Raw genomic sequence first — 56,367 nt, 5'->3', positions numbered from 1 at the left:
CCGGCAGGGTGTGTTCGCCCTGCTCGGCATCCCGATGATGTTCCTCATCAGCCGCTTCCCCGTGGATTTCCTCAAGCGCATGGCCTGGCCGGCGCTGTTCGGCGCGGTGGCCCTCCAGCTCCTGGTGTTCACGCCGCTCGGCATCGCCGACGGCGGAAACCGGAACTGGATCCAGGTGGCGGGCTTCCAGATGCAGCCGTCCGAGTTCCTCAAGCTGGCGCTCGCCCTGTGGATCGCCGCGGTCCTGCTCCGCAAGCAGACCATGCTCGGCACCTGGCACCACGTCTTCATCCCCGTCGTGCCGGTCGGCGCGCTGGCGATCGGCACCGTGCTCGCGGGCAAGGACCTCGGCACCGCGATGGTGATGGTCCTCATCCTCCTCGGCTGCCTCTTCTTCTCCGGCGTGAAGCTGCGGCTGTTCATCATCCCGATGATCCTGGGCGTGGTCGCGGTGCTGGCGTACGCGCTCTCCAGCGAGGACCGCATGCGCCGGATCACCGCCACCTGCGACGACATGGCGCTGTACTACACGGACTGCTACCAGTCGATCCACGGCATCTGGGGCATGGCCTCCGGCGGTGTCTTCGGCCTCGGTCTAGGCAATTCCCAGGAGAAGTACGGGTGGCTGCCCGCCGCCGGCAACGACTTCATCTTCGCGATCGTCGGCGAGGAGCTGGGGCTGATCGGCTGCATCGTCGTGCTCGCCCTCTTCACGTTCTTCACGGTGGGCGCGTTCCACGTGATCCGCAAGACCTCGGACCCCTTCATCCGCGTCGCGGCCGGAGGGATCACGGTCTGGATCGTCGGCCAGGCGGTCCTGAACATCGGCGTCGTCATCGGGGTCTTCCCCGTCATGGGCGTGCCGCTGCCGTTCATGTCCCAGGGGGGAACGGCCCTCTTCGCGGTGCTCATCGCGTGTGGCGTGCTGCTGGCCTTCGCGCGGACCATCCCGGTCGCCGAGAAGCAGTCAGCCGAGCGGGGTAGGGTCGCGAGGTGACTTCGTACCTCCTCGCCGGCGGTGGCACCGCCGGCCATGTCAATCCGCTGCTCGCCGTCGCCGACGCGCTCCGCGAGCGCGACCCCGCCGCAACGATCCTCGTGCTCGGCACGGCCGAAGGCCTGGAGTCCCGCCTCGTCCCCGAGCGCGGCTACGAGCTCCTCATCGTCGACAAGGTGCCGTTTCCGCGGCGTCCGAACGCGCAGGCCGCCGCGTTCCCCGCGCGTTTCCGCCGGGCGATCGCGCAGGTGCGCGCGCACATCCGTCAGCACGACATCGACGTCGTCGTCGGCTTCGGCGGCTACGCCTCCGCACCCGCCTACGTCGCCGCGCGTCGCGAGCGCGTGCCCTTCGTCGTCCACGAGGCCAACGCGAAGCCCGGGCTGGCGAACGTGCTCGGTGCCCGTGCGGCCGCGGGCGTGGGCGTCGCGTTCGCCGGGACGCCCCTCCGCGGAAGCGAGGTGGTCGGCATGCCGCTGCGGCGCGAGGTCATCACGCTCGACCGCGCGGCACGGCGTGCCGAGGCCGCGGAGTACTTCGGGCTCGACCCCGATCGCCCCGTGCTGCTCGTCTTCGGCGGCTCGCTCGGAGCGCAGCGGTTGAACGACGCTCTGGCGGATTCCTGGCGCGACATCCTCGCCGCGGGCTGGCAACTGCTCCACGTGACGGGGGAGCGCAGCGACCTTCCCGATCCGGGCGTCGCCGGCTACGCCCTCCGCCGGTACGTCGACCGCATGGACCTCGCGTTCGCGCTGGCCGACCTCATCGTGTCGCGTTCGGGATCGGCGACGGTCAGCGAGATCAGCGCACTCGGCATCCCCGCCCTGTACGTGCCGTACTCGGTGGGCAACGGAGAGCAGCGTCTGAACGCCGGATCGGCCGTGGCCGCCGGTGCCGCGCAGCTCCTCGATGACGCGACCTTCGACGGCGACGCCGTCCGGCGGATCGTCGTGCCGCTGCTCGGCGATCCCGACCGCATCCGGCGGATGGCGGAGGCCGCGGAGACCGCGGGCACCCGCACCGGGACCGAGAACGTCGTGGCGATGATCGATCGTGCCCTCGGTGCGGCGTGACGCCGCCGCCCGGACGCGAACGAAAAGTAGACTGAAGCGGACATGATCAGACCCGACCTCTCTCTCCCCATCCCCGAGACGATCACCGCCGCGCACTTCATCGGCATCGGTGGATCCGGGATGAGCGGACTCGCCAAGATGTTCCTCGACGCGGGCATCCGCGTCTCCGGCAGCGACCGTGCCGACAGCGACAACCTGCGGGCGCTGGCCGCCGCGGGCGCGACGGTGCACGTCGGTCACGATGCCGCCCACCTCGGCGACGCCGACACGGTCGTGCACACGGGCGCCATCTGGCCGGAGAACCCCGAGTTCGTCACCGCCAAGGAGCGGGGCCTCCACGTCATCCACCGGTCCCAGGCGCTGCACTGGCTGATCGGCACGCGGCGCCTCGTCTCGGTGGCGGGCGCGCACGGCAAGACGACCTCGACGGGCATGATCGTCACCGCGTTGCGCGACCTCGGCGCCGATCCGCACTTCGTGAACGGTGGCGTGATCGAGCAGCTCGGCACGTCCAGCGCGACCGGGAGCGGCGACCTCTTCGTCATCGAGGCCGACGAATCGGACGGCACCTTCCTCCTCTACGACACGGCCGTGGCGCTCATCACGAACGTCGACCCCGACCACCTCGACCACTACGGCTCGGACGAGGCCTTCCACGACGCCTTCGTGCGCTTCGCGGACGCCGCGTCGGAGGCGGTCGTCATCTCCAGCGACGACCCCGGTGCGCTCCGGGTCCTGGCAGGACTGTCCCACCCGCGGGTCCTGACGTTCGGTCAGGCCGAGGGTGCCGACGTCCGGGTCAGCGAGATCGTCACGGCAGGTCCCGTCGCCGCGGTCGTCTCGCACGGCGGCGAGACCGAGCGCATGCAGCTCGCCGTCCCCGGCGTGCACAATGCGATCAACGCCACCGGGGCGGTCGCCGTGCTGCTCGCGCTCGGTCACCCGCTCCGCGATGCCGTGCGCGCCGTCGAGGGCTTCGCGGGGACCGTCCGTCGTCTCGAGCGTCATGGCGAGGAGCGCGGGGTCACGGTCTACGACGACTACTCCCACCACCCGACCGAGGTGCGCGCGGCGCTCGAAGCCATGCGCAGCATCGCCGGCTCCGGGCGGTTGATCGCGATCCAGCAGCCGCACACCTACTCGCGGACGCAGCACATGTACCAGGAGTTCGCGGACGTCCTGGAGGAGCTCGCCGACCACACCGTGATGCTGGACGTCTACGGTGCCAGGGAAGATCCGGTGCCCGGCGTCACCGGCGAGCTGGTGAGCGGCGCGTTCCACGACCCCTCCCGCGTGCACTTCGTCGCCGACTGGCAGGAGGCGGCCGACTACACGGCATCCGTGGCGACCGACGGCGACTTCGTCGTGACCCTCGGCTGCGGCAACGTGTATCAGATCATCCCGCAGGTGCTGGACTCGCTGCGCCGGACCGACGGGGCGTAGCCCATGCGCCGGCCGCCCCCGCTCCCGAGCGCCCCGGATGCACCGGAGGAGACGGACGCCGCATCCGCGCGCAGCCTCCGCCGCCGCGGTGCCGCTCCGTCGCCGGCGGACGAGGCTGTCCAGGACGATCTCGTCGCCCCCGGGGTCGAGGGGGAGCAGGAAGCGGCCGTCCCGAGCTCCTCGATGGACGTCTGGCGGGCTGCGCGCGCGCGCCGCAAGGCCCTCCGCGCGGAGATCCGTCGGTTCACCCAGCGCTCGCGTCGGCGCCGCATCACCTGGCTGAGCGTCGTCGGCGCGATCGTGCTGCTGATCGGCGGAAGCGTCGCGGCGGCCTACAGTCCGCTCTTCGCGGTCGAGCGCATCACGGTCACCGGGACGACCACGATCGATCCGGCGGTGATCGAGGGCGCGTTGGCGGACCAGATGGGCACGCCGCTCGCGCTCGTCGACACCAGTGAGGTCAAGGCCGCGCTGCTGGCCTTCCCGCTCATCGAGACCTACGCGCTGGAGGCGAGACCCCCGCACGACCTCACGGTCCGTATCGTCGAGCGCACACCGATCGGCGTGATCGAGTCCGCCGCCGGCTTCACCCTCGTGGACGCCGCGGGCGTCGCGCTCTCGACGACCGAGGAGCGTCCGGCAGGACAGCCACTCGTCGAGGTCGAGGGCGGCGTGGACTCCTCGGCGTTCCGCAGCGCCGGGCTCGTCGTGCGTGCCCTCCCCGCCGATATCCGCAGCGCCCTCACCGGGGTCCGTGCCTCGACGGCGGACGACGTGACCCTCACCCTCGACTCCGGCCTCACGGTCGTGTGGGGGAGCGAGGAAGACAGCGCGCTGAAGGCGCTCGCGCTCTCCGCGGCTCTCGTGAAGAACCCCACGGCCTCGTCCATCGACGTGACCTCGCCCGACGTCGCGGTCGTCGGCTGAACGCTTTGCGCAGGAATGGCGCGACACGCCCACGGCGTTGCGGGCGCGCGGGCGGGCGGCGCTTACCTTCGATCTGAGAGAACGCAATACCGGGAAATACTTTACACCTCTAGTTGAGGTTTAAGGTTCCCCCTTCCAGGCTCTACTAATCGGAGGCCGGCCATGAGCCAGAACCAGAACTACCTCGCCGTGATCAAGGTCGTCGGCGTCGGCGGTGGCGGCGTCAACGCCGTCAACCGCATGATCGAGCTCGGTCTCCGCGGAGTCGAGTTCATCGCCGTCAACACCGACGCCCAGGCGCTGCTCATGAGCGACGCCGACGTCAAGCTGGACGTGGGTCGCGAGCTCACCCGCGGCCTCGGTGCCGGTGCCGACCCCGAGGTGGGTCGTCGCGCCGCAGAGGACCACGCGGAGGAGATCGAGCAGGCGCTGACCGGCGCCGACATGGTCTTCGTCACCGCCGGAGAGGGCGGTGGCACCGGAACGGGTGGCGCTCCCGTCGTCGCCCGCATCGCAAAGTCGATCGGTGCGCTCACCATCGGTGTCGTCACGAAGCCGTTCTCCTTCGAGGGGCGTCGCCGCCAGAGCCAGGCCGAGGCGGGCGTCGCGAAGCTGAAGGAAGAGGTCGACACCCTCATCGTCGTCCCGAACGACCGTCTGCTCGAGATCAGCGACCGCGGCATCTCGATGATCGAGGCGTTCGCCACCGCCGACCAGGTCCTCCTCGCCGGCGTGCAGGGCATCACCGACCTCATCACGACCCCCGGTCTCATCAACCTGGACTTCGCCGATGTGAAGTCGGTCATGCAGGGAGCCGGATCCGCACTGATGGGCATCGGCTCGGCCCGCGGCGCCGACCGCGCGATCAAGGCGGCGGAGCTCGCCGTCGAGTCGCCGCTGCTCGAGGCCTCCATCGAAGGTGCCCACGGGGTGCTGCTCTCGATCCAGGGTGGCTCGAATCTCGGCATCTTTGAGATCCACGACGCGGCGGACCTCGTCAAGGAGGCCGCGCACCCCGAGGCCAACATCATCTTCGGTACCGTCATCGACGACACGCTCGGCGACGAGGTGCGGGTGACCGTGATCGCCGCGGGCTTCGACGGCGGGGAGCCCTCGCTGCGACTGGACCCGATGGTCGTCTCGCGTCCCTCGACCGCGTCCCTTCCCGAGGTGGCGCTGTCGGAGACCAGCGAGCCTGCGGCCGAGAAGAGCACGCCTGAGCCCGCCCCGGCGCCCGCGGCACCGCGCACGCCGGCGACGAGCATCGAGCCGGCCTTCGCCGACGACGACATCGACATCCCCGAATTCCTGAAGTGACGACACCGGTCGGCGCCTCGGCGACATCGGATCTGGCCGCGCGGCTGTCGGCGATCGACGACAAGATCGCCGACGCCGCGCGTGCCGCCGGGCGGTCTCCCGCTGAGATCACCCGGATCGTCGTCACGAAGTTCCACCCCGCCTCGCTGGTGCGCGATCTGCACGCCCTCGGGGTGCACGCGGTGGGGGAGAACCGACAGCAGGAGCTCACCGCCAAAGCGGGCGAGCTCTCCGCGCTCGACCTCGAGTGGCACTTCATCGGACAGGGACAGACGAACAAGGCCGCGGCGATCAGGCGGAGCGCCGACGTCGTGCACTCCGTGGACCGTGACCGGTTCGCCGACGCCCTGCATCGTGCCGCAGAGGCCGACGAGGTGCTCGACGTGCTCGTGCAGGTGAACCTCACCGAGGACGAGGGCAGGGGGGGCGTAGCGCCGGCGTCGGCGGTGGCGTTGGCCGAGCACGTGCTCAGCCTGCCCTCGCTGCGGCTCCGGGGCGTGATGGCCGTCGCGCCCCTCGACGAAGACCCCGCGAGCGCCTTCGCCCGTCTGCACCACATCGCCGCCGACGTGCGGACCGTCGCTCCCGACGCGACGTGGATCTCCGCCGGGATGACCGGCGACTTCGCCGAGGCCATCGCCGCCGGCGCGACACACCTGCGGATCGGTTCCGCAATCACGGGACCGCGCCCCGCCCGGGGCTAACCTGTGACAAGACCAGCCCGAAACGTTCGAACCGGAGGACACGATGGGTAACCCGCTGAAGAAGACCATGGTGTATCTCGGCCTCGCCGACGAGGAAGAGGTCTACGAAGAGGAGACGCAGGCACCCGCGCGCGCCCAGCGCGAGCGTGAGCGCGAAGAGCCGGCACCGGCCCCCGTCACGCCGCTCCGTCGTCCCGTCGCCGTCCGCCAGCCCGCAGCAGGAGCCGTGAACGAGATCCTCACCGTCCACCCGAAGCAGTACCGCGACGCCCAGCTGATCGCGGAGAGCTTCCGCGAGGGCGTCCCGGTCATCATCAACCTCTCCCAGATGAGCGACGCCGACGCGCGCCGCCTCATCGACTTCGCGAGCGGTCTCTCCCTCGGCCTCTACGGCCGGATCGAGCGGGTGACCTCCAAGGTCTTCCTGCTCTCGCCGGAGAACATCGCGGTGTCCGGTCACGGGGGTATCGCGCACGCAGACGCCGAGTCTGCGGGCTTCGACCACTCGTAGACCGTGCAGCTGGTCTCGGTCCTCGCCAGCATCGTCCATCTGGTGCTGCTGGTCTACATCCTCGTGCTCTTCGCGAGGCTCATCCTGGATTACATCCCGATGTTCAATCGGGAATGGCGTCCGAAGGGCTTCGGCCTCGTGGCCGCGGAGGCGGTGTACACCGTCACCGATCCGCCCATCCGGTTCTTCCGGCGGATCATCCCTCCGCTGCGCATCGGTCAGCTCTCGCTGGACTTCGGCTTCGCGCTGACCCTTCTGGTCGTCCTGATCCTGATGAACATCGTCCGGTTGTTCATCCGCTGACCACCCCGCGTGTCGCGCCCGGGGACGGCTGCGAGTTCTCCGAGCCTGGGTGTCGTGGCATCGCGACCCCAAGGCTCGGGGGCTATGCTGGCACCCAGGTGCGCGCCCCGGGTTCGCGCCACATCACGAACACGCCATACATCGGTACTGGCAATCGAACTCATCGAAAGAGGAGCCACCCATGGCACTTACCCCGGATGACGTCGTCACCAAGCAGTTCCAGCACGTCCGCTTCAAGGACGGCTTCGACCCGGACGAGGTCGACGACTTCCTCGACGAGATCGTCATCGAGTGGCGCAAGGCCCTCGAGGAGAACGCCGAGCTGAAGGCGAAGCTCGCCGCGTACGAGTCGGGCTCCACGCCTGCTCCCGCCGCTGCCGCCGAGCCGGCTGCCGCTGCTCCTGCCCCGGCCGCCGCCGAGGCTCCCGCCGCCGACGCCGCACCGACCGGCTCCGCGACCGCGACTGCCGGCATCATCGAGCTCGCGCAGCGTCTGCACGACGAGCACGTGGCCGAGGGTGAGGCCAAGCGCAACCAGCTCATCTCCGAGGCCGAGGCCGAGGTCGCCCGCATCCGCACGGAGGCCGAGGCGAAGCAGCGCGAGGAGACCGCGCGCCTGGAGCGCGAGCGCAACACGCTGGAGGCCCGCATCACCGAGCTGCGCAACTTCGAGCGCGACTACCGCTCGCAGCTCCGCGGCTACATCGAGGGTCAGCTCCGCGAGCTCGACGAGAAGTCGGCGTCCACGGACTCGACGCCGGTCTCCGCGATCGGCCTGTAAGGCGCCCTCTTGTCAGGACGTCGTCCCCTTCGTCGGTCGGCGGCCGGCGCGATCGTTGCGATTCTCGCAGCGGTCGTGCTGGCCGCCGATCAGTTTGTGAAGTACCTCACCATCGAGAACCTGCCGCTGCACGAGGCGGTCCCGGTTCTCGGAGAGTTCCTGCAGCTCTACTACGTGCGCAATCCCGGCGCGGCGTTCTCGCTCGGCTCTGGCGTGACGTGGATCTTCACCATCGCCCTTGCGGTCGTCGCGGGCGTCATCGTCTGGAAGGCGTTCGGGCTGCGGTCGCGTCTCTGGGCGGTCGTCCTCGGCTGCCTCCTCGGGGGCGTGCTGGGGAACCTGTCGGACCGTCTGTTCCGGGAGCCCGGGTTCCCCGTGGGCCACGTCGTGGACATGATCTCCATGCCGTGGATGATGCCGGCGATCTTCAACGTCGCCGACATCTTCATCGTCACCGGGATGATCTCGGTCGCCCTGCTCGTGGTGTTCGGCCTCCGGTTCGACGGCACGCGCGAGCGCGACCATGCCCCGGTCGAGACCGACGAGGACGCCGAGGCCGCCGCCGCGTCCGAGGGGAGCTGAGCGTGGAGTCCCGCTCGCTGCCCGTCCCGGACGGGCTCGACGGCACGCGGGTCGACGCCGCCCTCGCCAAGCTCCTCGGGTTCTCGAGGACCTTCGCGGCGGAGGTGGCCGCGTCCGGCGGCGTCCGCCTGGACGGCGTCACCCTCGACAAGTCGGATCGCCTGCGGGGCGGTGCCTGGCTCGACGTCGAGTGGGAGCCGAAGGAGGGGCCGAAGATCGTGCCCATCGCGGTGCCTGAGCTGGGCATCGTCTACGACGACGACGACATCGTCGTCGTCGACAAGCCGACCGGCGTCGCCGCGCACCCCTCGCTCGGGTGGGAGGGGCCCACGGTCGTCGGTGCTCTCGCCGCCGCGGGGTTCCGCGTCGCGACCAGCGGTGCACCGGAGCGTCAAGGCGTCGTGCACCGGCTGGATGTGGGGACGAGCGGACTCATGGTCGTCGCCAAGAGCGAGGCCGCCTATACCGCTCTCAAGCGGGCGTTCAAGGAGCGCACGGTCGAGAAGATCTACCACGCGGTGGTGCAGGGGCATCCGGACCCGCTCGTGGGCACGATCGATGCGCCGATCGGTCGGCACCCGAACCACTCCTGGAAGTTCGCCGTCGTCCCGGACGGCAAGCCCTCCGTGACGCACTACGAGACGCTCGAGGCCTTTCCCGGTGCCTCCCTGCTCGAGATCCACCTGGAGACGGGCCGTACGCACCAGATCCGCGTGCACATGGCGGCACACCGGCACCCGTGCGTCGGGGACCCACTCTACGGCGCCGACCCGACGCTCTCGGCCCGCCTCGGACTCACGCGGCAGTGGCTGCATGCGCATCAGCTGGCCTTCGCCCATCCGACGACGGGGGAATGGGTGCAGTTCGCCTCGCCCTATCCTGAGGACTTCCAGCACGCGCTGGACGTGCTGCGCGGGGAATAGTCCATCCGCCGGGGCGTCAGCGCGCCGGTGTCCGTGGTCTCCGCCACACTGACCCCATGAGCATCGTGGTGCGCCCGGCGACGATCTTCGACGACGTCGCCGCGGTCGTGGGGCCGAAGAAACCGACGTCGAACGTCTGCTTCTGCCTGAGCTATCGGATCGGCAACAAGGAGAACGTCTCCCTTCGCGGTCCCGCACGGGCCGAGCGGGTGCGTGAGCTCTGCCACCAGGATCCTCCTCCCGGCGTGCTCGCCTACCTCGACGACGAGCCGGTCGGCTGGGCGGCGTTGCACCCTCGGCGCGACACGAGCTTCGCGCGCAATCGCCTCATCCCGCATGTCGACGACCTCGACGTGTGGTCGCTGTGGTGCTTCCGGGTCCGCCCTGGGCACCGCAAGCAGGGGGTCTCCCATGCGCTCATCGAGGGCGCGGTCGCCTATGCCCGCGAACGAGGCGCGCCCGCGATCGAGGGCTATCCGGTCGACAACGCCGGGGCGAAGGTGAATCTCACGATGGCGTACGTCGGGACCCGGCGGCTCTTCGAGGGCGCGGGGTTCGAGAAGGCGGCGGACACGGGTTCGGTCCTCGACGGCTTCCCTCGCGTGCTCATGCGGCTGGACCTCCGCGAGAAAGCGTGAACCGGGAGCCGACGCCTCCGCATGTCCGAGGCCGAACGTAGACTCGAAGCATGGCATCCGACTCCTTCGTCCACCTGCACGTGCACAGCGAGTACTCGATGCTCGACGGGGCTGCGAAGATCAACGCGATGACGCAGGCGGCAGCCGATTACGGCATGCCGGCGATCGCGGTGACGGACCACGGGAACACCTTCGCGGCGTTCGAGTTCTACAACGCCGCCCGCAACGCCGGCATCAAGCCCATCGTCGGTCTCGAGGCCTACGTCACTCCGGGCACGCACCGGAGCGACAAGACCCGCGTGCAGTGGGGCTCGGCGGACCAGCGCAGCGACGACGTGTCGGGTTCGGGCGCGTACACCCACATGACCATGTGGAGCCAGAGCACGGAGGGCATGCACAACCTCTTCCGGCTGAGCTCGCTGTCGAGCATGGAGGGGTACTACTTCAAGCCGCGTATGGACCGCGAGCTGCTCCAGACGTACGGCAAGGGACTCATTGCCACGACGGGCTGCCCGTCCGGAGAGGTGCAGACCCGGCTGCGGCTCGGCCAGTACGACGCCGCCCGCGCGGCCGCAGCGGAGTTCCAGGACATCTTCGGCAAGGAGAACTACTTCGCCGAGATCATGGACCACGGCCTGTCGATCGAGCGCCGGGTCATGACGGATCTGCTGCGTCTCGCGAAAGACCTCGGCATCCCGCTCGTGGCCACCAACGACTCGCACTACACCCACCAGCACGAGGCCGACGCCCACGCGGCCCTGCTGTGCGTGCAGTCCGGCTCCACGCTCGACGACCCGAACCGCTTCAAGTTCGACGGCGACGGGTACTACATCAAGACCGCGGCCGAGATGCGGCAGCTCTTCCGGGACCAGCCGGAGGCCTGCGACAACACGCTCCTGATCGCCGAGCGCTGCGAGGTGGAGTTCAACACGTCGGCGAACTACATGCCGCGGTTCCCGGTCCCTGAGGGCGAGACCGAGGACAGCTGGCTCATCAAGGAGGTCGAGAAGGGCCTGCACTACCGGTACCCGAACGGCATCCCGGACAAGGTGCGCAAGCAGGCCGAGTACGAGACCGGCATCATCCTGCAGATGGGCTTCCCCGGCTACTTCCTCGTCGTCGCCGACTTCATCAACTGGGCCAAGGACAACGGCATCCGGGTCGGTCCGGGGCGTGGCTCCGGTGCGGGTTCGATGGTCGCCTATGCAATGAAGATCACCGACCTCGACCCTCTCGAGCACGGTCTGATCTTCGAGCGCTTTCTCAACCCGGACCGCGTGTCGATGCCCGACTTCGACGTCGACTTCGACGACCGCCGCCGCGGCGAGGTCATCGAGTACGTGACCCGGAAGTACGGGTCCGAGCGGGTCGCACAGATCGTCACGTACGGCACGATCAAGTCCAAGCAGGCCCTCAAGGACGCCGGGCGTGTCCTCGGCTTCCCGTTCAGCATGGGGGAGCGGCTCACCAAGGCGATGCCCCCGGCCGTCATGGGGAAGGACATGCCCCTCGACGGCATGTTCGACTCCGCGCACCCGCGCTACAAGGAGGCCAGCGAGTTCCGGGCTCTCATCGAGACCGACCCCGAGGCGAAGACGGTCTTCGACCGCGCGCTCGGCCTCGAGGGGCTGAAGCGGCAGTGGGGCGTGCACGCCGCCGGCGTCATCATGTCGTCCGAGCCCCTGCTCGACATCATCCCGATCATGCGTCGCGAGCAGGACGGTCAGATCGTCACGCAGTTCGACTATCCGTCGTGCGAGTCCCTCGGTCTGATCAAGATGGACTTCCTGGGCCTCCGGAACCTCACGATCATCTCGGACGCGCTCGACAACATCCGCATGAACCGGGGCGAGGAACTCGATCTCGAGCACCTCGGTCTCGACGACCCCGCCGTCTACGAACTGCTGGCCCGCGGTGACACGCTCGGCGTCTTCCAGCTCGACAGTCCGCCGCTGCGCTCGCTCATGCGGCTCATGAAGCCCGACAACTTCGGTGACATCTCGGCCCTCATCGCGCTGTACCGTCCCGGGCCGATGGGAGCCAACTCACACACCAACTACGCGCTGCGCAAGAACGGGCAGCAGGAGATCACCCCGATCCACCCCGAGCTGGCGGAGCCGCTCGCCGAGATCCTGGAGGAGTCCTACGGGCTCATCATCTACCAGGAGCAGGTCATGGCGATCGCGCAGAAGGTGGCCGGGTTCAGCCTCGGTCAGGCCGACATCCTGCGCCGAGCGATGGGAAAGAAGAAGAAGTCCGAGCTGGACAAGCAGTACGCCGGTTTCGCGGCGGGCATGACCGAGCGCGGGTTCGGGGAGGGAGCGGTCAAGGCCCTCTGGGACATCCTCCTGCCGTTCTCGGACTACGCCTTCAACAAGGCGCACTCCGCTGCCTACGGGCTCGTGTCGTACTGGACCGCCTACCTCAAGGCGCACTACCCGGCCGAGTACATGGCCGCCCTCCTCACGAGCGTCGGCGACTCGAAGGACAAGATGGCGCTCTACCTGAACGAGTGCCGCCGGATGGGGATCAAGGTGCTCCCGCCGGACGTCTCCGAGTCGATCAACTTCTTCGCGGCCGTCGGCGACGACATCCGCTTCGGTCTCGGGGCCGTCCGCAACGTCGGCACGAATGTCGTCGACGGCATCGTGCAGTCGCGCAAGGACGAGCGGTTCACCTCCTTCCATCACTTCCTCGACACGGTGCCGCTGCACGTCGCCAACAAGCGCACGGTGGAGTCGCTCATCAAGGCCGGCGCCTTCGACTCGATGGGGGACACCCGTCGGGCGCTCCTCGAGATCCACGAAGACGCCGTGGAGGCGGCTGTCGACAGGAAGCGCAACGAGGCGCAGGGCGCCATCGGCTTCGACTTCGACAGCCTCTATGACGGCATGGAGGAGGCGGCACCCGCGAAGGTTCCCCCGCGCCCGGAGTGGATCAAGAAGGACAAGCTCGCCTTCGAGCGCGAGATGCTCGGCCTCTACGTCTCGGATCACCCGCTCGCGGGTCTCGAGGTGCCGCTGGCCAAGCACGCCTCGATCTCGATCCACGACCTCAACAACTCCGAGGATCTGCAGGACGGCGATCAGGTCACCGTGGCGGGCCTCGTCACGAGCGTGCAGCACCGTGTGGCGAAGGCGAGCGGCAACCCCTACGGCATGATCACCGTCGAGGACTTCAACGGCGAGGTCACCGTGATGTTCATGGGAAAGACCTACCTCGAGTTCCAGCACACGCTGCAGCAGGATGCGATCCTCGCCGTGCGTGGGCGCGTCTCCCGCCGCGACGACGGCCTGAACCTGCATGCCCAGTCCGCCTTCGCCCCGGACGTCGGCTCCTTCGATGCGGCAGGGCCCCTGTCGCTCGTCCTCGCCGAGCAGCGCGCGACGGAACGGGTCATGACGGAGCTGGCCGAGGTGCTCCGACGGCACAGCGGCGACACCGAGGTGCTGCTCCGCGTGCACCGCGGAGGCACGGCGAAGGTGTTCGAGGTGCCCATGCCCGTGAAGGTGTCGGCCGACCTCTTCGGCGACCTCAAGTCCCTGCTCGGACCAACCTGTCTGGGGTGAGCGGGTAGGATCGGGAGCCGTCGAGAGCACCGGAAAGTCGTGGTGCGCCGATGAGGAAAGGACGACTATGAGCACGGATCTTCCCGAGCCGGATGCCGAGGCGGTGTTCAGCGACGAGGACGGCGTCCTCTACGACGACGAGGTCACGCCGGAGTACGGCATCCTCGGATTCACGCTGCGCGAGCTGTTGATCGTCGGAGTCTGGCTGGTCTCCTTCCTCGTGTCCTTCTTCCCGCTCAGCGGGGGGATCTCGCTCTGGGGCATCGGCATCCAGTGGATCCTGCCGATCGGCGTGCCGACGGTCGCCGTGTTCCTCCTCGTCCTCCGGCGGTTCTCGCCCGACGGCATCCGCCGCGTGGGGTCGCTCGGCATCGATCAGTTCGCCTCCGTGGCCTTCTCGGTCTCGGCGTGCGTGTGGGCCGGCAACCTGTGGCTCGCCCTCTCGGCCGTCATCTCCACCGGCAACTGGGGTCTGCCCTGGAACGCCGTCGTGCAGGTCATCGCCTCGACCGCGCTCGTCGTGCTCACCGTCTTCGCCCCGCTCATCCCGGGCCTCAAGGAGGACTTCCAGGGGCGGCTCGTCACGCTGGCGCACCGCAACGCGAACCCGGTCCGCCCTGTGATCCCTCGTCCGCGGCCCGAGGCGTCGTCGAACCCGTCCGCTGCCGTCACGGCCCCCGGGGAGCCCTACGACGTCCCTCCGACCCGAGCCGATGGCGACACCGTCGTCATCGCGAACGCCGAGGTCGAGCCGAGCGCGGCACCGACGGACGACCGCGCCGACGTGCCCGGTGCGTACACCGACACCGACACGGGCGACCGCGAAGCCGTCGCGAACGACGCTGACCGCGTCCCCCTGACCGCGCACGCCTCGGGCGGCGGCACCGGAACCGTTCCGGTGGCTCCGGAACCGGAGTACACGCCGTCCTACTCCCGCCGCTCCCGCGCGGAACAGCCGGAGATCGTCTCGGACACCGGCAGCATCGAATCACTCCTCGGCGCCAAAGCGCTCACGGAGGACGAGCTGGCTGCCGCCCAGGAGCCGGCGCCGGAAGCTGCGACCGCCGTGCAGCCCGTGCTCTCCGATCACCGCGATGCCGAGGCCCCCGCGCCGTGGGACAGCGCGCCCGTCCCACAGCCCTTCTGGATCCTTGCGCCGACGGAGCGCGACGTGCACGATGAGCGCGGCGAGCCGATCTTCCGTATCGGTCCGACGGCCTGGGCCCTCGTGATCGAGGATCGGGGCGGCGCGTTCGTGGTCCGTCATGACGACGGCCGCATCGGCTACCTCCACGACATCGCCGGCATCACGAAGGGCTGACATGCGCACGATCGATCTGCGGGGGCGCGAGCTCTCGCCCGCCGACATGCTCGCGGCCGTCCCGCGCGCGACTCAGGCGCGGGCCGAGGCTCTGGACACCGCCGCGCGTCTCGTCGACGATGTCCGGGAGCGCGGCGAGGAGGCCCTCCACGAGCAGGCGGAGCGCTTCGACCGCGTCACCGGCCACGCGGTGCGGGTGCCCGCGCCCCACCTCCAGGAAGCTTTGGAGGGACTGGCTCCGACCGTGCGCGCGGCCCTGGAGGAGGCGATCCGACGCGTGCGATCGGCGTCGGCCGCGCAGGTGCCGGCCCCGCAGGTCACGCGTTTCGGCGACGGCGCGACCATCACGCAGCGCTGGCAGCCGGTCTCCCGCGTTGGGGTCTACATCCCCGGCGGCAAGGCCGTCTACCCGTCGAGCGTCGTCATGAACGTCGTGCCCGCGCAGGTCGCCGGGGTACAGCAGATCGCCCTCGCCTCGCCACCGCAGGCGGATGAGGACGGCCGCGTGCACCCGACCATCCTGGCTGCCGCCGCGCTGCTCGGGGTCTCCGAGGTCTACGCCATGGGCGGAGCCGGAGCCATCGGCGCCCTCGCCCACGGCGTCGCGAGTCTGGGACTCGATCCCGTCGACGTCGTGTCCGGACCGGGCAACAACTACGTCGCCTCCGCGAAGCGCGCCGTCGCGGGCGTGGTCGGCACCGACTCCGAAGCCGGGGCCACCGAGATCCTCGTCGTCGCGGACGCCACGTCCGACCCGCGGCTCATCGCCGCCGACCTCGTGAGCCAGGCCGAGCACGACGAGCAGGCCTCTGCCGTCCTCGTGACGGACTCCGTGGAGATCGCGGAGCAGGTCAGGGGAGAGGTCGAACGGCAGGCGGGGCGCACGCGGCACAGCGAGCGCGTCGCGGCCGCACTGTCCGGGCCGCAGTCGGCGATCGTGCTCGTGGACGACCGGGCGATGGCTGTCGCGTTCAGCAACGCCTACGCCCCGGAGCACCTGGAACTGCACCTCGCGGATGCGGAGGAGGCGGCAGCCGCCTTCACGAGCGCCGGTGCCGTCTTCGTCGGCGATCAGACCCCGGTCAGCCTCGGCGACTACATGGCCGGCAGCAACCACGTCCTGCCCACCGGAGGGCAGGCCCGCTACGCCCCGGGCCTGGGCGCCTACACGTTCCTCCGCCCGCAGCAGGTCGTCTCGTACGACCGTGCCGCTCTGGCCGCGGTCCGGGAGGGCGTGGTCGCATTGGCCGACACCGAGGTGCTCCCCGCCCACGGCGAGGCGATCGAGGCCCGTTTCACCGCGTAGGATCTGTCAGATGCACTGCCCCTTCTGCCGTCACCCCGATTCGCGCGTCATCGACTCGCGCACCAGCGACGACGGTCTCTCCATCCGTCGGCGTCGTCAGTGTCCGGAATGCGGAGGACGGTTCTCGACGACGGAGACCGCGAGCCTGAACGTCATCAAGCGCTCGGGCGTCATGGAGCCCTTCAGCAGGGAGAAGGTCATCTCCGGTGTCCGGAAGGCCTGTCAGGGGCGACCCGTGACGGAAGCGGACCTCGCGATCCTCGCTCAGCGCGTCGAGGAGGCAGTCCGGCAGACGGGGGTCTCCCAGCTCGACACGAACGAGATCGGCCTCGCCATCCTCGGCCCGCTGCGTGAGCTCGACGAGGTCGCCTTCCTCCGCTTCGCGAGCGTCTACCAGGCGTTCGACTCGCTCGAGGACTTCGAGTCCGCGATCAGCGACCTCCGGGCCGACCACGCGAAGGCGGAGGCGGCGGACCGGTAATCTGGCAGGGATGTATCCGCTGCTCTTCCGCGCCGTCCTCTCGCGCTTCGACCCCGAGTTCGCCCACCACGCCGGCATGGCGGTGATCCGCGTCCTCGGTGTGCCGCCGTTCTCGTGGGGCACCCGCGCGATGACCCGGCCGGACCCCTCGCTGCGGGTCGAGGCTCTCGGGCTCACGTTCCCGTCGCCGTTCGGCGTCGCCGCAGGGTTCGACAAGAACGCCGTCGGGGTCCGCGGACTCGCGGCGCTCGGCTTCGGCCACGTCGAAGTCGGCACGATCACGGCTGTCCCGCAGGAGGGCAACCCGAAGCCGCGCCTGTTCCGGCTGGTCGAGGACCGGGCGGTCATCAACCGCATGGGCTTCAACAACCGGGGCGCGGATGCCGCAGCCCGCCGCCTCGCCCGACTCCGCCGCGGCGCGCCGGACACGGTGATCGGCGTGAACATCGGCAAGAGCCGGGTGGTGGACGTCGAGGACGCCGTCGCCGACTACGTCGCCTCCGCCACCAGACTCGCTCCGCTCGCCGACTATCTCGCGGTCAACGTCTCGTCGCCGAACACTCCGGGGCTGCGGGGCCTGCAGGCGGTCGAGACCCTGGCTCCCCTGCTACGCGCCGTCCGTGACGCGGCCGGGTCCACCCCGCTGCTCGTGAAGATCGCCCCCGATCTGCCGGATGACGAGATCACCGCGATCGCGCGGCTCGCCGTCGAGGAAGGGCTCGCGGGCATCATCGCCCACAACACGACGATCAGCCGTGACGGCCTGCGGACCGATGCGGCCGTCGTCGAAGCGGCGGGCGCCGGGGGGCTCTCCGGCGCTCCGCTCAAGCAGCGGTCGCTGGAGGTGCTCCGGGTCGTCCGTGCGGCGGTGCCGGAGGACTTCTGCGTGATCGCGGTGGGCGGTGTGGAGACCGCCGCCGATGTGCAGGAGCGTCTGGATGCCGGGGCCACCCTGGTCCAGGGCTACACGGCGTTCCTCTACCGCGGCCCGTTCTGGGGCCGCGAGATCAACCGAGGACTGGTCAGTCGGGGTACTGCCCGCGCTTGACCTGCGGCTTGGGCAGGCGCATGAAGCGCATCTGCAGAGCCCGCATGCCGGCGTACCAGCCGAGGCCCTTCTCGACGCGGTCCTTGCCGAACTTCGCGGCCGCCTTGCGCTTGACCCGCATGCCGAGAAGGATCATGCCGCCGATCGCGATCACGATGTACGCCATCATGAACAGGTACGCGTAGAACGAGATCATCATGTTGGTCGGCAGCAGCGAGGCCAGGATCACGAGGACCATGACGCCCATGACGAACTCGGCGGGGTGCCAGCCGGCATCGACGTAGTCGCGCACCCACCGACGCTGCGGGCCCTTGTCGCGCGCGGGGAGGTACTTCTCCTCACCGGCGGCCATGCCGGCCTGTGCCTTCGCGCGGCGCTCGTTGAGCTCGGCGCGGGCCGCGGCCTTGGCCTCCTTCGTGTTCGCCACGAGGGGGCGGCGGCGGGCGGCCTCCTGCTCGGCGCGGGTCGGCGTCGCGCGTCCCTTGCCGACGGCAGGCGTCTGGGGGGCGTCGTCGTTCGTCGAAGGGGAGGCGGGGGTAGTGGCCACGAGGTTCCTCGGTTCGCTGGGGTGGGTCGCCTTAAGATTACTCGCATGACCTCACCTGCACTTCCCAGCGAGTCCGACGCCGCCGTCCTCGAAGCAGTCGCCACCGGCATCCCGTCCGCCCTGTCGGACCTCGGGAACCTCGTGCGCATTCCCGGCATGGCCTGGCCGGCCTTCGATCAGACGCAGCTCGAGCGCAGCGCCGACGCCGTCGCCACACTCGCGCGCGGCGTCGGCGTCTTCGACGAGGTGAGGGTGCTCCGTGCCGACATCCCCGGCACCGACGAGCAGGGCCAGCCGGCCGTCCTCGCGACGCGCGCGGCGCGGAACGGGAAGCCGACGATCCTCCTCTACGCCCACCACGACGTGCAGCCTCCGGGGGACGACGCCCTGTGGGAGACGCCGCCGTTCGAGCCGACGGTGCGCGACGGCCGCCTGTACGGACGCGGCGCCGCGGACGACAAGGCCGGCATCATGGCCCACATCGGCGCGATCCGCGCGGTCGCCGACGTGCTCGGCGACGACCTCGACCTCGGGATCGCGATGTTCGTCGAGGGGGAGGAGGAGTACGGTTCGCGGTCCTTCGCGCAGTTCCTCTCCGACAACAAGGACGCCCTCCGCGCCGATGCGATCGTCGTCGCGGACTCGGGCAACTGGGATTCGGTCACGCCGGGCCTGACCGTCTCCCTCCGTGGCAACGCCCGCTTCACCCTGAAGGTGCGCACGCTCGACCACGCGTCGCACTCCGGGATGTTCGGTGGCGCGGTGCCCGACGCGATGATGGCGACCGTGCGTCTCCTCGCCACGTTGTGGAACGAGGACGGCTCCGTCGCGGTCGACGGCATGACCGCTCGGGACGCCGAGACACCTGAGTACACCGAGGAGACGCTGCGCGACGAGGCCGGGCTCCTCCCGGGAACGACGCCCATCGGTGACGGCACGATCCTCAGTCGCATCTGGAACAAGCCCTCCGTCACCGTGATCGGCATCGATGCGACGAGCGTCGCGGCGGCGTCGAACACGCTGCTCCCGGAGGTGACCGTGGTCATCAGCGCCCGTGTCGCCCCCGGGCAGTCCGGCCAGGAGGCCTATGAGGCTCTCGAGCGGCACCTCCGCGCCCACGCCCCGTTCGGGGCCGAGCTGACCTTCTCGGACGTCGACCTCGGCAACCCTTTCCTCGTGGACACGAGCGGGTGGGCGGTCACCCTCACCCGCGACGCGATGCGCGACGGGTACGGCGTCGCTCCGGTGGACCTGGGCGTCGGCGGGTCGATCCCGTTCATCGCCGACCTCGTGCGCGAGTTCCCGGAGGCGCAGATCCTCGTGACGGGCGTGGAGGATCCGCACTCCCGGGCGCACAGCCCCAACGAGTCTCTGCACCTGGACACCTTCCGGCACGCCGTGGCGACCGAGGCCCTGCTCCTGGCCCGCATGAATGCGCGGGAGATCTGAGCCTTCCCACCGCACCGGCGGTAGAATCGTCGAAGAGCACGTACCCGGCCCCGTCACGAGGAGCGACATGAGCGACACCACCCTGTCCGCAGAGACCACCCGCGCACACGGCGTCAAGCTGACGGACGCCGCCGCCACGAAGGTGAAGAACCTTCTCGAGCAGGAGGGCCGCGACGACCTCCGTCTGCGCGTCGCCGTTCAGCCCGGCGGCTGCTCGGGCCTGATCTACCAGCTCTACTTCGACGAGCGCTACCTCGAAGGCGACGAGACCGTCGACTTCGACGGTGTCGAGGTCATCGTCGACAACATGAGCGTTCCCTACCTCGACGGCGCCTCGATCGACTTCAAGGACACCATCTCGGAGCAGGGCTTCACCATCGACAACCCGAACGCGGCGGGCAGCTGCGCCTGCGGCGACAGCTTCCACTGACCTGTTCTTCCCGGAACGGCCGCCGTCACGTCCTGTGACGGCGGCCGTTCCGTTTCACAACCTGCATGGTTGGCATGAATCAGGTGTGAGGTTGCTCTAGACTTGGACATGCCTTGTCCGCGATCTGAAAGGTGCATCGTGCCCTCGAAACGCCGCCTTCGTTGGGCCGCACTCCCTGTGGGAGTTGTGGCAGCTGTGGCTCTGGCGGGATGTACTCCCACCGAGCTGAACGGCTTTCTTCCGGGCTTCGTGGACGGTGGTCCGGCAGCAACCAACCAGACGGAGCGCGTGTCGTCCCTCTGGGTGAACTCCTGGATCGTGCTCCTCGCGGTCGGTGTCGTCACCTGGAGCCTCATGGCCTGGGCTGCGATCGCGTACCGTCGCCGTAAGGGCCAGACCGGCCTCCCGGTGCAGATGCGCTACAACATGCCGATCGAGATCTTCTACACGATCGTGCCGCTCATCCTCGTGCTGGGCATGTTCTTCTTCACGGCCCGGGACCAGACCGAGATCGAGACGAAGTGGGACGACCCCGACGTCGAGATCACCGCGATCGCCAAGCAGTGGGCGTGGGACTTCCAGTACAACGGCGAGACCGAGGAAGACACCGTGTGGACCATGGGCATCCAGGCCCAGCCCGACGCGGAAGGCAACATCGACCAGGCGGAGCTGCCGACCCTGGTGCTGCCGGTCGACCAGAAGGTCACCATCAACCTGCAGTCGCGCGACGTCATCCACTCCTTCTGGATCATCGACTTCCTCTACAAGAAGGACATGTTCATCGGGAAGGACAACTCCTGGTCCTTCATCCCCACCCGTGAGGGCGAGTACGCCGGCAAGTGCGCCGAGCTCTGCGGCGAGTACCACTCGATGATGCTCTTCAACGTGAAGGTCGTCTCGCAGGACGAGTACGCCGCCTACCTCGAGACCCTCGAGGAAGAGGGCAACACCGGGGACATCACCGACGCGTACGACCGTCTCTCGAACCTCCCCGGCACTTCCGGGAAGACCGACACCGAGGAAGGAGAGGAGTAAGCCATGTCGACCACTGAAGCTCCTCGCACCGACGAGGCACCTCGCTCCCGTCCCACCACCCTGCCCGCGCGCCAGGCCGCTCTGATGAGCTCCTCCCGCGTCGAGCAGAAGGGCAACATCGTCGTCAAGTGGATCACCTCCACGGACCACAAGACGATCGGGTACATGTACCTCATCGCCTCGGTGATGTTCTTCCTCCTGGGTGGCGTGATGGCGCTGGTGATCCGTGCCGAGCTGTTCGCTCCGGGGATGCAGATCGTCCCGACCAAGGAGCAGTACAACCAGCTGTTCACGATGCACGGCACGATCATGCTGCTGATGTTCGCGACGCCGCTGTTCGCGGGCTTCGCGAATGCGATCCTGCCGCTGCAGATCGGTGCTCCGGACGTCGCCTTCCCGCGTCTGAACGCCTTCGCCTTCTGGCTGTTCCTGTTCGGGTCGACCATCGCGGTCGCCGGCTTCCTCACCCCGCAGGGTGCGGCCTCGTTCGGCTGGTTCGCGTATCAGCCCCTGGCCAACGCGTCGTTCTCGCCAGGAGCGGGCGGCAACCTCTGGATGCTCGGTCTCGGCATCTCGGGCTTCGGCACCATCCTCGGCGCGGTGAACTTCATCACGACGATCATCACGATGCGTGCTCCCGGCATGACGATGTGGCGGATGCCGATCTTCAGCTGGAACACGCTCATCACCAGCCTGCTGATTCTGATGGCCTTCCCGGTCCTGGCCGCGGCGATCTTTGCCGCCGCCGCCGACCGCGTGCTCGGTGCGCACATCTATGACCCGGCCAACGGCGGTGTCCTGCTCTGGCAGCACCTCTTCTGGTTCTTCGGCCACCCCGAGGTCTACATCATCGCGCTGCCGTTCTTCGGCATCGTCTCGGAGATCTTCCCGGTGTTCAGCCGGAAGCCGATCTTCGGGTACAAGACCCTGGTCTACGCGACGATCGCGATCGCGGCCCTGTCCGTCGCCGTGTGGGCGCACCACATGTACGTCACCGGCTCGGTGCTGCTGCCGTTCTTCGCCCTGATGACGATGCTCATCGCGGTGCCGACGGGTGTGAAGATCTTCAACTGGATCGGAACGCTCTGGCGCGGCTCGGTGACGTTCGAGACCCCGATGGTGTTCTCGCTCGGCTTCCTCGTGTCGTTCGTCTTCGGTGGTCTCACCGGTGTGATCCTCGCGGCCCCGCCGCTGGACTTCCACCTCAGCGACAGCTACTTCGTCGTGGCGCACTTCCACTACGTGGTGTTCGGTACGGTCGTGTTCGCGATGTTCGCCGGCTTCTACTTCTGGTGGCCGAAGTGGACGGGTCGCATGCTGAACGAGCGCCTCGGCTACGTGCACTTCTGGATGCTGTTCGTCGGGTTCCACATGACCTTCCTCATCCAGCACTGGCTCGGTGTCGACGGCATGGTGCGTCGCTACGCGGACTACTCCGCGGCTGACGGCTGGACGTGGCAGAACCAGGTCTCGACGATCGGTGCGATCATCCTCGGCGCCTCGATGCTGCCGTTCTTCCTCAACGTCTGGATCACGGCGCGCAAGGCGCCGAAGGTCACGGTGAACGACCCCTGGGGTTACGGTGCCTCGCTGGAGTGGGCGACCTCGTGCCCGCCGCCGCGGCACAACTTCACGTCGATCCCGCGCATCCGCAGCGAGCGTCCGGCGTTCGACCTGAACCACCCGGAGGCCGCGGAGTTCGCGACCACCGCACCCGGCGAGCGAGAGGGCCACTGAGCCATGCGCGACAACGTCATCATCTGGTGGGTCCTGACCGCGTTCTTCGCCCTCGTCGGCGTCGTCTACACGGGCTGGAACATCCTGGCTCACCCGGGACTTCCGCTGGTGAACCAGATCGAGTGGGTCGGCACCGTCGCCCTGTTCTTCTCGGCCTTCATGGGCGCGATGGTCGCTTTCTACCTCGACCGGACGCACAAGGCGCAGAACGGCGAGCTGCCCGAGGACATCCTCACGTCGGACATCGACGACGGTGACCCCGAGCTCGGCGAGTTCAGCCCGTGGTCCTGGTGGCCGCTGGTGCTCGCGGCTTCCGCCGGAGTGTTCGTCGTCGGCCTGGCGGTCGGTCACTTCCTCCTTCCGATCGGTCTCGCGATCTTCGTGGTCGCGATCGTCGGCTGGGTCTACGAGTACTACCGCGGCAACTTCGCCCGCTGAGTCTCCTCACACCCCGAAGGCCCCCGGATCACTCTGGGGGCCTTCGTCGTTCCTGTGAACAGTTCACACGTGGGTGCGGATGCGGGGGATTCCGGTCAGCGGGTCGACGGGACGGTGGTGCACACCCTCGGCGTCTTCGATGGGATATCCCTCGCGGGCCCAGTACTCGAAGCCGCCGATCATCTCGCGCACGCGATAGCCGAGACGAGCGAACTCGAGCGCGCCGCGGACACCGCCGTTGCATCCGGGGCTCCAGCAGTAGACGACGACCTCGGCATCCGCCGGGATCTCCTCCGGGGCGCGGTGCGCGATCTCGCTGTGAGGCATGTGGAGCGCGCCGGACACGCGCCCCTGAGCGAACGCCTCGCTCGAGCGGACGTCGACCACGACCAGAGCGCGGCCGGCGGCACGGTCGGCGTGCACGTCGCTGGGGTCGGTCTCGAAGGCGAGGCGGGCGGCGAAGTAGTCAAGGCGATCGATCATGAGCCCAGACTAGGGACGCGCGGGCGCCGACGACCGAGGGATACCGTCGTGCGTCGCGCGAATCCTGCCGTCGTGCCCGGTCAGAGCGCCGCGGTCAAGCCGCAGCGGGAGTAGAAAGGGGCGTTCCAGGGGACGTCCGCGTAGGTGCGCAGCGTGAGCTGTGTGCGGCCCCGACGGCGGGACTCGTCCTGGGCCGCCATGACGAGGGCGCGACCGATACCGCGGCGACCGGAGGCGGGGTGGACGGACAACTGCTCCAGATGGGCGTACCCGGGTCCCTCCAGCACCTGCACGAACCCGACCGGCACCTCGAGTCCGCCGGAAGCCTCCGTCGTAGGGGAGGAGGTGGCCACCAGGACGAATCCCTCGGCGCGCCGGCGGTCGTCGGCTGTCGACGGCGGGGGCCAGTCCTCGGCACCGAAGCGATCGGTCAGAAGGCTGTCAGCGGCGCGCTCGATCTCCTCCAGGACGGCATGGTCCTGATCCGTCGCGTGTCGGATGAGGGTGGTCATGCACGGTCCGCGGGCAGAGCGGCGACCGCCTCGATCTCGACGAGCTGGTCGTCGTAGCCGAGGACAGTCACGCCGAGGAGGGTGCTGGGGACGTCGTGAGGCCCGAACGCGGCGTGGATGACGTCCCAGGCCGTGACGAGGTCCCGCTGGGCGGAGGAGGCCACCAGGACGCGCGTGCTGATGACATCCGTCAGAGTGGCGCCGGCAGCCGTGAGCGCGCCCTGCAGCGTCTCGATACACCGTGCCGCCTGAGCGGCGTAGTCACCGGGGGCGGTGATCGTCCCATCGTCCTCCAACGGGCAGGCTCCGGCCAGGAAGACCAGGCGCGCGTCAGCGGGGGCGGTGGCGGCGTACGCGTAGGGCGCGTCGGCGAGCAGGGGAGCACGGAGCAGGCGCACGACCGAAGACATGAGACGATCCTCTCATCAGGGGAGAACGATGAAGGCCCCGTCCTAACGGACGGGGCCTTCATCGAAGGGGAGTGACGACTACTCGTCGTCCTCCGACTTCTTCTTGCGAGGCTTCTTGACGGGCTCGGTCGAGATCACCGTGCTGGGCGTGTTCGGCGTCTCGTCGACGTGCGTCTCGTCGACCGTGAGCGGCGCGTCCGGGAACCCGGCACGCTCGTGAGCGCCCTGGATCTCGGCGGCCTCCGCCTCCTCGTTCCCCGCGGTGACGTGATGCTGGTGCGCATCGGCGGCGTCGATCTCGGCCTGCGTGAGCGGGGCGAGACGGTCCTCGAAGAACCAGCGGGACATCGCGGAGCGGAGGTTCTCCGTCCACGGGATGCGGCCCTTGGCGTTCGGGCGGACGACCAGCGGCTCGTAGCCGTCGACGTCGATGAGCTTCCAGCGGTCGTAGACGTCGACCGGCTGGTGCACCTCGATGAACTCGCCGCCGGGGAGGCGGACGATGCGTCCGGACTCGAAGCCGTGCAGGACGATCTCGCGGTCCTTCTTCTGGAGCGCGATGCAGATGCGCTTGGTGACGAAGTAGCCGATGATCGGGCCCAGGAACAGCAGCGCCTGCAGCGTGTGGATGACGCCTTCCATGGTGAGCATGAAGTGCGTGGCGATGAGGTCGGACGAGGCCGCCGCCCACAGGACCGCGTAGAAGATGACGCCGGCGACGCCGATCGCGGTGCGGGTGGCCGCGTTGCGCGGACGCTGGGCGATGTGGTGCTCGCGCTTGTCGCCGGTGACCCACGCCTCGATGAACGGGTAGATCGCGACGATGACGATGAACAGACCGAGCACGGCCACCGGGGCCAGGATTCCGAACGACCAGGTGTGGTCGAGGAACACGATGTCCCAGTTCGACGGGGCCAGGCGCAACGCGCCGTCCGCGAACCCGATGTACCAGTCCGGCTGCGTACCGGCCGAGACGGGGGAGGGGTCGTAGGGGCCGTAGTTCCAGATCGGGTTGATCTGGAAGAACGTCGCGATCAGCACGATGGTGCCGAAGACGATGAACAGGTAGCCGCCCATCTTGGACATGTAGACCGGCATCATCGGGTAGCCCACGACGTTGTCGTTCGTGCGGCCGGGGCCGGCGAACTGCGTGTGCTTGTTGATGATCATGAGCATCAGGTGCACCGCGATGAAGGCGATCACCAGCATCGGGAGCAGCAGGATGTGCAGGGTGTACAGGCGACCCACGATGTCGGTGCCCGGGAACTCGCCGCCGAAGAGGAGGAAGGAGGTCCAGGTGCCGATCAGGGGGAGACCCTTGATCATGCCGTCGATGATGCGCAGGCCGTTGCCAGAGAGCAGGTCGTCGGGGAGCGAGTAGCCGGTGAAGCCCTCGGCCATCGCGAGGATGAACAGCACGAAGCCGATCACCCAGTTCAACTCGCGCGGCTTGCGGAACGCGCCCGTGAAGAACACGCGCAGCATGTGCACGCCGATGCCGGCGATGAAGACAAGCGCGGCCCAGTGGTGGATCTGGCGGACCAGGAGGCCACCGCGGAGGTCGAACGAGATGTGCAGCGTCGACTCGAGAGCCGAGGACATCGCGATACCGCGCATGGGGGCGTAGGCGCCGGTGTAGTGGGTCTCCACCATCGACGCCTGGAAGAAGAACGTCAGGAAGGTTCCGGAGAGGAACACGACGACGAAGCTCCAGAGGGCGATCTCACCGAGCATGAAGGACCAGTGGTCGGGGAAGATCTTGCGACCGAGCTCCTTGACGAAGCCGGAGAGGCTCGTGCGCTCATCGATGTAGTTCGACGCGGCGCCGACGAAGCGGCCGCCGAGAGGCGCCTTGGTGTCCTTCTCGTCCTTGGACAGCGTTGCGGTGCTCAATGGCGCTCCCAGAAGCTCGGGCCGACGGGTTCGGTGAAGTCGCTGCGTGCGATGAGGTAGCCCTCGTCGTCCACGGTGATGGGCAGCTGAGGCAGCGGCCGAGCGGCCGGGCCGAAGATGACCTTCGCGTGGTCCGTGACGTCGAACTGCGACTGGTGGCACGGGCACAGCAGGTGGTGGGTCTGCTGCTCGTACAGCGCGACGGGGCAGCCGACGTGCGTGCAGACCTTGGAGTACGCGACGATGCCGTCGTAGGACCAGTCCTTGCGGTCCTCGGCCTCGATGAGCTGCTCCGGGCGGAGGCGCATCATCAGCACGATGGCCTTGGCCTTCTCCTCGAGGTAGCCCTCATCGTGACCGAGCTCCGCGAGGTCCTCCGGGATCACGTGGAAAGCGGAGCCGAGCGTGACGTCGGCGGCACGGATGGGGGTGCCGTCGGGGTCGCGGACGAGGCGCATGCCCTCATCCCACATCGTGTGCTTCAGCAGCGCGACCGGGTCGCCCGCGGTGGGGTCGTCCGGCGTGGAGTGCGGGGCGAGGCCGCGGAACAGCGTCACACCGGGGATGATCGACGCGACGATTGCCGCGAACAGCGAGTTGCGGATCATCGTGCGGCGACCGAAGCCGGACTCCTCGTTGGCGTCGGCGAAGGCCTTGATGGCCGCCTCACGGGTCGAGTCCTTGCCCCGGGTGGGGTGGCGGAGCTCGACGTGCTCCTTGTCGGACATGAGGGCCTTCGACCAGTGGATCGCGCCGATGCCCAGGGCCAGCAGCGCGAGCGCGATGCCGAGACCGATGAAGAGGTTGTTCTGACGGATGTCGATGAGAGCGCCGCTCTCGATCGGGAACAGCATGTAGGCGGCGACCGCCCAGATGCTGCCGGCGAGCGACAGGTAGAACAGCGTGTAGACGGTGCGGACGGCGGCCTTCTCGGCGCGCGGGTCCTTGTCGGTCATCCGCTCGCGGTGCGGCGGAAGCCCGGGGTTCTGCACGGGATCGCTGACTGCGACACCCAGCCCCGGAGAGGGCTGGTAGGCCCTGTCAAGAGCCTGCGAGTCGTCGTCGTGTGCCATGGTGCTCCTCGTACGTTCCTCTTCGATGAATAAGCGTCAGTTGGACTTCGCCGTGATCCACACGGTGATGGCGACCAGAGCGCCGATACCGAAGATCCACACGAACAGGCCTTCGGAGACCGGTCCGAGCGAGCCGAGGGAGAAGCCGCCGATCTGGACGGACTGCTGCTGGAAGAGCAGAGCCGAGATGATGTCGCGCTTGTCCTCGTCGGACAGGTTCATGTCGCCGAAGACCGGCATGTTCTGCGGGCCGGTGACCATGGCCGCGTAGATGTGCAGCGCGCTGGTCTCCGTGATGGCCGGAGCGTACTTGCCCTCGGTGAGAGCGCCACCGGCGGCGGCCACGTTGTGGCACATCGCGCAGTTGACACGGAAGAGCTCGGCGCCGTGCGCCACGTCGCCCTCGCCGTCGATGATCTCGTCAGCGGGGTACGTCGGGCCGGGGGCCTCGGACTGCACGTAGGCCGCCATCGCGAGGATCTGCTCCTCGGTGAACTGCGGCTCCTTCTGCGGAGCCTGCGGTCCCTGCATCTGCAGCGGCATACGGCCCGTCGACACCTGGAACTCCACCGCCAGCTCGCCGACGCCGTAGAGGCTCGGGCCGTTGGGGGTGCCCTCCAGGTCGAGGCCGTGGCAGGTGGCGCAGTTGGCCTGGAACAGCTTCTCGCCGTCCTCGACCGTCAGCTGCGTCGATGCCGTGGGGGCGTCGTTGGCGGCGAATGCCGCGGTCGCACCCGCGTACACCGCGCCGGTGATCATGAGGCCTGCTCCGATGAGCGCGGCCGCCGCCAGTGGGCTGCGACGACCGCTCGAACGGCGCTTCTTCTCTCGTGCCATCTCGGGGATCAGCTCCGCTCTTATTTCAGGAAGTAGATAACGAAGAACAGCACGATCCAGACGACGTCGACGAAGTGCCAGTAGTAGGACACCACGATCGAGGAGGTCGCCTCCTTGTGCCGGAAGTTCTTGACGGCGTACGCGCGGCCGATCACCAGGAGGAACGCGACGAGTCCGCCGGTGACGTGCAGGGCGTGGAAGCCGGTGGTGAGGTAGAACGCCGAGGCGTACGAGTCCGCCTGGATGGGCATGCCCTCTGCGACGAGCTGGGCGTACTCCCACACCTGGCCGGACACGAAGATCGCGCCGAGGGCGAAGGTGAGGAAGAACCACTCGACCATGCCCCAGCCGAACAGGCGACGGCGGCCGGCGCCGTTCTTCTGTCCCTTGCCGATCTTGTAGGGCTGCAGGTCTTCGGCTGCGAACACGCCCATCTGGCAGGTGAACGAGGAGAGCACGAGGATCGCCGTGTTCACTGCCGCGAACGGCACGTTCAGGAGCTCGGTACGGTCGGCCCACAGCTCGGGGGAAGTGCTGCGGAGGGTGAAGTAGATCGCGAAGAGTCCCGCGAAGAACATCACCTCGCTGCCGAGCCACACAATGGTGCCGACAGCTACCGGGTTGGGCCGCTTGATGGTTCTCGCCGCCGGGGCATACGTCGCTGAGGTCGTCACCCCTCCATTATGGCCGATCCGCGGGCGTGATTCTTGCACCTGCGCCCCTCGATTCGCCCGTCGAGGACTTAGGGGACCCTAAGAAAACACTGCGAATACCCGGTGAATACGCGGGAAACGTCGCTCTTGCGCGGCCTGCGCGCCCGCCCGGATCGATCTGCACGTTTTCTCCGCGCCGATAGGATCGCACACATGGCTGATTCCCTGACCTGGTCCGATGTGCTCACCTCTCTCCTGGAGCGTCGCGACCTCAGCGTGTGGGAGTCGACGTGGGCCATGCGCCAGATCATGAAGGGCGACGTCTCCGAGGCGCAGCTCGCCGGATTCCTCGTTGCTCTGCGGGCGAAGGGGGAGACGATCGATGAGATCGTCGGCTTCCGCGACGCGATCCTCGAGGCGGCCGTGCCTCTGCCGGTCTCCCCGAACGTGCTGGACATCGTCGGCACGGGCGGCGACCGCGTCGGGACCGTGAACGTGTCGACGACGGCCGCCGTGATCATCGGCGCCACGGGCATCCCCGTGGTCAAGCACGGCAATCGCGCCGCGAGCTCGGCCTCGGGCTCCTCGGACGTCCTCGGTGCGCTCGGCCTCGAGCTCTCCCTCGACCCCGCGGCGGTCGCCTCGATCCTCGACCGGACGGGCATCACCTTCGCCTGGGCGGGGGCGTTCCACCCCGGGTTCAAGCACGCCGGTGCCGTCCGCTCGCAGCTCGGAGTGCCCACCGTGTTCAACATGCTCGGCCCGCTCTGCAACCCCGCGCGTGCCGAGGCGAACGCGGTCGGTGTCGCCCAGATGGAGCGCGTCCCGCTGATCACCGGCGTCTTCCGGACGCGGGGAGCGACGGCGCTGGTCTTCCGCGGCGACGACGGCCTCGACGAGCTCACGACCACCGGGCACAGCCGCATCTGGGAGGTCACCCGTGGAGACATCCACGAGCACGACCTGGATCCCCGTGATCTCGGCATCCCGCTCGCCGACCTCTCCGACCTCATCGGCGGCTCTCCCGCCCACAACGCCGAGATCCTCCGACGGACGCTCGCAGGAGAGCAGGGGCCGGTGCGGGACATCGTCCTCCTCAACGCCGCCGCCGGCATCGTCGCCTTCGAGCTGTCGCAGGACGCGACCCAGGTGCAGCGGCCGATCCTCGAGCGGCTCCGCGATGCGCTCGCCCGTGCGTCCGCCGCAGTGGACGACGGGCGCGCGCTGGCCAAGCTGGATCAGTGGATCGGCGTCAGTCGCGAGCTGGCCGCGCCGAAGGAGTGAGCATGGACCCGGTCGACGCGCTGCTCGAGATCGCTTCGCTGCTGGAGCGCGAGCGGGCGTCGCGCTACCGGGCCAAGGCGTTCCGCCAGGCGGCTGCCACGTTCCAGGATCTTCCGTCCGACGTGCAGGGCGACCCGACGCGTCTCCGCGCAGCCAAGGGCATCGGGGAGTCGACCTTCGCCGTCATCCGTCAGGCGCAGGCCGGTGAGGTGCCGGAGTACCTCGTGGAGCTCCGCGGCGACGTCGAACCGGAGAAGGTGTCGGTGCTCCGCGGGAAGCTGCGCGGAGACCTGCACGCCCACACCGAGTGGTCGGACGGGACGACGTCCATCGAGGTGATGGCCGCTGCCGCCCGCGCGCAGGGCCACGAGTACCAGGCCATCACCGACCACTCTCCGCGCCTCCGTGTAGCGCGAGGACTCTCGGCGGAGCGGCTCCGCGAGCAGATCCCGCAGGTGCGGGCGCAGTCGGGGGATGGCTTCACACTGCTCGCCGGCATCGAGGTGGACATCCTGGAAGACGGAACGCTCGATCAGGAGGACGCCCTCCTCGCGGACCTGGACATCGTCGTCGCCTCGGTGCATTCCAAGCTCCGCATGGACGGACGGGCGATGACCGCGCGGATGATCGCGGCCGTCTCGCATCCTCGGGTGAACGTCCTCGGACACTGCACCGGCCGGCTCGTCCAGGGCGACCGGGGCACGCGCCCGCCCTCGGCCTTCGATGCCGCCGCGGTGTTCGCGGCGTGCGCGGAGAACGGGGTGGCGGTCGAGATCAACTCGCGGCCCGAGCGTCAGGACCCGCCGGACGAGCTCATCGCGATCGCGCTCGAGGCCGGATGCCTCTTCTCGATCGACTCCGACGCGCACGCTCCCGGACAGCTCTCCCTGCTGGACCACGGCGCCGAACGTGCGGAGCGCGCCGGGGTGCCGGCGTCGCGCATCGTCACGACGTGGGGTCTGTCGCGCCTCCTCGCCTGGGCGGAGTGACGTCCGGTCGCGTCAGCCCTCGGTGGTCTGGCTCGCGGCCGCGGTGACCGCGGTGACGGCCCGTGTCATCGAGCTTCCGAGGTTCCAGCGCTCGGCGAGGGCCGTGGCTTCCGCCGCTTCGTCCGGAGTGAGGGCTCGCAGCGCGACATCGGGAGCGGTGATCGGGAGCTCCGTGGCGACGGCGACGACCGTGGGGGCGACATCGAGATACGCCTGCGCGTCGAGGATCTTCGCGCGGATGCCGGCACTCATGCCCTCGCCCGCTTCCGCGGCTTCCCGGATGCCGACGAGGTCGCCGTGCTTCTGCAGCAGGGTGGCAGCGGTCTTCTCGCCGATCCCGGCGACGCCCGGAAGTCCGTCCGACGCATCGCCGCGCATCGTCGCGAAGTCCGCGTACTGCGTGGGGAGCACCCCGTACTTGGTGACGACCGTGGCGTCCGTCACGACCTCGAGGTTGCTCATGCCGCGCGCCGTGTAGATCACACGCACGTCGCGCTCGTCGTCGACGAGCTGGAACAGGTCGCGGTCGCCGGTGACGATGTCGACGGGCATCGTCGCGTGCGTCGCGAGGGTGCCGATGACGTCGTCCGCCTCGTGCTCGGCGACGCCGACGATCGGGATGCCGAGGACCGCGAGCGTCTCGCGGATCAGCGGGATCTGCGCCTCCAGCGGGTCGGGCACTTCCTCGACGTCGGGCGCACCCGCCACGACCTCCACCACGCGGTGCGTCTTGTAGCTGGGGATGAGGTCGACCCGCCACTGCGGGCGCCAGTCGTCGTCCCAGCACGCCACGACATGGGTCGGCTGATAGGTGGTCACGAGCTTCGCGATCATGTCCAGCAGGCCGCGCGCCGCATTGATGGGGGAGCCGTCGGGGGCTGTCACCTTGTCGGGTACGCCGTAGAACGCGCGGAAGTAGAGGCTGGCGGTGTCGAGCAGCATGAGGCGTTCGGCGCGGGTCATGGATTCAGGGTAGAGCGTGCCCCACGGGGTGCTCAGCAGCCCACAGCCGCGGGTCGTTCTTCACACGTCCGTGCCACGAGCGCGGTGGTCGCCTCGTAGATGCGGATCTGCCTGGATACGCCATCGACCGAAAGCTCGCCGGACACCGGGAACCAGCCCCCGCCGACGTCGACCTCCGCCGTGTAGGCGACCGTCGTCCTTGTCGTGTAGGTGCCGCGTCGGGTGTACATGTGGCTCGTGGGGGTCGCGGTGAACGGCGCTTGGCCGAGCGTCGCCCACGCGCGGCCGCCGTCCGGCGCGGTGGCCGACGTTCCATCGCCGTGGTCGAAGACGACGCGTACGGGTGTGAAGCGCACCGTCACCGGCCGATCGAGGAGTGTGCCGCTCACCGTGTGCGCCGCGACGGTCGCCACGAAGTTCGTCGCCATCCCCACGACGCCGGCGTTCCCGGGCTCCGCTGTCGTCGTCACGGGGTCCGGCGCGAACCGTGCGAGGTCCTCGATCGTGAGCGGGTGCTCGGACTCCTCCGTCACCCGCACTCCGTACATGCCGCACGACCGGCTCAGCGCTGTGTCCGTCTTGCACGGTTCGCGTTTCGGTTCTGGGGCGGAGGGGGTCGAGCTATCCGTTCGGCCCGGCCCGGGCGCAGATGACGGGTTTGAACGTGCGTCGATGCGCAGTTCGCGGCCGGTGTTCTGCAATCCGCACTGGCCAACTATCTGCAACTCCTTAGGACATGCGGCGGTGCTGGCTGCACTGGCGACGAGGCTCCCATCGTGCGAGGCAAGCAACAGCAGACTTAGCACCACCAGCTTCAACATTCGTCCGCCTCCGCGGTCCGTTCGTCTTCTATGTAGAGCGAGCCGCCGACCGTCACCATCTGAACAATCGAGGCGATGGTTGTCTTACGGTCTTCAGCGGAGACATCCTGCCCTTGCTCGTTCAAGAGCTTCGTACCCGACGTGTCCAAGCAGACGAGCGCTTCGACCGTGACGGCTTCAGGTGAGATGTTGGTGCCGACACTCGTGAACGCGATCACGTCGACCGTGCCTACAACTCGCAAGCCGCTCGCTTTCAGGTTCTCGGCGGCAGCGCGGTCCGCGTCTAGGGCCGCGCCGATCAGAAATTCACTTGGATCTCCTCCGTCTCCATTGCGTCGTGAGTTCCCGGCGTCGTTGTAATCCCGGTACGTGGCCTCGGCGGCGGCGAAGGCCTCTTCCTCGGAGGTGAACGCGGGGGAGGGGGTCGGCGTGGGCTCCGGAGCGGGGGCGCAGGCGGACAGGGCCGAGACGCCGAGGGCCAGCACGGCGAGCATGCGGAGAGCGGTGGGCGACATCACCGGGCCACCGTACGCGGAATGGACGGAGCGGCGCCGACGTTATCCACAGAGAAGCTCGCACGAATCCGCTCTTTCGCGGACGGCAACTTCTGATAGCCTGAACTGTCACTCGTGGCGTGTATACGCATGCCCAGGTGACGAACACACCACAATCCACCTGCTGCGAAGCACATCCCGGCCGTGCGCGGCCATGCTCCGCAGCCCGAGTATCCATTCACAAGGACAACCCACTACATGACTACCGCAACGACCGCCCCGGCCACCAAGCAGGTCGCCATCAACGACATCGGATCTGCTGAGGACTTCCTGGCCGCGGTCGAGAAGACCCTGAAGTTCTTCAACGACGGCGACATCATCGAGGGCACGATCGTCAAGATCGACCGCGATGAGGTCCTGCTCGATGTCGGCTACAAGACCGAGGGTGTCATCCCCTCGCGCGAGCTCTCGATCAAGCACGACGTCGACCCCAACGAGGTCGTCAAGGTCGGCGACGAAGTCGAGGCCCTGGTTCTCCAGAAGGAGGACAAGGAAGGCCGCCTGATCCTCTCCAAGAAGCGTGCGCAGTACGAGCGCGCCTGGGGAGACGTCGAGAAGATCAAGGAGAACGACGGCGTCGTCACCGGTACGGTCATCGAGGTCGTCAAGGGTGGACTCATCGTCGACATCGGCCTCCGTGGCTTCCTCCCGGCCTCGCTCATCGAGCTCCGTCGCGTCCGCGACCTCACGCCGTACCTCGGCCAGGAGATCGAGGCGAAGATCCTCGAGCTCGACAAGAACCGCAACAACGTCGTCCTGAGCCGCCGCGCGCTGCTCGAGCAGACGCAGTCGGAGTCGCGCACCACGTTCCTGAACAACCTGCACAAGGGTCAGGTCCGCAAGGGTGTCGTCTCCTCGATCGTCAACTTCGGTGCGTTCGTGGACCTGGGTGGCGTGGACGGCCTCGTGCACGTCTCCGAGCTGTCCTGGAAGCACATCGAGCACGCCTCCGAGGTCGTCGAGGTGGGCCAGGAGGTCACCGTCGAGATCCTCGAGGTCGACCTCGACCGCGAGCGCGTCTCCCTGTCGCTGAAGGCGACGCAGGAGGACCCGTGGCAGGTCTTCGCCCGCACCCACGCGATCGGTCAGGTCACGCCGGGTAAGGTCACCAAGCTCGTTCCGTTCGGTGCGTTCGTCCGCGTCGCCGACGGCATCGAGGGCCTCGTCCACATCTCCGAGCTCTCCAGCAAGCACGTCGAGCTGGCCGAGCAGGTCGTGTCGGTCGGCGAAGAGGTCTTCGTCAAGGTCATCGACATCGACCTCGAGCGTCGTCGCATCTCGCTGTCGCTGAAGCAGGCCAACGAGTCGGTCGACCCCAACGGCACCGAGTTCGACCCGGCTCTGTACGGCATGCTCGCCGAGTACGACGAGAACGGCGAGTACAAGTACCCGGAGGGCTTCGACGCCGAGACCGGTCAGTGGAAGGAAGGCTTCGACGCCCAGCGCGAGGCATGGGAGCAGGAGTACGCTGCGGCCCAGGCTCGCTGGGAGGCGCACAAGGCTCAGGTCGCGAAGGCGGCCGAGGCCGAGGCTGCGGCCGGCGACGACTTCGGCGGCCAGTCCTTCTCGAGCGAGTCGGCCGGCGCCGGCACGCTCGCCGATGACGAGGCTCTCGCGGCTCTGCGCGAGAAGCTCTCGGGCGGCAACTCCTAAGCACCACTCCGAAAAGGGTCGTCACCCCGCCTCACGGCGGGTGTGGCGGCCCTTTTCGCATGCCCGGAATCCGGCGGAGCAGCTGCGTGACGCAACGTTACGACCGCATTCGTAACATTCCGGAGCCTCCGACAGCATGGGGACATGACCGCCCTCCTGCCCGCTGCGTCGCGCACCGCTGAGGCCCCGACGACGTCGGGCTCCGCACAACCCGTGCGCCTGGACGGCATCGCGCGGTCGTTCCCGCTCGCTCAGGGGCGACGCGAGGTGCTCCGCGGCATCGACCTGGATATCGCCGCCGGGGAGATCGTCGCCGTCGTCGGTCCGTCCGGGTGTGGGAAGTCGACGCTGCTGCGCCTCATCGGCGGACTGGACACCCCTACACGCGGGACGATCCGTCTGGACGGCTCCGGTGTCGCCGACGTCGACGAGCGCACGGCGATCGCGTTCCAGGAGCCGCGGCTGCTCCCGTGGCGTACGCTCGCGCAGAACGTCGAGCTCGGTCTTCCCCGGGGCGTCTCCCGCCGTGCCGGACGCGCTCGGGTCCGCGAACTCCTGCAGCTCGTGGGACTCGAACACGCCGCCGACCAGCGCCCCCGTGAAGTGTCCGGAGGCATGGCGCAACGGGCCTCCCTCGCCCGGGCTCTCGCCAGGAACCCCGGAGTCCTGCTGCTCGACGAGCCGTTCGGTGCGCTCGACGCCCTCACGCGCCTCCGCATGCACGACCTGCTCCTGAAGATCCACGCGGCCGAGCCCACCACGGTGCTGCTCGTGACCCACGACGTGGAGGAGGCTCTCTATCTCGCCGACCGCGTGCTGCTGCTGCGCACCGTCGGCGACGCAGACGACACGGCGTCGTCCGTCGCGCGGACGATCCGCGTCCCCGGCATCCGCCCCCGAGACCGCGCCGACCGCGGCCTCGCCGACCTGCGCGCCGAGCTCCTCGAAGGGCTCGGCGTCGACACGCACCACCACACCCCCGAGGAGACCCGATGAGCACCATCACCCGCCGCATCATCCCTGCGATCGCCGTCGCCGGGACGATGATGCTCGTCGCCACCGGCTGCGTCGCCGGGGAGAACGCGTCCGCCGAAGCCGAGTCCACGCCGGCCGGGAACGGCGAGTGGTCGGCGGACACGCTGTCCATCGACTTCGCGACCTACAATCCGCTCAGCCTCGTGATCCGCGACCAGGGCATCCTGGAGGACATCCTCGGCGACGAGGTCACCGTCGAATGGGTGCAGTCCGCTGGCTCGAACAAGGCCAACGAGCTCCTCCGCTCGGGTTCGGTCGACGTGGGATCGACGGCGGGCTCGGCCGCGCTGCTCGCCCGCGCGAACGGCTCGCCCATCCAGGTGATCGACATCTTCTCCCAGCCCGAGTGGTCGGCCATCGTCGTCGGGCCCGACAGCGACATCGCCTCGGTGGAGGACCTCAAGGGCGCCTCCGTCGCGGCCACCAAGGGCACCGACCCCTACTTCTTCCTCCTCCAGGCGCTGGAGGAGGGCGGGCTGTCGCTGGCTGACGTCGAGGTGCAGAACCTCCAGCACGCCGACGGGCGCGCGGCGCTCGACGGCGGTTCCGTCGACGCGTGGGCGGGGCTCGACCCCATCATGGCCGCCGCGGAGCAGGAGTCGGGCGACAAGCTCATCTACCGCAACGTCGACTTCAACACCTACGGCTTCCTCAACGCGACCGAGGACTTCATCGACAACCACCCGGACCTCGCTCAGGCCGTCGTCGACGCCTACGAGGAGGCGCGTGCGTGGGCGCTGGAGAACCCGGAAGAGACGGCCGCCCTGTTGGCAGAGGTCGCCGGTATCGACCTCGAGGTCGCGACCACGGTCATCCAGGAGCGGTCGAACCTGGACGTGGACGGCGTCCCCGGCGATGACCAGCTCGCGGTGCTCGAGAAGATCGCTCCGGTGCTCGTCGAGTCCGGCGACGTCCAGGGTGGGCAGGAATCCGTCGACAAGGCACTGTCCAGCATCATCAACGACACCTTCGCGACGAAGGCGGGCGCGGGCGAGTGACCGGTTTCGAGGATCGGGTGGTCGTCCCGGCGGAATCGCGGGACGCGCTCGAGTTCGCGAAGGGTGCTCCCCGGCGGGGGACGGGAGGAGCACGGCGTGGTCTGCCGCCCGCCGTACGGATCGTCGCGGGTCTCCTGATCCCGGCCGCGATCCTCATCGCCTGGCAGGTGGTCACGACGGCCGGTCTCATCGAGCCGTACCGCCTCCCGGCGCCGGCGTCGGTCTTCCAGGCCGGGGTGGAACTCGCCGAGTCCGGACAGCTCTGGACCCACATCGCCATCTCCGTCCAGCGGGTGCTGCTCGGGTTCGCGATCGGCTCGGTCGTCGGCCTCGCCGCAGCCGGCATCGTCGGGCTCTCACGCTGGGGTGACGTGCTGCTCAGCCCGACCCTCGCCGCGGTCCGCGCGGTGCCGTCGCTCGCCTGGGTGCCGCTGCTGATCCTGTGGATGCAGATCGGCGAGGAGTCCAAGGTGACCCTCATCGCGATCGGTGCGTTCTTCCCGGTCTACACGACCGTCGCCTCCGCGCTCCGGCACGTGGACCCGCAGCTCGTCGAGGCGGGACGCTCCTTCAGCCTGCACGGATGGTCGCTGTTCCGGACGGTGCAGCTCCCGGCCGTCGTGCCGTCCGTCGTCGCGGGCCTGCGCCTCGCGCTCGCCCAGGCGTGGCTGTTCCTGGTCGCCGCCGAGCTGATCGCCTCGTCCATGGGGCTCGGTTTCCTCTTGACCGACTCCCAGAGCACGGGGCGCGTCGACCGCATCCTGCTCTCCATCGTGCTGCTCGCGCTGCTGGGCACGATCACCAACGGCGTGCTCGCGCTGCTGGAGAAGTACCTGTTGCGGCGATGGACGTGACGACGACCGAGGCTCGGCTGCAGGAGGAACGGGTCTATCCTCCGTCGCCCGCGTTCCCCGACGCCAACGTGACCGCGGACGCCTACGAGCCCGCGGCCGCTGATCCTCTGGCCTTCTGGGAGGACGCGGCGCGCCGACTGGACTGGGCCGAGCCGTGGACGGCCGTGCACGAGTGGGAGCCGCCTGTCGACGGTGCCGTCCCCGCGGCGCGGTGGTTCCTCGGCGGACGGCTGAACGTCGCGGTGAACTGCGTGGACCGTCATGTCGACGCTGGAGGCGGAGACAAGGTCGCGCTGCATTTCGAAGGGGAGCCCGGCGACCGGATCTCGGTGACCTACGCCGACCTGCAGCGTCGTGTGGCCCAGGCGGCGCATGCGCTGGAAGACCTCGGGATCCGACCGGGGGACCGCGTGGTGATCTACCTCCCCGTGCTCGTGGAGACCGTGGTCGTCACGCTCGCGTGCGCGCGGATCGGAGCCGTCCACTCGCTCGTGTTCGGAGGGTTCTCCGCGGAGGCCGTGCGGTTCCGGCTCGAGGATACCGGGGCGAAGCTGCTCGTCACCAGCGACGGCCAGTTCCGGCGGGGGACGGCGACCGAGGTCAAGTCCGCCGCCGATGCCGCCGCTGCGGGACTGCCGGACCTCGAACACGTCCTCGTGCTCCGTCGCACCGGACAGAGCGTCCCGTGGACCGAAGGCCGGGACGTGTGGTGGCACGATGTCGTCGACACGGCTCCCACCGCGCATCGGGCGGAGGCCTTCGACGCCGAGCACCCGCTCTTCATCATCTACACCTCCGGCACGACCGGGAAGCCCAAGGGCCTCGTGCACACCTCCGGTGGCTACCTGACCCACGCGAGCTGGGCGCATTGGGCGCATTTCGACGCCAAACCCGACGACGTCCATTGGTGCACGGCCGACCTCGCCTGGGTCACGGCCCACACCTACGAGATCTACGGGCCGCTGTCGAACGGGCTCACCCAGGTCATCTACGAGGGCACGCCGGACACTCCTCGCCGCGAGCGGCACCTGGAGATCATCGAGCGCTACGGCGTTACCGTCTACTACACGGCCCCGACGCTCATCCGGACGTTCATGACCTGGTTCGGCGACGAGCTGCCGAGCGGCCACGACCTGTCGACCCTGCGACTGCTCGGCACGGTGGGCGAGGCGATCAATCCGGAGGCCTGGGTGTGGTTCCGCCGGAACTTCGGGCGGGGTGAGCTCCCCGTCATCGATACGTGGTGGCAGTCGGAGACCGGTGCCGCGATGATCGCCCCCCTGCCCGGCATCACGCCGCTGAAGCCCGGCTCTGCGTCGGTCCCGCTTCCGGGCATCGACGTCGCGGTGGTCGACGAGAACGGGGACGAGGTGGCGCCGGGCCGATCCGGGACGCTGGTCGTCCGGCGCCCGTGGCCGGGGATGGCGCGGACCGTCTGGGGGAACCCGGAGCGCTACCGCGACGCGTACTGGTCTGCGTACGCCGGCGTGGGCGCGCACGGCGGCTACTACGTCGCCGGAGACGGGGCGACCAGGGACGCCGACGGGTTCATCTGGATCCTGGGCCGGCTCGACGACGTCGTGAACGTGTCCGGTCATCGCCTCTCGACGATCGAGATCGAGTCGGCGCTCGTGGCGCACGAGACGGTCGGCGAAGCCGGGTCCGCCGGCGTGGCGGATCCGGTGACCGGGCAGGCGGTCGTGGCGTTCGTCACCCCGTCCGGCCGGGCGGAGATCGACGCGCACGCGCTGCGCGCCGAGGTCGCCCGCGCGATCGGTCCGGTCGCGAAGCCGAAGCACGTCGTCGTCGTGCCGGACCTGCCCAAGACGCGCTCGGGGAAGATCATGCGCCGCCTGCTCGCGCAGCTCTGGGATGCCGAACAGGATCGGCGCGCGGGACGCACTCCGCAGGCCCTCGGCGACACGACGTCACTGCAGAACCCCTGGGCCGTCGACGACATCGCCGGCGCTCTCGCCGCAGAATCGAGGACATCATGACCGACGACCACCGCTTCGGGTTCCGCACCCGCGCTCTGCACGCCGGCGGCACACCGGACGCCGCCACCGGAGCGCGGGCGGTGCCGATCTACCAGACGACGTCGTTCGTCTTCGACGATGCGGCCGACGCCGGCAACCTCTTCGCGCTGCAGAAGTACGGCAACATCTACTCGCGCATCGGCAATCCCACCGTCGCCGCCCTGGAGGAGCGGCTGGCCTCGCTGGAAGGCGGTATCGGGGCCGTCGCGACCGCCTCGGGGATGAGCGCGGAGTTCATCACGTTCGCCGCCCTCGTGGGCGCGGGCGATCATGTCGTGGCCGCCGCGCAGCTCTACGGCGGCACGGTGACACAGCTCGATGTCACCCTGCGACGGTTCGGCGTGGAGACGACGTTCGTCAGCTCCTCCGACCCGGCCGACTACGCTGCGGCCATCCGTCCGGAGACCAAGGTCGTCTACGTCGAGATGATCGGGAACCCGTCGGGCGAGATCGCCGACATCGCGGGTCTCGCCGCCGTCGCGCATGAGGCGGGGGTGCCGCTCGTCGTCGACGCCACGCTGGCCACCCCGTACCTCGCCCGCCCGCTGGAACACGGGGCGGACATCGTCATCCACTCGGTCACGAAGTTCCTCGGCGGTCACGGCACGACCCTCGGCGGCGTGGTCATCGAGAAGGGCACCTTCGACTGGGGCAACGGCAAGTTCCCGCAGATGACCGAACCGGTGGCCTCCTACGGCGGGATCTCCTGGTGGGGGAACTTCGGCGAGTACGGATTCCTCACCAAGCTGCGCTCCGAGCAGCTGCGCGACATCGGGCCGGCGCTGAGCCCGCAGTCGGCCTTCGCGCTCCTGCAGGGCGTGGAGACGCTGCCGCAGCGCATCGACGCTCACATCGCCAACGCCAGGGTCGTCGCCGAGTGGCTGGCCGCCGACCCCCGCGTGTCCTCCGTCACCTGGGCGGGGCTGGAAGGCCATCCGCATCACGAGCGTGCCGCGCGCTATATGCCGCTGGGACCGGGATCCGTGTTCGCGTTCGGGGTCGCCGCCGAGGACGGCCGCGCTGCGGGGGAGGCGTTCATCGAGAACCTGCAGCTCGCGTCCCACCTCGCCAACATCGGCGACGCCCGCACCCTGGTGATCCACCCGGCCTCCACCACGCACCGCCAGCTCACCGAGGAGCAGCTCGTCGCCGCGGGCGTGCGCCCCGACCTGATCCGCATCTCCGTCGGCCTGGAGGACGCGGAGGACATCATCTGGGACCTCGACCAGGCCCTCACCCTCGCGACGGGAGCCCACCGATGAGCACGACCTCCGCCGGCGACGCCTGCGCCATCCCGCCGACCACGGATGCCGCCAGCTGCGCGCTCCCCGCTGCCGTCGAGCCGGGCCGCACCTGGACCGGGCCCTCGCAGCCGCAGCGGTTCGGACTGCTGCGGCGGGCGCGATCGATCGCCATCGTCGGTGCCTCCGGGAATCCGTCACGGGCCTCGTACTTCGTCGCCACCTACCTGCTGTCCAGCACGCCCTACGACGTCTACCTCGTGAACCCGAGGGAGACCGAGATCCTCGGCCAGCCGGTCTATCCGTCGTTGAGCGCCCTGCCCGTGCAGCCCGACATCGTGGACGTGTTCCGTCGTCACGACGACCTCCCGGGCGTCGCGCAGGAGGCGATCGACAGCGGAGCGAAGACCCTGTGGCTCCAGCTCGGCTCCTGGAACGAGGACGCCGCCGCGATCGCGGAGGCGGCCGGGCTCTCGGTGGTCATGGACCGCTGCATCAAGATCGAGCACGCCCGCTTCCACGGCGGCCTGCATCTCGCCGGCTTCGACACCGGGGTGATCAGCTCCCGACGGCAGCTGCTCGCGCGCTGAGGGGAGCCGCGCCGTGCCCAGGAGGCTCAGGTGCAGATCGTGTTCGCCGTCGTGCGCTGCAGCGTCACGGCAACCTGAAGGTCGGTGAGGTGCCAGTCGAGGCTGCGGCCGGTGAGCCGGGGCAACGAGGAGCACATCCACGCGGGGTCCGGCGTGACGTGGCTGCCCGGGAGCACCCCCGCAGCGGCCCACGAGGTCCACGTCCGGGGAAGGCCCGTCGCCTTCTTCAGATCCACGTCGACGTCCACGTGGTGCGACCCGCCCGGGGCGTTCGTGCTGATGTAGAAGTGGCCGGAGGTGCCGTTGATCTCCTCGTAGCGGATCGCCGTGATCGCGCAGCTGGTGGGAGATGCCGATGGGCTGCTGTAGGCCTTGCACGTGTTCCCCGCGAACGGCGACAACCATGCCGAGGCGGACGTCACCGTCGCCGTGACCACGGTCCGATCCGTCCACGCCGCGGTGGTGGTCGAGACGCTTCCCTGGGCGAAGGCCAGGAAGACGAACGCCATCGCGACCGCGAAGCCGGCCATCGGGGAAACTCGTCGTGCCGGCATCACGTGGTCAGCGGCTTCCGCGCCGGTCGCTCCCCGGGGCTCATCATGCTCAGACCGAGCAGCCCCAGGAGTCCGAGGAGCAGCGGGACGGCGACGGCGGGCGTGGTCATCCGCATGATGGCGGTCCCCCAACCGGGAAGCTGCACCGCCGGCTTCCAGACATCGCCGGTGACCGGATAGTCGAGGGCGTCGGAGAACTCGTTGTTGTCGCCCTTCATCGTGATCGTGCGCGCGCCGTCGGCGGCTTCGATCGCGGTGATGCGATGGGCCACCAGAGAGTCGGTCAGCGCGCTCCGGAGGCTGACGACATCGCCCACCTCCAGAGAGTCGGCGGGGACCTTCGTGGCGATGAGGAGATCGCCTGTCATGATCCCGGGCTCCATCGATCCCGAGATCACGACGAGCGGCTGGATGAGCCCGATCGCCGTGGCGCCCCAGACGACGCCGCAGCCCACGCCCGTGGCGGCCAGCGCCCAGAGCACGGGCAGGGCGAGCCGACGGAGGATCTGCACCACGGTTCGTCTCTTCGTTCTCTGCTGCGGGGCGAGCGGTCAGTTGGTGGCGGTGGCGGAGACCGTGACGAGGATCGTGCCGGTCTTGCCCTGGTTGCTCGTCGGCCAGTCGGCCGGGGTGGTGACGACGAGGTCGAACTCATCGGTCGCCGTGGAGCCGGAGGAGGTCAGCGACGCCGCGAGCCCGGTGATCGTCGCCGTCGGCTTGACCGTGAAGTCCGTCGCCGGGTTGCCGGGGGCGTACTCGACGGTCGAGGTGAGTGCGGCGTTGACGGAGCTGGCGTTCTTCACCCAGAGCTTGATCGTGCGGGTCTCGCCCGGGAGCAGGTTGGCCAGCTTCTCCGCGGGCACGACGAGCTCGATGCTGTTCTTCGCGGCCGACTCCTTCCAGGTGGTCCCGTCGGTGGAACCCTGGAGGTTGAAGGTGGCTCCTGCGGCCGGGGCGCTGAAGAAGGTGTTGTCGGTCCATGCGGCGCTCGTGAGCGCGGCACCGATCCCTCCGGTCGCGAGCACGGCCAGCGCGAACGCCATGATCGGGCGCCGCCGGGAGCGTCGCTCGGTGCGGTCAGGGCGTGCGGGGGCATCCGTGTTCGTCATGGCTTCGACGTTACGCAGCGCACCTCAGGGGACCGTCAAGTCTTCCTCAAGAGGGACCGAAGCTTTCCCGATTGTTCCGCGGCAGCGTCGTGCGCCGCCCTGGGACAGGCGTGGCAGGATGGTCGGATGCCGCTCATCGCTCTCACCGGAGGCATCGCGTCGGGAAAGTCCACCATCGCGAACCGGCTCGCCGAACTCGGCGCGGTGGTCGTCGACGCGGATCGGATCGTGCGCGAGGTGCAGGCGCCCGGATCCGAGGTGCTCGGCGCGATCGCGCGGACGTTCGGTGACGAGGTCATCGCCGAAGACGGGTCGCTCGACCGAGCCGCTCTCGGTGCGACCGTGTTCGCCGATCCGGACCGTCTCGCACAGCTGAACGCCATCGTGCACCCGGCCGTACGGGCCGAGTCCCAGCGTCGTTTCGACGCCGCCTTCCAGGCTGATCCGGATGCCGTCGTCGTGTACGACGTGCCGCTTCTCGTGGAGGCTCGTGTCGACGACCCCTGGGATGCGATCGTCGTCGCGCATGCCCCGGAGGAGGTCCGTCTCGAGAGGCTCGTGCAGCTGCGCGGGATGACGCCCGACGACGCCCGCGGGCGGATCGCCGCCCAGGTTCCAGACGACCGGCGGCTCGCGATCGCCGACGTCGTGATCGACACCGCAGGATCCATCGCGGACACGCTGGCCCAGACGGATGCGCTCTGGAACCGGCTCCGCGCAAGCTGAAGCGGTGCCGCCGCCGGACGCGGCCCCGATGTCGGAGGGGCGGCATACGCTTGATGTATGCAGCCCACCCGCAGTGTCCGCCCCTTCGAGGTCATCAGCGAGTACGCCCCTGCCGGTGACCAGCCGCAGGCCATCGCCGAGCTGGCCTCCCGTATCAACGCCGGCGAGACCGACATCGTGCTGCTCGGCGCCACCGGAACGGGCAAGTCGGCGACCACGGCCTGGCTCGTCGAGCAGGTGCAGCGTCCCACGCTCGTGCTCGCGCACAACAAGACCCTCGCGGCGCAGCTCGCCAACGAGTTCCGCGAGCTCATGCCGAACAACGCCGTCGAGTACTTCGTCTCGTACTACGACTACTACCAGCCCGAGGCCTACGTCCCGCAGACGGACACCTTCATCGAGAAGGACTCCTCGATCAACGCGGAGGTCGAGCGGCTCCGCCACTCGACGACGAACTCCCTGCTGAGCCGGCGTGACGTGGTCGTGGTGTCGACCGTCTCCTGCATCTACGGCCTGGGTGCTCCGGAGGAGTACCTGCGCGCCATGGTCGCGCTGCAGGTGGGGGAGCGGTACGACCGCGACGCCCTGATCCGTCAGTTCATCGCGATGCAGTACAACCGCAACGACGTCGACTTCTCGCGGGGAAACTTCCGCGTGCGCGGCGACACGATCGAGATCATCCCGGTGTACGAGGAGCACGCCATCCGCATCGAGCTGTTCGGCGACGAGATCGAGGCGCTCTACTCGCTGCACCCGCTCACGGGCGAGGTCATCGAGAAGCTGGACGCCGTGCCGATCTTCCCCGCCTCTCACTACGTCGCGGGCACCGACGTCATCCAGCGCTCCATCGGCACCATCGAGCACGAGCTGGAGGAGCGGCTGAAGGAGTTCGAACGTCAGGGCAAGCTGCTCGAGGCGCAGCGCCTCCGGATGCGGACCACGTTCGACCTGGAAATGCTGCAGCAGCTCGGCTTCTGCTCCGGTATCGAGAACTACTCGCGTCACATGGACGGACGCATGCCCGGCGAGCCCCCGCACACACTCCTCGACTTCTTCCCGGACGACTTCCTGCTCGTCATCGACGAGTCCCACGTCACGGTGCCGCAGATCGGCGCGATGTACGAAGGCGACGCGTCCCGCAAGCGCACCCTCGTGGATCACGGATTCCGGCTGCCGAGCGCGATGGACAACCGACCGCTGCGCTGGGACGAGTTCAAGAACCGCGTGGGGCAGACCGTCTACCTGTCCGCCACCCCGGGCAAGTACGAGATGGGCATCGCCGACGGCGTGGTGGAGCAGATCATCCGCCCGACCGGCCTCGTCGACCCGGAGATCATCGTCAAGCCGTCGAAGGGGCAGATCGACGATCTCCTCGAAGAGATCCGGCTTCGCGTGGAGCGGGACGAGCGCGTCCTCGTCACGACCCTCACGAAGAAGATGGCGGAAGAGCTGACCGACTTCCTCGGCGAGCACGGCGTGCGCGTGCGCTACCTGCACTCCGACGTCGACACCCTGCGCCGCGTCGAGCTCCTCAGCGAACTGCGCGCCGGTGTGTACGACGTCCTGGTGGGTATCAACCTGCTGCGCGAGGGACTCGACCTCCCGGAGGTGTCGCTCGTCGCGATCCTCGACGCGGACAAGGAGGGCTTCCTCCGCTCCGGGACCTCACTCATCCAGACGATCGGCCGCGCGGCGCGTAACGTCTCGGGTGAAGTCCACATGTACGCGGACAACATGACGGACTCCATGGCCAAGGCCATCGAGGAGACCGACCGTCGGCGTGAGAAGCAGATCGCGTACAACAAGGAGCACGGCATCGATCCGCAGCCGCTGCGCAAGCGTATCGCCGACATCACGGAGGTGCTGGCGCGCGAGGGTCAGGACACGGCGGAGCTGATGTCCGGCCGGGGCCGCGCGTCGGGCAAGGGCAAGTCGCCGACACCAAACCTGCGGCGCACCGGGATCGCGGCCGAGGGCGCTCAGCAGCTGGAGGCCACGATCCAGGACCTCACCGATCAGATGCTCGCGGCGGCCGCGGAGCTGAAGTTCGAGCTCGCCGGGCGCCTGCGCGACGAAGTGCAGGATCTGAAGAAGGAGCTCCGGTCGATGGAGCGGGCCGGGCACGCGTAGACGGAGCCGAGATGGATGCCGCAGGAGAGGAACTCGCGGACCGCGTCCGCGCACTGCTCGGGGCCGACCCTTCCATAGAGGAGCGCCGGATGTTCGGGACCAGGGCATTCCTCGACGAGGGGCGCATCCTCGTGGGTGCCCGGAAGGACGGGACGCTTCTCGTCCGCGTGGATGAGGAGAACGGGGCTGTCGCCGTGACGCGGCCCGGGGCCGCGCGTGCCGTGATGGGAGCCCGCACCATGGGGTCCGGCTGGATCGACGTCGCCGCCTCGGCGATCGCCGACGACGCCGCGCTCATGACGTGGATCGACATGGCCCGGGAGTCGGTCGGCGCCGCGCTCGCCGATGACGACGACTGACGCCGAGCGAGCTTACGGGCAGTGCACCAGCGTCTTCGGGCCCGAGCGATCGATCTCGTGCTCGGTCATCGGCGCGCCGCACAGCGGACAGGCCCGTTCGGCGCGCTCCGCGGCGCTGGGCGGCGGCGTCTTCTCGTACGGCCCGACCGAGGCCGGACCGGCGAGACGCACGAGGTTGGTGTTCACCCAGGAGTAGAGGCCCCCCGCCTCGCGGATGCGGGTGCGAAGAGGGGGGCGGCTGGAGTCGCGTGACATGTTCATTAGTGTACTAATGATTCGTGCGGATGTATAGTCAGGACCGTGACTGACACCGACGATCTGCTCCGGCTCGAGAATCAGCTCTGCTTCGCCGTGGTCACGGCGGCGCGGAACGTCGTGGCGATCTACCGGCCGATCCTCGAGCCGCTCGGGTTGACGCACCCGCAGTACCTGGTGATGCTCGCCCTGTGGGAGCGGTCGCCGCGGACCCTGAACGACCTCGCCGCCGACCTCGCGCTGGAGCCCGCGACCGCGTCGCCCCTCGTCAAGAGGCTCGAGGCCGACGGCCTGGTGACGCGCCAGCGCAGCAGTGAAGACGAGCGCCGCCTGGAGATCACACTCACCGACGCCGGAGCGGCTCTGCGTGCGAGGGCCGTGGATGTGCCGCGGCAGGTGATGGCCGCCGTGGGGATGGGTATCGGCGAGATCGCCGCTCTCCGGGACGGGCTCGGGGCCTTCGCGGGGCGGCGCTCCGAGCAGAGCTGACCCGTTCCGCGGCACCCCGGTGCGGAACGGGGCCGTCTCGTCCCGCGCCCCTAGGGTGGAGGCATGTCGCGCCCAGAGCCTCCGGTCCGTGCACCGGAGGCCGTGCGCCGGTCAGGGCCGACCGCGCCGCTGCTCGGCCTCGTCGCGATCGCCGGACTGTTCGGGGTCCTCATGCTCGCTGCCGCGGGACAGGGCACCCCGCAGTTCTCGTCGTCCCGGCCGGAGAGCACGGCGCCGCCCCCGGAAGACGTCGTCCTTCCGGTCCCGTCGACGACCGGGACACCACCGCCCCCCGAGTCCTGGGGCGATTCCGCTCTCGCGCAGATTCTCGGGGTGGTCTTCGGGGCGCTGCTGACGCTGGCCGTCCTCGCCCTCGTCCTCGTGGTCCTGCGCCAGCTCCTCCGCTTCCTCCGACGGCTGTGGCAGGCACGTCCGCTCGATCGTCGTGAGGTCGCCGCTGCCGCCGGGGAGGACGGTGGCAGCACTCCCGCGGTACCTCCGAACGAGGAGGTCATCCGCCGCGGGGTCTCCGCCGCGTTGCGCACCGTGACCGCGAGGCCCGATCCCGGTGATGCGATCGTCGCCGCGTGGGTCGGACTGGAGGAATCCGCCGCCGACGCCGGCCACGGTCGCGGAGCCGCCGAGACGCCGGCGGAGTTCACGGCCCGGGTGGTCGGTGCCCGCCGGAGCATCGCAGCTGACGTGCTCCGGCTCCAGGGCCTGTACGAGCGGGTCCGCTTCGGTGGGCTGGTCGCAGACGAGCAGGACCGACAGAGCGCCGTGGTCGCCCTCCGGGGCATCAAGGAGGGGTGGCGGTGAAGGGCATCGTCGTGACGGTGATCAGCGCCCTCATCGGGGCCGCTCTCTTCACCGTGCTCCTCGTGCTCGGAGTGCCTGCCGCCTTCGCCGTGGCCTGGGCCCTCCTCCTGCTCGCGGTGGTCGCGGCCACCCGGCAGGTCTTCGTCGACGAGGCGGTCGTGTGGCCGCCGGAGGCGCCGCGGGCGGAATCGCGCGGCTCGGACGTGTCGCGGATGGCCTGGGCGATCAACACCCGCACGGGCGTCGCCGGGCACGTCGTCGTGCGGCGCGTGCAGGGGGTCGTCCGGCGCCGCCTCGCCCATCGCGGCCTCGACCTCGACGATCCCGACGACCACCCGCGCATCGACGCGATGCTGGGGGACGGCGTTCGAGCGTCCCTGCACGCGCGTGACGTGCAGCGTGCCGACATCGAGCGCGTCCTCGACGCCCTCGACCGCATCCCGACCGACACGGAGGAGACTTCATGACCAACGATGAGACCGCGCAGATCGCCGACGTCGGACGCCGCGTGCTCGCCGGCGTCCGGACAGCGGTGGTCGGGATGGACGAGCCTCTGACTCTGGCGCTCGCCACGATCCTTGCCGGGGGACATGTGCTCTTCGAGGACGTCCCCGGCCTCGGCAAGACGCTCGCCGCGCGGACTCTGGCGGGGGCCCTCGGCCTGGACTTCCGTCGGCTGCAGTGCACTCCTGACATGCTTCCCGGCGACGTCACCGGCTCGTATGTGTACTCGCCCTCGACCGGAGAGTTCGCCTTCCGCCCCGGCCCCCTCTTCACGGGCCTGCTGCTCGCGGACGAGATCAACCGGACGACGCCGAAGACGCAGTCGGCGATGCTCGAGGCCATGGCCGAGCGCCAGGTGACGGTGGAGGGCAATCGGTTCGCCCTCCCACGGCCGTTCCACGTGATCGCGACCTCGAACCCGATCGAGTACGAGGGGACGTACGCGCTGCCCGAAGCCCAGCTCGACCGGTTCATGGTGCGGCTCGCCGTGGGCTATCCCGGCGCTGAGGAGGAGGCGCGCATCATCCTCGACCGCGTCGAGCGGCAGAGCCCGGATGTCGAGGTCGCACCCGTTCTGGACGCGGAGGGACTCCAGCGCCTCCAGGCCGCGGTCGAGCGCATCCACGTCGATCCCGACGTCGTGCGGTACGCCGTCGAACTCGCCCGCGCCACCCGCGAGGCGGCGACGGTAGCCGTCGGCGCGTCCCCGCGCGGCTCGCAGGCGCTCGTCCTCCTCGGCCGCGCGCTCGCCGCGCTGGACGGCCGGGAGTATGTGCGGCCGGACGACATCAAGCGCGTCGCGGTGCCGGTCCTCGCTCACCGCCTGACGCTGACGCCGCAGGCCTGGGCGCAGGGCGTCGATCCGCGGACGGTGGTGGACGCGGCGCTGGTTCGGACGCCGGTGCCTCCGACGGTCGCGACGACGCCGTGACGGACGAGACGGCGACCGAGTCCACCGCCGCACTCACGTGGCGGCGCACGCCGGTCATCGCGCTCGGCATCGCCGGCGCCGCGATCCTCGCGGCGGTCGGGCTCGCCTCCTCGCGTCCGGACGTCGTCGCCCTCGGGCTGCCGCTGGCGCTGACCGCGGGCTGGGCGCTCCTCTCGCGCCCCCGTCCCGGACACGCACGCATCGCGCTGCGGGCCCAGGCCGTCGGCGACGGTGACCGCCCGGAGGTGCGGACCGCCGTGGACGTGCTGCTGACGGCCGACGCCGTACAGGTCGCGGTGGATCAGGACGGGCGGCGCACCGGCCTCGCGGACGTACGGCCCGGCGCCGCGTGCGTCACGGCCCGCAGCGCTCTGCAGCACTCCGGTCCGAGCGAGCCGCTCGGCGTGACCGCGCGGGGATCCGACCTCGACGGTGCGTGGGTCACGGGGCTCCTTCCCCGGACGGCCGTCGTCTGGAACGCGCCCCCGCGCGGCGTGCGGATCAGCGCCCTCCCGGTGGCACCGCGACTCACCGGACTCCACGGTGCACATCCGGGCTCGCGGCCGGGTCAGGGTGGGGACTTCCGTGACATCCAGCCCTTCGTCCCGGGGGACGAGCTCCGGCGGGTGGACTGGCGGGCGACCGCTCGGGCCACCCGTCGCCCCGGCGACCTCCTGGTGCGCAGGGACGACGCGCTGAGCGATTCCTCGGTGGTCATCGCGATCGACACCGCCGAAGACCTGGGTGCGGTCGTCGCCGCGTGGGGGAGCGGCGACGCCGATCGCTCAGGCGTCACGTCGCTCGATCACGCGCGTGAGGCTGCCCTCGCGATCGCCACGGCCGCCATCGGCGTCGGGGACCGGGTCGCCTATCACGCGCTCTCCCCGGACGGGGTGTCGCTGCCGTCCGGTGGAGGAGTGCGGCACCTCGCCCGTCTCCGCCGCGCCATCGCGGCCACCGGCCTCGGCGCCGACCCCTCGTACCGTCGCTCGCCGGTGGTGCCGCCCGGCTCGATCGTCTTCGTGCTCTCGACGTTCGTCGACGGGGTCGCCGCGCGGCTGGCGACGAGCTGGCGTGCCGCGGGACACGCCGTCGTGGCGGTCGACGTGCTCCCTGTACCGGAGGCGACCCGCCTCACCAGGGAACAGCGGATCGCGCTTCGCACGCTGCTCGCCGAACGCGCCGACATCCTGACGGAGCTGGACCACGCGGGCGTCGAGGTGGTGCCGTGGTCGAGCGGAGCCGATGCGGCGATGCGGCTGGCGGCGCGTCGTCTCACGCGCCGGGGGACGGGGCGCCGATGAGTCGTTCCGTCCGCTCGTTCCGCACCGGCGCCGCGGTGCCGGGCATCGTCATCCGGCTCGCGATGGTCGCCGTGGCCGCCTGCGGGGCCCTGCTGCTCATCCCGTTCCCGCTGTGGCAGGGCATCGCCGTGCTCGCCGCGCTCGTCGCCGCCGCGATCCCGCGCAGCCTCGCCGCCTGGGTGGCGCTGGCATGCCTGCCGTTCGGGGTGATCCTCACGGAGCCGGATCCCGGTCGGACGGCGCTGGCGCTGCTGTGCGTGCACGCTATGCACGTGTGCGCGTCGCTGAGTCTCGTGGTGCCGCCGTCCTCGCGTGTGGCCCTCCCGGTCCTGCGTCCGACCGCCGGCCGCTTCCTCACGGTCCAGCTGCTCGCCCAGCCGGTCGCGTTCGGAGTCTGGCTGCTCACCGAGCGGCAGATCACCGGGACGACCGTGCTCCTGGCACCCGTCGCCGCGGTGATGCTGCTGGGTGGGGTCCTGCTCGCGGTCCGCGCTGCGAGACGGGCCGACGTGGCGGCCGCAGGAACCGGGGCGTTCGGCGTTCTCGGAGCCGATGTCCGTGGCCCCTCGTAGACTTGTTCGGTGCCCATCGTCCCCGTTGCTTCCCCAGGAAAACTCAGTGTCCGCGGCGCCCGCGTGCACAATCTCAAGAACGTCGACATCGACATCCCCCGCGACTCGCTGGTGGTCTTCACCGGCCTCTCCGGATCGGGGAAGTCGAGCCTCGCCTTCGACACGATCTTCGCCGAGGGGCAGCGCCGGTACGTCGAGTCGCTGAGCGCCTACGCGCGGCAGTTCCTCGGTCAGGTCGACCGGCCGGACGTCGATTTCATCGAGGGGCTGAGCCCGGCGGTGTCGATCGATCAGAAGTCGACGAACCGCAACCCCCGGTCCACGGTCGGCACGATCACCGAGATCTACGACTACATGCGTCTGCTCTGGGCGCGTATCGGCGTTCCGCACTGTCCGGTGTGCGGCGAGAAGATCCAGCGGCAGACCGTCCAGCAGATCGCCGACCAGCTCATGGAGCTCCCGGAGCGCACCCGCTACCAGGTCGTCGCGCCGATCGTCTCCCAGAAGAAGGGCGAGTTCGTCGACCTGTTCCGGGAGCTCGGGGCGAAGGGCTACTCGCGGGCGATCGTCGACGGCGAGCTCATCCAGCTGGCCGAGCCTCCGACGCTGAAGAAGAGCTACAAGCACGACATCGCGGTGGTCGTCGACCGCCTCGTCGCCTCGCCCGACATCCTCGGACGCGTGACCGACTCGGTGGAGACCGCTCTCGGCCTCGCCGGTGGGGTCGTGCAGATCAACTACGTGGACGGCGAGGGCGACGACGCCTGGCAGACGTTCTCGGAGAAGCTCGCGTGCCCGAACGGCCACGCGCTCACCCTCACCGAGATCGAGCCGCGCACGTTCTCCTTCAACGCGCCGTTCGGTGCCTGCCCCGCCTGCTCGGGCCTCGGCACCCGCATGTCGGTGGACGTCGATCTGATGCTCGGCGACGAAGACCTCTCGATCCGCGAGGGCGTCATCATCCCGTGGACCACGCAGGGCAAGGGGCTCTTCCAGTACTACGAACGCCTGCTCGAAGGACTCTCCCGCGACCTCGACTTCTCCCTCGACACCCCGTGGCGCGAACTGCACTCCGACGTCAAGGAAGCAGTGCTGCGCGGAGAGAACTACAAGGTCACCGTCAAGTGGAAGAACCGCTACGGCCGTGAGATGCGCTATGCCTCCGGATTCGAGGGCGTGGTGCCGTACATCGAGCGGCAGTACCTGCAGGCCGAGTCCGACACCCAGCGCAGCCGGTGGGGCGAGTACCTCCGCGAGGTCCCGTGCCCGGTCTGCAACGGCGACCGTCTCAAGCCCGAGGTGCTGGCCGTGCAGGTGCACGGCCACTCCATCGCCGAGGTCTCCCACCTGAGCCTGGCCGACGCCCGGGCCTTCATGGAGAAGCTGCACCTCACCGACCGCGAGGCCAAGATCGCCGCCCAGGTGCTCCGCGAGATCCGCCTGCGCCTCGACTTCCTCCTCCAGGTCGGTCTGTCCTACCTCAACCTCAGCCGTTCGGCCGGCTCGCTGTCGGGAGGCGAGGCTCAGCGCATCCGCCTCGCCACGCAGATCGGCTCCGGTCTCACCGGCGTGCTCTACGTCCTCGACGAACCGTCGATCGGACTGCACCAGCGCGACAACCGCCGGCTCATCGAGACGCTGCTCACGCTGCGCGACCTCGGGAACACCCTGATCGTCGTCGAGCACGACGAGGAGACCATCGAGGCCGCGGACTGGGTGGTCGACATCGGCCCGGGGGCCGGCGTGAACGGCGGTGCCGTGGTCCACTCCGGGCCCTACTCGGCGCTGCTCGCCGACACCGATTCGATGACCGGGGACTACCTCTCGGGCCGTCGGGAGATCCCGATGCCGGCGAAGCGCCGCAAGATCGACAAGAAGCGCATGCTCAGCGTCGTGGGCGCCCGCGCCAACAACCTCCGCAACGTCACGGCCGACTTCCCGCTCGGCGTGCTGACCGCGGTCACCGGCGTCAGCGGATCCGGGAAGTCGTCCCTCGTGAACGACATCCTGTATCAGGTGCTCGCGTCGCGGCTCAACGGGGCGCGGACGGTGCCGGGCAAGCACACGCGCGTGACCGGGCTCGACAACCTCGACAAGGTCGTGCACGTCGACCAGGCGCCGATCGGCCGCACCCCGCGATCGAACCCGGCGACCTACACCGGCGTCTTCGACCGCATCCGCACGCTCTTCAGCGAGACGCCCGAGGCGAAGGTCCGCGGCTACCAGCCCGGACGCTTCAGCTTCAACGTCAAGGGCGGACGCTGCGAGGCGTGCTCGGGTGACGGCACGATCAAGATCGAGATGAACTTCCTCCCGGACGTGTATGTGGACTGCGAGGTGTGCCACGGCAAGCGGTACAACCGCGACACCCTCGCCGTGCACTACAAGGGCAAGAACATCGCCGAGGTGCTGGAGATGCCCATCGAGGAGGCGGCCGAGTTCTTCGAGCCGATCCAGGCCATCCACCGCTATATGAAGACCCTGGTCGATGTGGGGCTGGGATACGTGCGCCTCGGGCAGTCCGCGACCACGCTCTCCGGTGGTGAGGCGCAGCGCGTGAAGCTCGCGACCGAGCTCCAGCGCCGCAGCAACGGTCGGAGCATCTACGTGCTCGACGAGCCGACGACGGGTCTGCACTTCGAAGACGTGCGCAAGCTCCTCGAGGTGCTGAACGGTCTGGTCGACAAGGGCAACACGGTCATCGTGATCGAGCACAACCTCGACGTGATCAAGTCGGCCGACTGGGTGATCGACCTGGGTCCGGAGGGTGGTTCCGGCGGCGGCACGATCCTCGCCACCGGCACGCCGGAGCAGATCGCGCGGGTCGAGGAGAGCCACACCGGCCAGTTCCTCGCCGAGATCCTGGGTGAGGGGCGCTCCGCGCGGAAGGCCAGCTGATGGCCGACGTGCTGCCGTACAAGCCCCGGGCGGGCGAGATCCCGACCGACCCGGGGGTGTACCGGTTCCGCGACGCCAACGGCCGGGTGCTGTACGTCGGGAAGGCGAAGAACCTCCGTCAGCGGCTGTCGAACTACTTCGCTCCGCTGCGGACGCTGCATGAGCGCACGCGCCGGATGGTGACGACGGCGGCGTCGGTGGAGTGGACCGTCGTGCCCACCGACGTCGACTCCCTGCAGCTCGAGTACATGTGGATCAAGGAGTTCGATCCGCCGTTCAACGTCAAGTACCGGGACGACAAGTCGTACCCGTTCATGGCGGTGACGCTCGGGGACGAGGCGCCGCGTGTGCTGGTCACCCGCAACCGGAAGATCCCCGGGGCCCGCTACTTCGGTCCGTACCCGAAGGTCTGGGCGGTGCACGAGACCATCGACCTGATGATCAAGGCGTTCCCGATCCGCACGTGCAGCGACGCCAGTTACAAGCGGGCGATGCAGACGGGGCGTCCGTGCTTCCCCGGGCAGATCGGCAAGTGCGGCGGGCCGTGTTCGATGACGGTGTCGATCGAGGAGCATCGCGCCATGGTCGACGACTTCGTCGCATTCATGGCGGGCGGCGACGAACGCTTCACCCGCGAGCTCACGCAGCGCATGCTCGCGGCGTCGGCGGCCATGGACTACGAGGCAGCCGCGAAGTACCGTGACAAGCTCTCGGCGATCGAGGCCGTGCTCGGCAAGAGCGCCCTCGTGCTCCCGGCCGACGAGGACGCCGACCTGTTCGGCATCGCGGAGGACGAGCTCGCCGCCGCCGTGCAGCACTTCGTCATCCGCGGCGGTCGCGTTCGAGGCGTCCGGGCCCTGACGATCGAGAAGGAGATCGACATCACGGGTGGGGAGCTCGTGGAGCAGGTCCTCCAGCAGGCGTACGGCGAGGCCCAGGACGTGCCGCGCCGCATCCTCGTCCCGGTGCTTCCCGACGACGCCTCCGAGCTGGAGGTGTGGCTGCGCGAACGCCGGGGCCGGAAGGTCGAGATCGCCGTGGCGCATCGCGGCCAGCGCGCCGACCTCATGCGCACGGCCACGCTGAACGCCCAGCAGGCGCTGATCAGGCACAAGACGCGTCGGACGAGCGACTACGTCGCGCGCACGCAGGCGCTCACCGACCTCCAGGAGGCGCTGGGGATGGAGGAGGCACCGCTCCGGATCGAGTGCTTCGACATCTCGCACCTCGGCGGCACCAACGTGGTGGCGTCCATGGTCGTGTTCGAGGACGGGCTGC

Annotated in this window: 56 protein-coding genes and 1 pseudogene (1 of these 57 cut by a window edge); 42 read left to right on the top strand and 15 right to left on the bottom strand. The window is 69.3% G+C overall.

What is annotated here, in order from left to right; genetic code table 11:
• The 17 genes from ftsW to CJ226_RS14365 all read left to right on the top strand — a co-directional run.
• Positions 1-997, top strand: the 3' portion of a protein-coding gene (ftsW, locus tag CJ226_RS14445) for a putative lipid II flippase FtsW (RefSeq protein ID WP_062633985.1). 209 nt of this gene lie to the left of the window's left edge; only the last 997 of its 1,206 coding nucleotides appear in the window; its start codon lies beyond the left edge, outside the window; its stop codon occupies positions 995-997.
• Positions 994-2,070, top strand: a complete 1,077-nt coding sequence (locus CJ226_RS14440; RefSeq protein WP_062633987.1) for a glycosyltransferase — start codon at positions 994-996, stop codon at positions 2,068-2,070. The genes ftsW and CJ226_RS14440 overlap by 4 nt, the downstream gene beginning before the upstream one ends.
• A 42-nt stretch (positions 2,071-2,112) precedes the next feature.
• Positions 2,113-3,513: a UDP-N-acetylmuramate--L-alanine ligase gene (gene murC / locus CJ226_RS14435; RefSeq protein ID WP_102209608.1), complete on the top strand. Its 1,401-nt coding sequence runs from the start codon at positions 2,113-2,115 to the stop codon at positions 3,511-3,513.
• A gap of 3 nt (positions 3,514-3,516) precedes the next feature.
• Complete coding sequence (locus CJ226_RS14430; RefSeq protein ID WP_082802838.1) at positions 3,517-4,440, top strand: FtsQ-type POTRA domain-containing protein; 924 nt, start codon at positions 3,517-3,519, stop codon at positions 4,438-4,440.
• Positions 4,441-4,602: 162 nt separating this feature from the next.
• On the top strand, positions 4,603-5,757 hold the full coding sequence (ftsZ, locus tag CJ226_RS14425) for a cell division protein FtsZ (protein ID WP_025105084.1): 1,155 nt from the start codon (positions 4,603-4,605) through the stop codon (positions 5,755-5,757).
• Positions 5,754-6,461 carry a YggS family pyridoxal phosphate-dependent enzyme gene (locus tag CJ226_RS14420; protein ID WP_102209607.1) on the top strand — a complete coding sequence of 236 codons (708 nt, stop codon included), beginning with the start codon at positions 5,754-5,756 and terminating at the stop codon, positions 6,459-6,461. Before ftsZ ends, CJ226_RS14420 begins: the two co-directional genes overlap by 4 nt.
• A 43-nt stretch (positions 6,462-6,504) precedes the next feature.
• Positions 6,505-6,972 (top strand): cell division protein SepF, encoded by a 468-nt coding sequence (locus CJ226_RS14415; protein ID WP_102209606.1) that lies wholly within the window; start codon positions 6,505-6,507, stop codon positions 6,970-6,972.
• Between the two features lie 3 nt (positions 6,973-6,975).
• Positions 6,976-7,275 (top strand): YggT family protein, encoded by a 300-nt coding sequence (locus CJ226_RS14410; RefSeq protein ID WP_025105081.1) that lies wholly within the window; start codon positions 6,976-6,978, stop codon positions 7,273-7,275.
• A 181-nt stretch (positions 7,276-7,456) separates the two neighbouring features.
• A complete protein-coding gene (locus CJ226_RS14405; protein ID WP_062633996.1) occupies positions 7,457-8,056 on the top strand; it encodes a DivIVA domain-containing protein in 600 nt (199 codons plus the stop codon).
• A gap of 9 nt (positions 8,057-8,065) precedes the next feature.
• Positions 8,066-8,638, top strand: coding sequence for a signal peptidase II (lspA, locus tag CJ226_RS14400; protein ID WP_374754539.1), 573 nt, complete (start codon positions 8,066-8,068; stop codon positions 8,636-8,638).
• 2 nt (positions 8,639-8,640) lie between these two features.
• Complete coding sequence (locus CJ226_RS14395) at positions 8,641-9,561, top strand: RluA family pseudouridine synthase (RefSeq protein WP_025105078.1); 921 nt, start codon at positions 8,641-8,643, stop codon at positions 9,559-9,561.
• A 56-nt stretch (positions 9,562-9,617) separates the two neighbouring features.
• A complete protein-coding gene (locus CJ226_RS14390) occupies positions 9,618-10,199 on the top strand; it encodes a GNAT family N-acetyltransferase (protein ID WP_102209605.1) in 582 nt (193 codons plus the stop codon).
• Positions 10,200-10,249: 50 nt separating this feature from the next.
• Positions 10,250-13,768: a DNA polymerase III subunit alpha gene (gene dnaE, locus CJ226_RS14385; protein WP_102209604.1), complete on the top strand. Its 3,519-nt coding sequence runs from the start codon at positions 10,250-10,252 to the stop codon at positions 13,766-13,768.
• A gap of 67 nt (positions 13,769-13,835) precedes the next feature.
• Positions 13,836-15,089 (top strand): hypothetical protein, encoded by a 1,254-nt coding sequence (locus CJ226_RS14380; RefSeq protein WP_102209603.1) that lies wholly within the window; start codon positions 13,836-13,838, stop codon positions 15,087-15,089.
• Position 15,090: 1 nt separating this feature from the next.
• On the top strand, positions 15,091-16,395 hold the full coding sequence (hisD, locus tag CJ226_RS14375) for a histidinol dehydrogenase (protein WP_102209602.1): 1,305 nt from the start codon (positions 15,091-15,093) through the stop codon (positions 16,393-16,395).
• A gap of 10 nt (positions 16,396-16,405) precedes the next feature.
• Complete coding sequence (nrdR, locus tag CJ226_RS14370; protein WP_025105071.1) at positions 16,406-16,876, top strand: transcriptional regulator NrdR; 471 nt, start codon at positions 16,406-16,408, stop codon at positions 16,874-16,876.
• 10 nt (positions 16,877-16,886) lie between these two features.
• The gene (locus tag CJ226_RS14365; protein ID WP_102209601.1) at positions 16,887-17,924 is read left to right on the top strand and encodes a quinone-dependent dihydroorotate dehydrogenase; all 1,038 of its coding nucleotides are present in this window, start codon (positions 16,887-16,889) and stop codon (positions 17,922-17,924) included.
• Here CJ226_RS14365 and CJ226_RS14360 read toward each other — a convergent pair.
• Positions 17,899-18,471 (bottom strand): DUF3043 domain-containing protein, encoded by a 573-nt coding sequence (locus CJ226_RS14360; RefSeq protein ID WP_062634007.1) that lies wholly within the window; start codon positions 18,469-18,471, stop codon positions 17,899-17,901. The two genes, CJ226_RS14365 and CJ226_RS14360, sit on opposite strands and share 26 nt — an antisense overlap.
• 45 nt (positions 18,472-18,516) lie before the next feature.
• Between CJ226_RS14360 and CJ226_RS14355 the strand changes: the two genes are divergently transcribed.
• The 5 genes from CJ226_RS14355 to CJ226_RS14335 all read left to right on the top strand — a co-directional run bounded on the left by CJ226_RS14355 (position 18,517) and on the right by CJ226_RS14335 (position 23,560).
• Positions 18,517-19,920, top strand: a complete 1,404-nt coding sequence (locus CJ226_RS14355) for a dipeptidase (RefSeq protein WP_102209600.1) — start codon at positions 18,517-18,519, stop codon at positions 19,918-19,920.
• A gap of 67 nt (positions 19,921-19,987) precedes the next feature.
• On the top strand, positions 19,988-20,350 hold the full coding sequence (gene erpA, locus CJ226_RS14350; RefSeq protein ID WP_025105067.1) for an iron-sulfur cluster insertion protein ErpA: 363 nt from the start codon (positions 19,988-19,990) through the stop codon (positions 20,348-20,350).
• 108 nt (positions 20,351-20,458) lie between these two features.
• On the top strand, positions 20,459-21,385 hold the full coding sequence (gene coxB / locus CJ226_RS14345) for a cytochrome c oxidase subunit II (protein WP_062634011.1): 927 nt from the start codon (positions 20,459-20,461) through the stop codon (positions 21,383-21,385).
• A 3-nt stretch (positions 21,386-21,388) separates the two neighbouring features.
• Positions 21,389-23,122: a cytochrome c oxidase subunit I gene (ctaD, locus tag CJ226_RS14340; RefSeq protein ID WP_025105065.1), complete on the top strand. Its 1,734-nt coding sequence runs from the start codon at positions 21,389-21,391 to the stop codon at positions 23,120-23,122.
• A gap of 3 nt (positions 23,123-23,125) precedes the next feature.
• Entirely contained in the window at positions 23,126-23,560 is a 435-nt protein-coding gene (locus tag CJ226_RS14335) for a cytochrome c oxidase subunit 4 (protein ID WP_025105064.1), read from the top strand.
• Positions 23,561-23,623: 63 nt separating this feature from the next.
• Here CJ226_RS14335 and CJ226_RS14330 read toward each other — a convergent pair whose 3' ends face one another.
• The 7 genes from CJ226_RS14330 to CJ226_RS14300 form a co-directional block, all read right to left on the bottom strand.
• A complete protein-coding gene (locus CJ226_RS14330; RefSeq protein ID WP_102209598.1) occupies positions 23,624-24,043 on the bottom strand; it encodes a rhodanese-like domain-containing protein in 420 nt (139 codons plus the stop codon).
• 80 nt (positions 24,044-24,123) lie between these two features.
• Positions 24,124-24,555 (bottom strand): GNAT family N-acetyltransferase, encoded by a 432-nt coding sequence (locus CJ226_RS14325; protein ID WP_102209597.1) that lies wholly within the window; start codon positions 24,553-24,555, stop codon positions 24,124-24,126.
• Positions 24,552-24,965, bottom strand: a complete 414-nt coding sequence (locus tag CJ226_RS14320) for a RidA family protein (RefSeq protein WP_102209596.1) — start codon at positions 24,963-24,965, stop codon at positions 24,552-24,554. The genes CJ226_RS14325 and CJ226_RS14320 overlap by 4 nt, the downstream gene beginning before the upstream one ends.
• Positions 24,966-25,043: 78 nt before the next feature.
• Positions 25,044-26,858, bottom strand: a complete 1,815-nt coding sequence (locus tag CJ226_RS14315) for a cytochrome bc complex cytochrome b subunit (RefSeq protein ID WP_025105060.1) — start codon at positions 26,856-26,858, stop codon at positions 25,044-25,046.
• Positions 26,855-27,931: a ubiquinol-cytochrome c reductase iron-sulfur subunit gene (locus CJ226_RS14310; protein ID WP_025105059.1), complete on the bottom strand. Its 1,077-nt coding sequence runs from the start codon at positions 27,929-27,931 to the stop codon at positions 26,855-26,857. Before CJ226_RS14310 ends, CJ226_RS14315 begins: the two co-directional genes overlap by 4 nt.
• A gap of 36 nt (positions 27,932-27,967) precedes the next feature.
• Entirely contained in the window at positions 27,968-28,768 is an 801-nt protein-coding gene (locus CJ226_RS14305; RefSeq protein WP_062634020.1) for a c-type cytochrome, read from the bottom strand.
• A 20-nt stretch (positions 28,769-28,788) separates the two neighbouring features.
• The gene (locus CJ226_RS14300) at positions 28,789-29,346 is read right to left on the bottom strand and encodes a heme-copper oxidase subunit III (RefSeq protein ID WP_231729617.1); all 558 of its coding nucleotides are present in this window, start codon (positions 29,344-29,346) and stop codon (positions 28,789-28,791) included.
• A 288-nt stretch (positions 29,347-29,634) separates the two neighbouring features.
• Here CJ226_RS14300 and trpD point away from each other — a divergent pair, with 288 nt between their 5' ends.
• Together trpD and CJ226_RS14290 are read left to right on the top strand one after the other, a co-directional pair.
• Positions 29,635-30,705 carry an anthranilate phosphoribosyltransferase gene (gene trpD / locus CJ226_RS14295; protein WP_025105056.1) on the top strand — a complete coding sequence of 357 codons (1,071 nt, stop codon included), beginning with the start codon at positions 29,635-29,637 and terminating at the stop codon, positions 30,703-30,705.
• Between the two features lie 2 nt (positions 30,706-30,707).
• Positions 30,708-31,694 carry a PHP domain-containing protein gene (locus CJ226_RS14290; RefSeq protein WP_180964612.1) on the top strand — a complete coding sequence of 329 codons (987 nt, stop codon included), beginning with the start codon at positions 30,708-30,710 and terminating at the stop codon, positions 31,692-31,694.
• 12 nt (positions 31,695-31,706) lie between these two features.
• On the opposite strand, the gene CJ226_RS14285 is transcribed toward CJ226_RS14290, so the two are convergent.
• The 3 genes from CJ226_RS14285 to CJ226_RS14275 form a co-directional block, all read right to left on the bottom strand.
• On the bottom strand, positions 31,707-32,657 hold the full coding sequence (locus CJ226_RS14285; protein ID WP_102209594.1) for a 5'-3' exonuclease: 951 nt from the start codon (positions 32,655-32,657) through the stop codon (positions 31,707-31,709).
• Positions 32,658-32,689: 32 nt separating this feature from the next.
• Entirely contained in the window at positions 32,690-33,190 is a 501-nt protein-coding gene (locus tag CJ226_RS14280; protein WP_102209593.1) for a hypothetical protein, read from the bottom strand.
• Between the two features lie 281 nt (positions 33,191-33,471).
• Entirely contained in the window at positions 33,472-33,996 is a 525-nt protein-coding gene (locus tag CJ226_RS14275; RefSeq protein ID WP_102209592.1) for a hypothetical protein, read from the bottom strand.
• A gap of 234 nt (positions 33,997-34,230) precedes the next feature.
• Between CJ226_RS14275 and rpsA the strand changes: the two genes are divergently transcribed.
• The 7 genes from rpsA (at position 34,231) to CJ226_RS14240 (ending at position 42,439) form a co-directional block, all read left to right on the top strand.
• Positions 34,231-35,685 carry a 30S ribosomal protein S1 gene (gene rpsA, locus CJ226_RS14270; RefSeq protein ID WP_025105051.1) on the top strand — a complete coding sequence of 485 codons (1,455 nt, stop codon included), beginning with the start codon at positions 34,231-34,233 and terminating at the stop codon, positions 35,683-35,685.
• Between the two features lie 144 nt (positions 35,686-35,829).
• Positions 35,830-36,681, top strand: a complete 852-nt coding sequence (locus CJ226_RS14265) for an ABC transporter ATP-binding protein (RefSeq protein ID WP_102209591.1) — start codon at positions 35,830-35,832, stop codon at positions 36,679-36,681.
• Positions 36,678-37,718 carry an aliphatic sulfonate ABC transporter substrate-binding protein gene (locus tag CJ226_RS14260; RefSeq protein WP_102209590.1) on the top strand — a complete coding sequence of 347 codons (1,041 nt, stop codon included), beginning with the start codon at positions 36,678-36,680 and terminating at the stop codon, positions 37,716-37,718. The genes CJ226_RS14265 and CJ226_RS14260 overlap by 4 nt, the downstream gene beginning before the upstream one ends.
• Positions 37,715-38,572, top strand: coding sequence for an ABC transporter permease (locus CJ226_RS14255; protein ID WP_102209589.1), 858 nt, complete (start codon positions 37,715-37,717; stop codon positions 38,570-38,572). Before CJ226_RS14260 ends, CJ226_RS14255 begins: the two co-directional genes overlap by 4 nt.
• Positions 38,563-40,569, top strand: a complete 2,007-nt coding sequence (gene acs / locus CJ226_RS14250; protein ID WP_102209588.1) for an acetate--CoA ligase — start codon at positions 38,563-38,565, stop codon at positions 40,567-40,569. Before CJ226_RS14255 ends, acs begins: the two co-directional genes overlap by 10 nt.
• Positions 40,566-41,870: an O-acetylhomoserine aminocarboxypropyltransferase/cysteine synthase family protein gene (locus tag CJ226_RS14245; RefSeq protein ID WP_102209587.1), complete on the top strand. Its 1,305-nt coding sequence runs from the start codon at positions 40,566-40,568 to the stop codon at positions 41,868-41,870. The genes acs and CJ226_RS14245 overlap by 4 nt, the downstream gene beginning before the upstream one ends.
• A complete protein-coding gene (locus CJ226_RS14240) occupies positions 41,867-42,439 on the top strand; it encodes a CoA-binding protein (protein ID WP_082802839.1) in 573 nt (190 codons plus the stop codon). Before CJ226_RS14245 ends, CJ226_RS14240 begins: the two co-directional genes overlap by 4 nt.
• 26 nt (positions 42,440-42,465) lie before the next feature.
• On the opposite strand, the gene CJ226_RS14235 is transcribed toward CJ226_RS14240, so the two are convergent.
• The 3 genes from CJ226_RS14235 to CJ226_RS14225 are packed head-to-tail and all read right to left on the bottom strand — an operon-like array spanning position 42,466 to position 44,102.
• Complete coding sequence (locus CJ226_RS14235; protein WP_102209586.1) at positions 42,466-42,969, bottom strand: hypothetical protein; 504 nt, start codon at positions 42,967-42,969, stop codon at positions 42,466-42,468.
• Between the two features lie 23 nt (positions 42,970-42,992).
• Positions 42,993-43,508 carry a signal peptidase I gene (locus CJ226_RS14230; RefSeq protein WP_257996675.1) on the bottom strand — a complete coding sequence of 172 codons (516 nt, stop codon included), beginning with the start codon at positions 43,506-43,508 and terminating at the stop codon, positions 42,993-42,995.
• A gap of 36 nt (positions 43,509-43,544) precedes the next feature.
• Positions 43,545-44,102 (bottom strand): hypothetical protein, encoded by a 558-nt coding sequence (locus CJ226_RS14225; RefSeq protein WP_102209585.1) that lies wholly within the window; start codon positions 44,100-44,102, stop codon positions 43,545-43,547.
• 126 nt (positions 44,103-44,228) lie between these two features.
• Here CJ226_RS14225 and coaE point away from each other — a divergent pair, with 126 nt between their 5' ends.
• From coaE to CJ226_RS14210, 3 genes are read left to right on the top strand one after another with little or no spacing between them, the layout of a single operon-like run.
• Positions 44,229-44,828, top strand: coding sequence for a dephospho-CoA kinase (gene coaE / locus CJ226_RS14220; protein WP_102209584.1), 600 nt, complete (start codon positions 44,229-44,231; stop codon positions 44,826-44,828).
• Between the two features lie 57 nt (positions 44,829-44,885).
• Positions 44,886-46,958 (top strand): excinuclease ABC subunit UvrB, encoded by a 2,073-nt coding sequence (gene uvrB, locus CJ226_RS14215; protein WP_025105040.1) that lies wholly within the window; start codon positions 44,886-44,888, stop codon positions 46,956-46,958.
• Positions 46,959-46,969: 11 nt separating this feature from the next.
• Positions 46,970-47,317, top strand: a complete 348-nt coding sequence (locus CJ226_RS14210) for a TfoX/Sxy family protein (RefSeq protein ID WP_102209583.1) — start codon at positions 46,970-46,972, stop codon at positions 47,315-47,317.
• A 12-nt stretch (positions 47,318-47,329) separates the two neighbouring features.
• Here the strand turns inward: CJ226_RS14210 and CJ226_RS14205 are convergent, their stop codons facing one another.
• Positions 47,330-47,578, bottom strand: a complete 249-nt coding sequence (locus CJ226_RS14205) for a hypothetical protein (RefSeq protein WP_062634049.1) — start codon at positions 47,576-47,578, stop codon at positions 47,330-47,332.
• A gap of 39 nt (positions 47,579-47,617) precedes the next feature.
• Between CJ226_RS14205 and CJ226_RS14200 the strand changes: the two genes are divergently transcribed.
• The 8 genes and pseudogenes from CJ226_RS14200 to uvrC form a co-directional block, all read left to right on the top strand.
• Positions 47,618-48,061, top strand: coding sequence for a MarR family winged helix-turn-helix transcriptional regulator (locus CJ226_RS14200; protein ID WP_062634051.1), 444 nt, complete (start codon positions 47,618-47,620; stop codon positions 48,059-48,061).
• Positions 48,062-48,124: 63 nt separating this feature from the next.
• Positions 48,125-48,880 (top strand): DUF4129 domain-containing protein, encoded by a 756-nt coding sequence (locus CJ226_RS14195; protein ID WP_102209582.1) that lies wholly within the window; start codon positions 48,125-48,127, stop codon positions 48,878-48,880.
• Complete coding sequence (locus tag CJ226_RS14190; RefSeq protein WP_257996674.1) at positions 48,877-49,347, top strand: hypothetical protein; 471 nt, start codon at positions 48,877-48,879, stop codon at positions 49,345-49,347. The genes CJ226_RS14195 and CJ226_RS14190 overlap by 4 nt, the downstream gene beginning before the upstream one ends.
• Entirely contained in the window at positions 49,344-50,315 is a 972-nt protein-coding gene (locus CJ226_RS14185) for a MoxR family ATPase (protein WP_102209580.1), read from the top strand. Before CJ226_RS14190 ends, CJ226_RS14185 begins: the two co-directional genes overlap by 4 nt.
• Positions 50,312-51,619: a DUF58 domain-containing protein gene (locus CJ226_RS14180; RefSeq protein ID WP_180964611.1), complete on the top strand. Its 1,308-nt coding sequence runs from the start codon at positions 50,312-50,314 to the stop codon at positions 51,617-51,619. The genes CJ226_RS14185 and CJ226_RS14180 overlap by 4 nt, the downstream gene beginning before the upstream one ends.
• Positions 51,616-52,191, top strand: coding sequence for a hypothetical protein (locus CJ226_RS14175; RefSeq protein WP_102209579.1), 576 nt, complete (start codon positions 51,616-51,618; stop codon positions 52,189-52,191). The genes CJ226_RS14180 and CJ226_RS14175 overlap by 4 nt, the downstream gene beginning before the upstream one ends.
• 9 nt (positions 52,192-52,200) lie before the next feature.
• Positions 52,201-55,089: an excinuclease ABC subunit UvrA gene (gene uvrA, locus CJ226_RS14170; protein ID WP_060921194.1), complete on the top strand. Its 2,889-nt coding sequence runs from the start codon at positions 52,201-52,203 to the stop codon at positions 55,087-55,089.
• Positions 55,089-56,367, top strand: a pseudogene (gene uvrC / locus CJ226_RS14165) (excinuclease ABC subunit UvrC); the annotation flags it as partial. The gene uvrA and the pseudogene uvrC, both read left to right, overlap by 1 nt.

Source organism: Microbacterium sp. UMB0228 (genome assembly GCF_002871415.1).
GTDB lineage: Bacteria > Actinomycetota > Actinomycetes > Actinomycetales > Microbacteriaceae > Microbacterium.
The sequence above is the reverse complement of the archived record's forward strand: the minus strand, read 5'-3'. Positions and strand labels throughout refer to the sequence as shown.

Coding starts and splice junctions, on each gene's coding strand:
- CJ226_RS14405 (WP_062633996.1), top strand. CDS start 7,457: ATGGCACTTACCCCGGATGACGTCGTCACCAAGCAGTTCCAGCACGTC.
- dnaE (WP_102209604.1), top strand. CDS start 10,250: ATGGCATCCGACTCCTTCGTCCACCTGCACGTGCACAGCGAGTACTCG.
- CJ226_RS14320 (WP_102209596.1), bottom strand. CDS start 24,965: ATGTCTTCGGTCGTGCGCCTGCTCCGTGCTCCCCTGCTCGCCGACGCG.
- CJ226_RS14185 (WP_102209580.1), top strand. CDS start 49,344: ATGACCAACGATGAGACCGCGCAGATCGCCGACGTCGGACGCCGCGTG.
- rpsA (WP_025105051.1), top strand. CDS start 34,231: ATGACTACCGCAACGACCGCCCCGGCCACCAAGCAGGTCGCCATCAAC.
- CJ226_RS14260 (WP_102209590.1), top strand. CDS start 36,678: ATGAGCACCATCACCCGCCGCATCATCCCTGCGATCGCCGTCGCCGGG.
- trpD (WP_025105056.1), top strand. CDS start 29,635: ATGGCTGATTCCCTGACCTGGTCCGATGTGCTCACCTCTCTCCTGGAG.
- CJ226_RS14355 (WP_102209600.1), top strand. CDS start 18,517: ATGACCTCACCTGCACTTCCCAGCGAGTCCGACGCCGCCGTCCTCGAA.
- CJ226_RS14205 (WP_062634049.1), bottom strand. CDS start 47,578: ATGAACATGTCACGCGACTCCAGCCGCCCCCCTCTTCGCACCCGCATC.
- nrdR (WP_025105071.1), top strand. CDS start 16,406: ATGCACTGCCCCTTCTGCCGTCACCCCGATTCGCGCGTCATCGACTCG.
- CJ226_RS14235 (WP_102209586.1), bottom strand. CDS start 42,969: ATGGCCGGCTTCGCGGTCGCGATGGCGTTCGTCTTCCTGGCCTTCGCC.
- CJ226_RS14380 (WP_102209603.1), top strand. CDS start 13,836: ATGAGCACGGATCTTCCCGAGCCGGATGCCGAGGCGGTGTTCAGCGAC.
- CJ226_RS14390 (WP_102209605.1), top strand. CDS start 9,618: ATGAGCATCGTGGTGCGCCCGGCGACGATCTTCGACGACGTCGCCGCG.
- CJ226_RS14430 (WP_082802838.1), top strand. CDS start 3,517: ATGCGCCGGCCGCCCCCGCTCCCGAGCGCCCCGGATGCACCGGAGGAG.
- ctaD (WP_025105065.1), top strand. CDS start 21,389: ATGTCGACCACTGAAGCTCCTCGCACCGACGAGGCACCTCGCTCCCGT.
- CJ226_RS14210 (WP_102209583.1), top strand. CDS start 46,970: ATGGATGCCGCAGGAGAGGAACTCGCGGACCGCGTCCGCGCACTGCTC.
- CJ226_RS14175 (WP_102209579.1), top strand. CDS start 51,616: ATGAGTCGTTCCGTCCGCTCGTTCCGCACCGGCGCCGCGGTGCCGGGC.
- CJ226_RS14245 (WP_102209587.1), top strand. CDS start 40,566: ATGACCGACGACCACCGCTTCGGGTTCCGCACCCGCGCTCTGCACGCC.
- CJ226_RS14305 (WP_062634020.1), bottom strand. CDS start 28,768: ATGGCACGAGAGAAGAAGCGCCGTTCGAGCGGTCGTCGCAGCCCACTG.
- uvrB (WP_025105040.1), top strand. CDS start 44,886: ATGCAGCCCACCCGCAGTGTCCGCCCCTTCGAGGTCATCAGCGAGTAC.
- CJ226_RS14365 (WP_102209601.1), top strand. CDS start 16,887: ATGTATCCGCTGCTCTTCCGCGCCGTCCTCTCGCGCTTCGACCCCGAG.
- acs (WP_102209588.1), top strand. CDS start 38,563: ATGGACGTGACGACGACCGAGGCTCGGCTGCAGGAGGAACGGGTCTAT.
- CJ226_RS14335 (WP_025105064.1), top strand. CDS start 23,126: ATGCGCGACAACGTCATCATCTGGTGGGTCCTGACCGCGTTCTTCGCC.
- ftsZ (WP_025105084.1), top strand. CDS start 4,603: ATGAGCCAGAACCAGAACTACCTCGCCGTGATCAAGGTCGTCGGCGTC.
- CJ226_RS14285 (WP_102209594.1), bottom strand. CDS start 32,657: ATGACCCGCGCCGAACGCCTCATGCTGCTCGACACCGCCAGCCTCTAC.
- coaE (WP_102209584.1), top strand. CDS start 44,229: ATGCCGCTCATCGCTCTCACCGGAGGCATCGCGTCGGGAAAGTCCACC.
- CJ226_RS14325 (WP_102209597.1), bottom strand. CDS start 24,555: ATGACCACCCTCATCCGACACGCGACGGATCAGGACCATGCCGTCCTG.
- hisD (WP_102209602.1), top strand. CDS start 15,091: ATGCGCACGATCGATCTGCGGGGGCGCGAGCTCTCGCCCGCCGACATG.
- CJ226_RS14415 (WP_102209606.1), top strand. CDS start 6,505: ATGGGTAACCCGCTGAAGAAGACCATGGTGTATCTCGGCCTCGCCGAC.
- murC (WP_102209608.1), top strand. CDS start 2,113: ATGATCAGACCCGACCTCTCTCTCCCCATCCCCGAGACGATCACCGCC.
- CJ226_RS14195 (WP_102209582.1), top strand. CDS start 48,125: ATGTCGCGCCCAGAGCCTCCGGTCCGTGCACCGGAGGCCGTGCGCCGG.
- erpA (WP_025105067.1), top strand. CDS start 19,988: ATGAGCGACACCACCCTGTCCGCAGAGACCACCCGCGCACACGGCGTC.
- CJ226_RS14225 (WP_102209585.1), bottom strand. CDS start 44,102: ATGACGAACACGGATGCCCCCGCACGCCCTGACCGCACCGAGCGACGC.
- CJ226_RS14330 (WP_102209598.1), bottom strand. CDS start 24,043: ATGATCGATCGCCTTGACTACTTCGCCGCCCGCCTCGCCTTCGAGACC.
- CJ226_RS14240 (WP_082802839.1), top strand. CDS start 41,867: ATGAGCACGACCTCCGCCGGCGACGCCTGCGCCATCCCGCCGACCACG.
- CJ226_RS14265 (WP_102209591.1), top strand. CDS start 35,830: ATGACCGCCCTCCTGCCCGCTGCGTCGCGCACCGCTGAGGCCCCGACG.
- CJ226_RS14310 (WP_025105059.1), bottom strand. CDS start 27,931: ATGGCACACGACGACGACTCGCAGGCTCTTGACAGGGCCTACCAGCCC.
- CJ226_RS14290 (WP_180964612.1), top strand. CDS start 30,708: ATGGACCCGGTCGACGCGCTGCTCGAGATCGCTTCGCTGCTGGAGCGC.
- CJ226_RS14300 (WP_231729617.1), bottom strand. CDS start 29,346: ATGTTCTTCGCGGGACTCTTCGCGATCTACTTCACCCTCCGCAGCACT.
- coxB (WP_062634011.1), top strand. CDS start 20,459: ATGCCTTGTCCGCGATCTGAAAGGTGCATCGTGCCCTCGAAACGCCGC.